Consider the following 57,671-nt stretch of genomic DNA (forward strand, 5'->3'; position numbering starts at 1 on the left):
CCGCGCACGTCCGTGCTGTGGTCCTCGGGCCGGACCCACACTCCGCCCATCGAGTAGTGCGCGGTGGGCGCGATCTCGATGGGATCGCGGGTGATGTCCAGCATCTGGAGGTCCAGCAGCGTCTGGTAGACCCGCGGAAGCCGCTCCATGATCGTCTGCCGGGACAGGTGGGACACGTCCAGCCAGACCCCGCCGTGCGGGGTTCCCCGGCCTTCCTTGATCTCCGTGTAGGCGGCCAGCGCCACGCGGTCACGCGTGGACAGCTCCATGCGCTCCGGGTCGTAGCGCGTCATGAAGCGCTCGCCGAGCGCGTTGCGCAGGACGCCCCCTTCGCCTCGTGCGGCTTCGCTGACCAGGGTGCCGGCCGCGTTCTCCGGTTCGAGGATGCCCGAGGGGTGGAACTGGACGAGTTCGGGGTCGCGCAGGCGGGCGCCTGCCTCCACGGCGAGCCGGAAGGAGTCACCGGTGTTCTCGTCGCGGCGGGAGGAGGTCCGCCGCCAGATCCGGGTGTGGCCGCCCGCGGCCAGGATGACGGCGTCGGCGTGGATCAGGTAGCGCGTCCCGTGGGTGAGGTCGAAGCCGTAGGCCCCGAAGACCGCGCCGTCGTCCGTCAGAAGCCGGGTGATGTACACACCGTCGAGAACGGGGATGCTGAGCTGGTCCGCCCGCCGGATCAGCGTGCGCTGGATCTCCAGGCCGGTGTAGTCGCCGGCGAAGGCGGTACGGCGGAAGGTGTGCGCACCGAAGAAGCGCTGGGAGATCCGGCCGTCCGCCTCCCTGGCGAACGCCATGCCGAACCGTTCGAGGTCGTCGATGCCCCGCGCCGCCCCCTGGGTGACGATCTCCACCGTCCGCGGATCGGCGAGCAGATAGCTCTCCTTGAGCGTGTCCGCCGCGTGCTGCTGCCAGCTGTCCTCGGGGTCCATCGTGGCCAGAGCGGCGTTGATACCGCCGGCTGCCAGCGCCGTGTGCGCGTCCTCCTTGGGCCGCTTGCCGACCGCCAGGACGTCGACACCGCTCTCGGCCAGTTCGATGGCAGCGCGCAGCCCCGCACCACCGGTGCCGATCACCAGCACCGTGGTGGAAAGTTGCCGTTCGGTGATTGTCACCATTCCACTCCGATCGTATGGTCACTCACGACTACGACCGGTGGCACCCGGAATCTGTGACACGGATCCGCGCGTGGCGGGCGTCATTTCCCATGCCCCTCGGAGATCTCCCGGTATTCACGGGGGGTGACTTTCGGGACCTGGGCGCTGTCACCGTGGAAAACGCGGCTGATCCGGGCCCGTAGTCGCAGCACCCCGCTCGTCCTGTGCGTCGGGTCGACATCGATCGGCCGATACTGCTCGTGGGATGTCAGAAGGTGCAGTTGCTTCTGGGAGAGGGTCTCGTGCACGTCGATGAACTCGCCGTGCGGGAGACGCCTGAGGACACCCGTCTCACGACCGTGCAGCACCTTTTCACGGTCCTGACGCTGCAGACCGAGGGCGCATCGCTTGGCCACGGTGTAGGCCACCGCGGGCACGGCGAACAGGCCGACCCGCACGGCCCACGTGACGGCGTTCACCGAGAGGTGGAGATGAGTGGCGAGGAGATCGTTCCCGGCGCCGGCCAGCGCCACCAGATACACGCTGATCCAGGCCGCACCGATGCCCACCCGCACCGGCCTGTTGCGCGGCCGGTCGAGGAGGTGGTGCTCGGTGTCGTCATCGGTCACCCACGACTCGATGAAGGGATAGGCGCCCAGGAACGCGAAGAAGACGACTCCGGCTCCCAGGGGGACCAGATTGTCGAGGGCCAGGGTGTGGCCCCACGCGGTGAGCTCCCAGCCCGGCATCACGCGGAGCAGTCCGTCGGCCACACCCATGTACCAGTCGGGCTGCGATCCCGCGGACACCTGGTCGGCGCGGTAGGGGCCGTACAGCCAGACCGGGTTGATCTGGGCGATCGACGCGACGAGGAAGATCACACCGGAGGTGAGGAAGAACAGGCCGACCGCCTTCACGGCGTACGTCCTGAACGGCAGCCCGACGACGTTCCCGTTCTCCCGGCCGGGTCCCGGGTACTGCGCGGGCTTGTGGCGCACGGCCAGCACGAGGTGGACGGCGATGATGCCCACCATGAGCGCGGGGATCAGCAGAACATGGATGATGTCGAACCGCGCGATGACGTCTCCGCCGGGAAACTCTCCCCCGAACAGCAGCATCGACAGGTACGTGCCGACGACGGGGACGGAGAGGAGCGTCCCGTGGACGATCATCAGGCCGGTGCCGGACAGCAGGTCGTCCGGCAGGTCGTAGCCGGTGAGGCCGGCGAACATTCCCAGGACCAGCAGCGCGAATCCCAGCAGCCAGTTGAGTTCACGCGGTTTGCGGAAAGCGCCGGTGAAGAAGACCCGCATCAGGTGGGCGAGGATGCTGGCGATGAATACGAGGGCGGCCCAGTGATGGGCCTGCCGCACGAGCAGGCCGCCGCGCACCTCGAACGATATGTGCATCGTCGAGTTGAAGGCTTCCGAAACGTGCTGCCCCTGCAACGGCCGGTAGCTGCCGTGGTATTCCACCTGGCTCGTCGACGGGTGGAAGTACAGTGCGAGATAGGTGCCGGTGATGACGAGGACGACGAAGCTGTAGAGGCTGATCTCTCCGAGAACGAAGGACCAGTGGCTCGGAAACGCCTTTCGCATCGCTTTTCTGGCGACGCCCCGCGTACCGAGCCGGTCCTCGGCCCAACGGGCCGCCCACTCGCCTCCGGAGGGGCGTCGCGAATTGGCTGTCCGGCGTCCGATGCTCATTGTCTCGACCATCCATATTCATCGTCGGCGCCACGGCTGGTGCCGAACTACGACCCGAGGTCCTCACGTATCCGCAGGGCCCGGCGCTCGTTCTCCGTCGTCCCGCCCCAGACCCCCTCCACGCGCCCGGCACCGACTGCCCAGGCCAGGCACTCCTGGGCCACGGGGCAGCGCCCGCACAGGGCCTTCGCCTCGGCGATCTGCACGAGGGACATGCCGCTGGATCCGATCGGGAAGAAGACATCCGGGTCCTGGTCCCGGCACGCCGCCCTCAGACGCCAGTTCATGGTGGGATCTCCTTGCTTCACGTTCAGGTGCTGGCGGGCGCGGTGCCGAGCGGCACCAGGCTCACCGCACGTTCACGGCCGGTTCCGGGCACAGGAGCGGAAGGCCTGGTCCGTCCGGCCCGTACGGGCAGTCGTGGTCCGGGGCGAGCAGGGTTTCGAGCGCCGACACGTCCCCGGTCCTGGCCGCGCAGGTGAACGCGTCCAGCAGCCGCCGGTGTTCGGTCGCGTCGACGGTTTCCCGTCTCTCGTCCGACAGGTGCTTCCGCGCACGGCTGACGATCTGTCTCACGTTGACCAGGCTGAGTTCGAGGATTTCGGCGATCTGGGGGTAGGGGTAGTCGAAGGCCTCGCGAAGGACGTAGGCGGCGCGCTCCGTCGGGTTGAGCCGCTCCAGCAGCAGCAGGAGGGCCAGTTCCACGTCCTGTGCCTGCTCCGCCCCCAACTGCGGGTCGGCACTGGTGTCCACCGGCTCGGGCAGCCACGGACCGACGTAGGTCTCCCGTCGCACGCGTGCGGACTGGGCGACGTTGATGGCCAAGCGGGTCGTGGCGCTGGAGAGGAAGGCGGCGGGGCTGATCACAGCGGAGCGGTCGGTCTTCTGCCAGCGCAGCCAGACCTCCTGGACCACGTCCTCCGCTTCCACGGCACTCCCGAGCACGCGGTACGCAATGCCGAAGAGGCACGGCCGCAGCTGCACGAACACGGCGACTGCCTCATCGATGCTGCTGGGCTCGGGGTCCGGCTCTGGGTACATGGTCCTGCTGTCTCCGTTCCTCTGGTGGCACCGGCCGGTCGTGCACCACGTGACCCCCACGTGGTGCGTCCAGGTCCGGGAACCGGCTCAGAAGCCGCGCGCGATCGGCCGAGGTGGTGTCGGACCCCGGCTGCGCGCCGCATGGCATGGTTCTTTCGGAAGGCGCGATCACTCGGTCACAGCGTTTTCCGGTCACATCCGTTGTAATGACCGAGGCACGGCCCACTGTGTGACACTCATGGAGCAACGTTGTCGGCCACGGTGCCCAGGGCGGGCTCTTCGCCCCTGGGGACGCCCGTACACGCGGGTCCCGGGCGCTTCCACCAGCTCAGTGGCCGCTGGGGGGCCTGTTCCAGGTGCGCAGCTTGTCGGGGTTGAGCGTGACCCAGATCCTGGTCACGCGGCCGGCGAGGACGTCGAAGCTGATGACCGCGGCGACCGTGCGGTCGTAGCGTGCCACCAGCCCGGTCCGGCCGTTGACGGACTGAGCGACGAGAGTGGTGCGTCCGCGGGGGCCCATCAGGGCCACCAGGCTGCGGGCGACCGGTTCGCCTCCGTGCACCGGTCTCACCAGGGCACGGACCTTGCCCCCGCCGTCGAAGAACGCCGTGGAGTCGCGTGCCAGAACGGACGCGAGCAGTTCGGCGTCCTGCGTGAGGCAGGCGAGCCGGACGGCGCGGACGATCGCATCGTGCTCCGACGCGCTGGGACGTCGCCGCTGCGCCAGCATGCGCCGGCGGACGCGGTCCCCGAGCTCGCCCCATTCGGGACGGCTGCGCGCGACCGGCTCGGCCCCCGGGACCGACGGCTTCCGGGACACCGCGTCGGGCAGGAACACCGCCCGCTCCGCGGGGGACAGCGAGTCCAGGGTGGTCTGCATCACCTGGCTGACCTGCTGCTCGACCGTGCCGCAACCTGCCTGCGACGTACCCGCGTCCTCCGCCGCCGGGACGGTGGCCCCGCTCCGGCCGCCCCCCGCCAGCCTCCCCAGACAGATCCGGCCCGCGACCCGCGCCAACCACGAGCGGGGCGCGCCGATGTCGCGGCGGGCCACGTCGGACAGGTCGTACCACTCGCGGTAGGTCTCGTCGAGGACGCTCTCCGACTCGCGGCTGCTGCCCAGCATCCAGCGGGCGACCTCCAGCAGGTGCCGCCGCTCGTCGAGCAGTTCTTCCAGGGCCGGCGTGTCAGTGGGGTTCATCAGCCGTCCTCCCTCACGTCTTCGGGCTCGTCTGCCGAAGCCACGTGTGACGCGTGGACATCCGCGGCACACCTCCTGCTGTCGGCCCCGCCGGCACGAGGGAAGCGCGCCGTCGGCGGCTTCGGCCGCGGGCCCTCCTTGTCCGTCGGGTCGAGACCTTGACCGGGCAGTCGAGGATGTTGTGACAGCGGGTCCGCCGACGCTGTGGTGGCAGAAGGTCCGCGAACCGCGGTGCCGAGGCCGCGGGCCTCTCCCTGCGACACCCTCGGCGCCCTCGACGCCCTCGGCGCCGACCTGTCACAGCTCCCGTGCGCATCCGGTCAGAGCAGATGTGACAGGCCCAGGACTTTTCCCCCCAGAGGAGGACAGGGAATGTGCAGCCCGTTCGACAAGCGCGTCAACGCGCTGGCGGCATACGCATCACTGGCAGCCGAGGCCGGCGTGCTCGCGGCACGCTGGCGCACGCTGCAGGCCGACCTCGCCTCGGTCGACGCACGCATCACGGCCGTGTCCGAGGCGCTCCGCCGACTGCACCACGACGGGGCCGAGTCAGGGCACTCGGAGGGCGACGTTCCCTGACCCTCTCGGCCCGACGACCGGCGTCAGCCCTGGAGGATGTCGGGCACGGTCGCCGGCTTCCCCGTGGATCCTGCCTATGATGTGCTGTTGTGCCACTTTGAGCGTGCAACGCATCGCATCCGCTGAGCCAGCGCGGCAGCGGCAAGGTCCCAGGAGGAGAGGGCACATGATCCCGGCAACGCACTCGGCGCACAGCATCGAGACCACTGCGGAGAGTCTCCGGGACGAACTGGGCCGCCTGGAGGTCCAGAAGCAGGCGCTGGAGAGGGAACTGGCCGCGGTCGTGGCCCACCTGGGTTCGGTCCGGCAGGCCCTCGGCGCCCTCCAGGTGCTCATGGCGGAGAACCGGCCGGCGGCGTCACACGAAACGGCCCCTGCGGGGCATGGGGAACACGTCGACACCACGGGGACCGCGCCGCCCCGACCTCGCCGTGAGGCGACTACGCCACCTCCCCCGTCGGCGCCCGTCGCGGACGACGGGCACGGCCAGTACGGCAGCATCACCGACCAGATCCTCGAGTACTTCGTCGGCATCGGCGACGCCGACGTACGCGCCCGCGATGTCGCCGCGGCGCTGGGACGCGACACCGGGAACGGCAGCATCAACGCGGTGCGGAGCACGCTGGACCGCCTGGTCGGCGCGTCGCGCCTTCAGCGAACCGGCCGCGGCCTCTACCACGCGAACAACTCGTAGGTCACACCGAGGTGCTCCAGCCCAGGTGCAGGACGGCCACGTCGTCGCCCACGGCGGTACGCCAGGCAAGACGCAGGTGGACCGCCGATGCCGCCTCGTCCGCACCGTGTCCGGACACGTCACCGATGATCGCGTGCACGGTCGAGTCCTCACCCTGCACCATGTCGTGGAAGTCGCCGCTCAACAGCGCGTGGGCGCGGCCGGGTTCGTAGTGCGCTGCGGCCCCGAAGGCCTCACCCCCGAGCACGGGAGCCGGCAGCAGGCCCCGTTCCGGGGAGAACCTCTCGTCGAACAGAGGAGTGCCGGCCGGCTCCTGTACGGCGGTTCGCATCACGGACGCTCCCGCCGGGGACGGCTGGTGGGGAAGTCGCAGAGGCTCTGGAATTCGACACGTCTCGGACTCGGCACCAGTCGCGGCGCCGCATCCTGGAGCCACCGCCCGAGGCGTTCCTCACACTGTCTCGTCACGCGAGACTGGCACGGTGGCACACGCATCCTGATGAGGCGGCTGTAGCATGGTGGGGTTGGAGGGAACGACCATGCATGCCGACCATGACACTGCTTCGCTCGAGCAGGCGACGGAGGATTTCTCCTCGGCGCGCTCACAGCTCTTCGGGATCGCGTACCGGATCCTCGGCAGCGTCGCGGAGGCCGAGGACATCGTCCAGGACGCGTGGCTCCGATGGCAGAAGACCGACCGTGCCGACATCCGCGAGCCGGCCGCCTTCCTGGCGACCATGACGACGCGTCTGGCGATCAACACGGCGCAGTCCGCGCGCGTGCGGCGTGAGACGTACATCGGCCCCTGGCTGCCGGAACCCGTCGACACCAGCCTGGACCCCCAACTGGGAGCCGAACGGGCCGAGGCGCTGGAGATGGCCGTTCTCTTCCTCCTGGAGAAGCTGAATCCCGTGGAGCGTGCCGCCTACGTTCTGCGCCAGGCATTCGACTATCCGTACAAGCAGATCGCCGACATCCTCGACTCCAGCGAGGCGAACGCGCGGCAGCTGGTCAGCAGGGCCCGCAAGCACCTCGCGGCCGAGCACCGGGAGCCCGCCACCCCCGCCGCCCACCGACGGCTGCTGGAGGTGTTCCTCGAAGCCGCGAAGACCGGCAACATGCCGGTTCTCGAGGACGTCCTCGCCGAGGACGCCGTCAGCTACACGGACGGGAACGGGGCGCGCAACGCGGCGAAGTCCCCGGTCTTCGGCAGCGAGTCCATCGCCGGGTTCCTGGCCGCCTTCGCACCGCGCTTCTGGCCCGGGACGGAGACCCGGTGGATCGAGGCCAACGGCCGGCCGGCCGCCCTCGTGTCCTCCCACGGAAAGCCCGTCGTCCTGCTGTCCGTCGAGGTCTCGGAACGCGGTATCGAGCGTGCCATGTGGATCATGAACCCGGACAAGCTCTCGCGTCTCGCGACGTCCTGAGCGTCCGAAGAGGCTGAGGATGAGCGAGCCCACGAGCCCGGCGGCCCACGCCGCACACGACATCGAGGCCACCGCCGAGAACCTCCGGGAGGAGCTGGTCCGCCTGGGGATCCAGAAGCAGGCGCTGGAGAGGGAGCTGGCCGCGGTCGCGGCCCACCTGGGCTCCGTGCGGCAGACCCTCGACGCCCTGCGTGACCTGGTGCCCGCGACACCGTCACCGCCTTCACGTGGCACGGCTGCCGAGCCCGCGCCGGGGCGGCAGCCGGCCGGGGCGCCCGCCGCCGCGGCGGACCGCGCCGAGGCCCACGCGCGGCGGACGTACGGCAGGCTCACGGAACAGATCATGGAGTACTTCGCGGGCGCGGGCACGGCCGACCTGCGCGCCCGGGACGTCGCCGCGGCACTCGGGCGGGACTCCGACAGCGGGAGCATCAACGCCGTCCGCAGCACGCTGGACCGCCTCGTCGGTGCGGCACGCCTTCGACGCACCGGCCGCGGCCTCTACCGCGCCAACCCCTCCTAGGAGCGGGCGGGCGCTACCGGTCTCCTGGGAGCGGACGGTACCGGTCCTGGGCGCGGGCGCTACCGGCTCGCGCCGGCCGGCTCGTCGCTGCCGTGCGGGTCGCCCCGCGACACGAAAGCCTCCCGGGGGTGCTGCACCGAGGCCAGCGACACGACGTCCCTGCCGTAGAGCGCGGCGGTCAGCCAGACCGCGAGGACCCGGATCTTCCGCTCCCAGGTCGGTATCGCGAGCACGTGGTAGCCGCGGTGCATGAGCCAGGCCGGCAGGCCCTTGATGACGATGCCGTGGTACTGGAAGATGCCGCGCCCCATACCGAGGGTGGCGACCACTCCCAGGCTGTGGTGCACGTAGTTCTTCGGCTTCCGCCCCCGCAGGCTCGCCACGATGTTCTTCGCCAGTCGCTTGCCCTGCCGGACGGCGTGCTGGGCGTTCGGCACCGTGTAGACCCCGGGGTGTCCCGCCGCGAGGTCGGGGACGGCGGCGTCGTCGCCCGCCGCCCACACGTCGGGCACCACCTCCGCGTCCGTGCCCACGCGGAGGTCGGGCCGGACGACCACCAGGCCACGTTCGTTGACCGGGAGGTCGGTGTGGTTGTGCACGATGGGATTCGACGCGTTGCCGGCCGCCCAGACGAGCAGTCCGGAGGCGAACTCCGTTCCGCTCGAGAGCACGACGTGGCCGTCCTCCGCGGAAACCAGCTGGGAGTTGAGATGGACCGTCGCTCCCCGCTTCTCCAGTGACCTGACCACCCACCGGCCGGGCTTGTCGGTCACCTCGGGCAGGATGCGGTCGCGTGCCTCCACCAGATGGAATTCCACATCCCGCGAGGTGATCTCGGGATAGTGCTTCAGGAGACCGTGGGCCAGGGACATCAGTTCACCGAAGCCCTCGACACCGGAGAACCCACCGCCGACGAACGTGACCGTGAGGAGTTTCCTGCGTTCCGGTCCGGGGGGGAGCCCGGCCGCCCGGTCGAAGGACGTGAGGAGACGGTCACGGATCGCGACGGCCTCCTCGACGTGTTTCAGGCCGAACGCCTCCTCGCTGATACCCGGTATGGGGAACGTGCGCGTGATGGCTCCGGCGGTCACCACGAGGACGTCGTACGAGAGGTCGTGGTCCGGACGGCCCTCCTGGCGGACGGTGACCTTCCGGGCGCTGTGCCGGATCTCCGTCACGCTTCCCGCGATCAGACGCGTACGGTGCAGGTGCCGCCGCAGCGACACGGCCGCATGGCGCGCCTCGATCGATCCGGCCAGGACCTCCGGCAGAAACGGTTGGTAGGTCATGTAGGGGCGCGGGTCCACGATGGTGACGCGTGCTTCGCCGCGGCGCAGCTTCTTCTCCAGGCGCCATGCGGTGTAGAAGCCCGCATAGCCGCCACCGACGATCAGGATCTCACGCACGGTGTCCTCTGTTCCTCGTATCGGATCTCTTCTGAGAGACAGACGGGCACCGCCGGTTGTGACAGCGCCGGCGGGCACGGTCGCGTCGACCCCGGCCGCGGGTCCCCGGCCCGCGGCCGGGTGCGGTCAGGTGGCTGGTGCCGAGGTCAGTTCGAGCAGGAGCAGGGCGGTGTCATCCGCGCGGTGGCCGGAGGGCTGGGCGCGGTGCAGCAGGGCGTCGGCAACGGTCTCGAGACAGCCGCTGCGGTCGGAGAGCTCGGCTGTGAGCTGGGCGATGGTCGTGTCGTAGTCGGTGCCCGGCTTCTCGATGAGCCCGTCGGTGTAGAGGGCGAGCACGGTCCCCGGCCGCAGATCCATCTCGGTGACGGGGTAGTCGGCCGCCGGATCGATCCCCAGCAACGGACCCGCGGCCAGGTCGGTCATCTCGGCGGGGTCGCCGGGGTGGTGCAGGAGAGGGGGCCAGTGGCCGGCGCTGGCGACACGCGCGACCTGACGGTCGAGGTCGAGGTGGACGTACAGGCAGCTGGTGAGGAGTTCGGCGTCAAGGTCGATGAGCAGACGGTTCGTGCAGGTGAGGACCTCGTCCGGCGGTGCGCCCGCCACCGCGTAGGCATGGACGGCGGTGCGGGCCTGGCCCATGAGACCAGCGGCGCCGACGCTGTGGCCCTCGACGTCCCCGATCACGGCGGCGACCTCGCCCTCCGAGAGCCGGATGACGTCGTAGAAGTCGCCCCCGACGTCCATGCCGCGGCTGGCCGGCAGGTAGCGCGCGGTCGTGACCAGCCCCGGAATCGCCGGCAGGGCGCGCGGGAGCAGGCTTTCCTGGAGCCCTTCGGCCAGTTGGTGCGTGACGTCGTACTGCCGGGCCCGGTCCAGCGCCTGGGCGATGAGCGTGCCCAGCGAGGTGCAGACGGTCCGCTCCTCGAGCGTGAAGGGATGCGGCTCCGCGTAACCGACCATGCACAGGCCGACCAACTGCCCGGAGACCATGAGCGGCAGCCACACCGACGCGGCCACACCGTCGGCGACCGCCGCGCCCTCGGGATACGCCGCACGGAGTTCGTCCCGGTCGGCGAAGAAGGACGGCAGCCCCTGGGCCAGTCCTCGCGCCGACGACGGGGAGACCAGTCCCGCCCCGGAGAGGTCCGTGCGGAAGGGGGAGCCGTCGAACAGCTGGACCATCGCAGGACTCGCGCCGCGGTAGCCCACGAGCCGTACCCGTCCTCCCTCCGCGACGAGCAGCCCGAAGGTCTGCGCCTGCAGCGCGAGCAGGAGATGGTCGGCCACCAGTTCCACGATCTGGCGGACGGACTTCGCTTCCGCCAGCGCGCCCGAGAGGTGCATCCGGTGGTGGAGCGCCTGCAGCCGGTCGGGGCCGGTCGTCGCGCCGTCGTCGGCCGCCGCCGGTCGCCCGGAGCGCTGCCGGCCGCCCGCAGGGGTGCCGCCCGCCGAGGTGATCCGCACGCTCACGCCCCGGCTGCCCGGGTACAGCGCGAACAGGACCGGCTCGCCGGAGGGCCGCCGGCCGGTGAAGGAGGACGGCAGCCTGCTGACGACGGCGGCCTGGTGCCGGGACTCCAGTCGCCGGTCGGCCAGCCACGGCACCGCGTCCCACAGCCGCGAACCCAGCAGGTCGTGGACGTCCACACCCAGCAGTGCCGCCGCGGCGGGATCGGCGAACGCGATCCGCGCCTGGACGTCGAGCTGGCAGCAGCCCTCGGGCACGGTGCTGAGGAAGTCCACCGCGGCCTGCGCGTGGGGCGACAGGGCGCGCTCCCGGGACGGCGCGGCCACGAAGCGCGGCTCGGATGCCGGCCGCAGGGGGTGCCCGGACTCCGCGGCGCCCTGCAGGACCCGGCCGATGCACTGGGCAGCGGTCGTGAGCAGCCGGTGCGCGGGCAGGCCCGGTCCCCGCGCCGCCTCCGGGAACAGCGTCAGCATGGCCCCCCACACGGTGGATCCGGTCTCCAGCGGGGTGACAGCCGCCGCACGGGGATGCGGCAGGACCATGGCGAGCTTGGGATAGCGGCGAGCGATCTCCTGGCCCGAGTCCATCCACATCGGGCGGCGCTCGTGGAGCGCGTCCGCGATGGGGCCGCCGTCGGCGGCGACCCGCACCCGTCTCAGGGGCCCGGCGAAGTCGAACGGCATCCCGGCACCCACGTCCAGGGTCAGGACGTCGCCGCCGGGCTCGAGCAGGAAGAGGGCGCCCGCGTACGCGCCCAGCGCTTCCACCGCCCGGGCCAGCATGTGATCCACGAGGTCCCGGGCGTACGCCGGTCGAAGATCCTCTCCGCGGTCCATCAGCCGGTGCTGTCCGCCTCACTCCCCCTTCACATGCTGACGCACACGCCGCGGCCGCGCATTCCGTGGCCCACGGTGTGACGTGCGACGTGCAACGTGTGAGTCCACGGGTGCGGTCCGCCCGAGTCCGCCCCCCGAGAGCGAGGGTCGTCACACCTCCCCGCGCCATCCGGTCGTGGTGGGCGGAGGTGGGACCGGCTGCCCGCCGGCCTCCATCTCCGCCACGGCGGCCCCGGGTGACATCCGTGCGGCCGCCGTCCGAGACCACACGTGACGATCAAAGGCGACAGAACGCACATGAGCACGAACCAGTTCACTCCGCTGGACCTGCCCTCACTGCTTGCTCCCTCCATCGAGGCAGCCACCGACCGGATGGAGACCGATCGGGACGTACCGGAGGAGCTGGTGCGCGAACTGCGCGACGCGGGGGCCTTCCGCCTGCTCACCCCTCGCGAACTCGGCGGCTTCGAAGCCCCCTTGGCCACGGTCCTCGAGGTGTACGAGGGCTTCGGACGGCTCGACGTGTCGGTGGCCTGGTCGGTCTGGAACGCCAACTGGGGGTTCCTCGCCGCGCTGCTGGACGAGGCCGGGACGGCACGTGTCTGGGGCGACGGTCGCGAGCCGGTCTTCGCGAACTCGGGCATGCCCGGGATCGCGGTGCCCACCGAGGAGGGTTATCTGCTGTCCGGCACATGGAGGATCGTCAGCGGCGTCACCCGCGCGGACTGGCTGGCCCTCGTCGGGGTGGTCACCCGGGACGGCGGACCGGGCCCGACGCGTACGGGGGCACCCGATGCACGGCTCTTCGTCCTCCGCAGGGACCAGGTGTCGATCAGGGACACCTGGAACGTGAGCGGCATGCTCGGCACGGGAAGCAACGACGTGGTCGTCGAGAACGCCCTGGTCCCCCACGAACTGGTGGCCCGTGTCGACGAGCCGGCCCGCATCAAGCGCCCCCTGTACCAGGGCTTCATTCCCGCCCTGGTCATCCCCGGCTGCACCGCCGTCGTGCTCGGCGCGGCACACGCGGCCGTGCAGCGGACCGTGGCCCTCGCTCTGTCCAAGGGCACGTTCACCGGCGGCACGCTCGCCCGGTCCGCGCACACCCAGGCGGTCATCGGCCGGTCCCAGGCCGCGTTGAAAGCGGCGCGGCTCCTCCTGCTGTCCGCGGCGGCGGCGCTGGACACCGCGGGAGAGCACGGCGAAGCCGTCACGCTCGACCAGCGCGCCGACCTGCGCGCCGCGATGAGCCACGCCGCGCGCGTCAGCCGCGAGGTGCTCGTCGCGATGTACGAGCTCGGCAGCTCGTCGTCCCTCTACCGGGGCGATCCCGTCGAGCGGCTCTTCCGCGACGGCATGGTCGCGCTCCAGCACGCCAACCACTCGGCCGCCTTCTTCGAAGCGGCCGGACGCGTCCGCTTCGGAATGGATCCGGGGATGCCCCTCTTCTGACGAGGAGCCGGACGCCGCGCCCGTTCACATCGGGCGAGGCGGCCCCGCGGCCGCGTGCGTGGCTTGGAGCGTCCGGCGCAACCGGCGCCGGCCGCGGTGGAGCCGGGACGTGGCCGTGCCCATGGGTGTCCCCATGATCTCGGCGATCTCCCGGTACGTGAAGCCCTCGACATCCGCCAGGTAGACGGGGATCCGGTACTCCTCCGGAAGCGCTTGGAGGGCCGCCTTGACGGCAGGATCGGGCATGCGGTCGAGAGCTTGTGACTCGGCTGAACACCCGCCGCCGGACGTGTGCGACGCGGCCCGCGCCAACTGCCAGTCCTGGATGCCGTCCATGGCCGAGCATCTCGGCTCCCGCTGCTTCTTGCGATAGGCGCTGAAATAGGTGTTGGTGAGGATCCGGTAGAGCCAGGCCCTCAGATTCGTGCCCTGCTCGAACTGGTGGAAGGACACGTACGCCTTCGCGTACGTGTCCTGCACCAGGTCCTCGGCGTCCGGTGCGTTGCGCGTCAATCGCAGCGCGGCCGAATACATCGGGCCCAGGAGGTCCGTGGCGGCCTCGAAGTGCTCGTCACGGTCCTCGACGTACCGCAGGTTTCGCCTTCCGGCGCGCTCACCGGTGTCTACCGCGTTCACAACGGAATCCTCTTGGACGACTTCACGGCGCTGCGCGGGCTTCGACGCGGTCGGCGTCGATTGCGTAGGGCGCAGCCTCTTCCGCAGGGGAGACAGGCTCAAGCCGTCATCTGTGACAGGCCGCGTGACGCTCCTGTCCCGGGCGTCCGTCTGGCGCGCCGGCCCGAAGGCGCGGGGGCTGCCGCACGATGCGGCGCGGGTCACGTCGCCCGGGCTGTCACAAATCCTGCGGTCACCGGTCAGTGGTGGTGTACGCACTCACGATGGGGAGATCACGATGGAACCGCGTCTCGACTATTTCGGCAACGCCCTGGCCGGCAAGGTGCTGAGGCACATCAACTCGGCTGCCATGACGCTCGGCGGCTCCACGCTTCCGGCCGCCACCCAGGAACTGGTCAAGATCCGTGCGAGCCAGATCAACGGGTGCGGCTTCTGCACCGACATGCACACCAAGGACGCGGCGCACGCCGGAGAGACGGCGATCCGCCTCAACCTGGTGGCGGCGTGGCGGGAGGCGACGGTCTTCACCGACGCCGAGCGCGCCGCGTTGGAGCTCGCCGAGCAGGGCACCCGCGTCGCCGATGCCGCCGGAGGCGTCACCGACGAGGCGTGGGCGAACGCGGTCAAGCACTACGACGAGGACCAGCTCGTCGCTCTGATGTCGCTCATCGCCGTGATCAACGCCTACAACCGGATCAACATCATCAACCGGCAGCCCGCGGGCGGCTACCAGCCCGGCCAGTTCGGCTGACGGGCGGCGCCCACGGGACGCTGAGGGGGGGTCCTGAACCAGGGTCCGGCTATCGTGTGCCGATCCGTTCAGGAACCCCCTTCACCCGTCCCGCCAGGAGATCCCGACCGTGAGTTTTGCGACCTTGTCCGTGATCTCACTGGCGGCGCTGCTGGGCCCGCTGCTGGCCCTGCCGCAGCGGTGGCATCTTCCGGTGGTGCTGGGCGAACTGATCGCCGGGGTACTGCTGGGACCCACCGTTGTCGGCTATCTGCACGCCGGCAACGGGACCTTCTCGTTCCTCGCCGACATCGGTTTCGCCCTGATCATGTTCGTCGCGGGGGCCCAGGTCCCGGTGCGCGACGCCGCCCTGCGCGCGGGGCTGCGCACCGGAGCCCTGCGGGCGCTGGCCGTCGGCCTGGTCGCGGTCGTCCCGGCGTTCGCGCTCGCCCGGGGCTTCCACACCGGGCACACCGCGCTGTACACCGTGCTGATGGCGTCCTCGTCCGCGGCGTTGATCCTGCCGGTCGTCGGTTCGCTGTCGCTGGGAGGAATCGCGGTACTGGAGATGCTGCCGCAGATCGCCGTCGCCGACACCGCCTGCATCGTGGCTCTGCCCCTGGTGATCGACCCCCGGCACGCCGCCCGCGCGGCGCTCGGTGCGCTGGCGGTGGCGGGCTGCGCGGGCCTGGTGTTCGTCGTCCTGCGCCGTCTGGAGCGAGGCGGCTACCGGCGCAGGCTGCACCATCTCTCCGGCGAACGCCGGTTCGCCCTGGAACTGCGCATCAGCCTGGTCGTCCTCTTCGCGCTCGCCGCACTCGCGGTGGCCACCCACGTCTCGATCATGCTGGCGGGATTCTCGCTGGGCCTGGTCGCTGCGGCGGTGGGAGAGCCGCGTCGTCTGGCCAAGCAGTTGTTCGCCCTCACCGAGGGCTTCCTCGGCCCGCTGTTCTTCCTGTGGCTCGGCGCGTCCCTGGACCTGCGGGCGCTGGGACACCGTCCCTCGTTCGTCGCCCTGGGCGTCCTGCTCGGGGTCGGCGCGGTCGGCGCCCACGCCGCCATGCGCGCCACCGGCCAGCCCCTCGGCATCGGCGTCCTGGCCTCCGCCCAGTTGGGCGTCCCGGTGGCGGCCGCGACGCTCGGCACACGGCTGCACCTGCTCGCGCCCGGGGAGGCCGCCGCCTTGATGCTCGGCGCACTGCTCACCATCGCGGCCTCCACCGTGGCCAGTTCCCTCACCGCCCGTCATGCCCCGGCGACGGACACCGCGGCGGGCCGGGGCTGACGCCCGGACACGTGACGCCGCCTCACCGTTGATCCTCGGCAAGGCGCCCGCGTCACGCGAGCCGGAACGCGCGTCAGGCGTCAGAGGGACGCGGGGCACGCAGGTGGGCCCGCTGCGCCAGCTCCTCCTCGTCGACCAGGGTGAGCATCGGCTGGCCCGGGGCGCACATCATGAACACGACGTACTTGGCCGGCACCTCCGACGAGGCGTTGCCGTTCTGGTAGTGGATCACGTCGCCACCCGGCTCCCAGAACGTCTCACCGGCCTTGATCACGTGCTCCGGCTCTCCCTCCAGCTCCCAGCGGACCTCGCCCTCGATCACGTAGCCGAAACACGGCCCCGAGTGCCGGTGCGGCGGGGTGCCCGGGCTGCCGGGAGGCCACTCCACGAGCACGGTCATCCCCGAGGCGCCCTCAGGGATGAAGGGCGGCTTGACGTCCGCCAGCATCGTGGGTCCTGTCCCGTCCGGTGATTCCATGCCGTGGCCGTGCACCATTGCTCCACCTCCGTGCGTCTGCCCAGATCGGACGAACTCGTTTCGGAGATTCCGGGCTGAAACTCTGCTCTCGCAGGAGAGACAGGGCACCGCCGGCGTCTGTGACGCGTCCGGAGGTGTCCCTTCGTCACCTTCATCCCGGGCCGCGGGGACGGGCTGCACGGACGGCCGCATGAGCGGTACCGCTCATGCGGCTGTCCGCGTGGCCGCTCAGGATCCGGGCCGGCGGCCGGCGTGCTGCGTCCGCGGCAGTTCGGGGCTCTCGGTGTCGAGCGGAACCGCGGACGAGCGGACGAAGCCGAGCTGCACGGCCTGGCGGGGCAGGACCGCGTCGAGGAACCACTCCGTGGCGACCCGGGTGCGGTTGGCCGGCATGGCCCACAGGTGGTACCCGCGGGTGACGGCGCCTGCGGCGATGCCGGACAGCGGCACGCCCAGCGGGTTGGCCGCGGCCTGGGTCCCGCCGAGGTCCACGACGAACCCGAGGTCGTGGTGCTTGTAGGGCCGGGCCTTGCCGTAGCCGAAGGACGCCGCGACGTTCCGTGCGAGGGTCTTGCCCTGCCGGGTCGCGTGCTGGGCGGTCATCGGGGTGCAGGAACCGGGCCGGGTGGCGTCCGGTACGGCGGCGGCGTCGCCGGCCGCGAAGACCTCCGGGTGGCCGGGAACGGTGAGGTCGGGCTCGACCACCAGGCGGCCCTTGATCGTCCTCAGGCCGACCCGGTCGACCAGCGGGTCCGGCCGCACCCCGACGCACCAGACGAGGCTGCGTGTGGCGACGCTCTCGCCGGTGCTCAGCACGACGCCGTCGGCGGTTGCCTCCGTCACGGTCTGCCCCGTGCGCACTTCCACGCCCCGGCGGCGCAGCACCCGGTCGGCGGTCCGCGACAGATGCGGGTCCAGCTCCGGCAGCACCCGGTCGGCGATGTCCAGCAGCAGCCACCGCGGCGGGTCCCGGTACCGCAGCACGCGGTGCCTCCGGACGAGCGCGTCGGTGAACAACTTGCCCTGGGCGGCCACCTCGGTGCCGGTGTATCCGGCGCCGACCACGACATACGTGCAGCGTGCGGTGCACTCCCGCGGGTCGTCCGTGGCGCCCGCCAGTTCTATCTGGCGGGTGATGTGGTCGCGCAGGTAGAGCGCCTCGGGCATGCCCCGGTACCCGTGTGCGTGCTCGGCGACCCCCGGGATCGGCAGCAGCCGGTTGACGCTGCCGACGGTGAGGACCAGCCGGTCGTAGGACATGCTGCCCGTCCCGCCCTCGGCGTCCGTGTACGAGACCGTGCGCCCCTGCAGGTCGATCCGGCCGGCCTCCCCGAGCACGAGCCGGGCCTGTGGAAGCGTGCCGGGCAGGGACACCGCGACGCGACGGGGATCCAGGACCCCCGTGGACACCTGAGGCAGCAGCGGCACGTACAGGAAGTAGTCCGTGGGGTTGATCACGGCGACTTCGACGTGCCCGCGCAGACCCCGGTGCCGGAGCAGTGCGCGCGCGGCCTCGTATCCGGCGAATCCGGCGCCGACGACGAGTACACGGAATCGGGACATGGACGCTCCCTTCCTCGCGCCGCGTGCGCCCGTCACCTGGAGCGGGACGGCGACGCTCGGCCTCATGGAGGAACCAGGCGGGCGCGACGCGGCGCGGCCGTGCCCACATAACGCACGAATTGCCGCAAACCGGTCATACTAAACACCCGCGTCGCGTGGATGCCACGGTCACGACGTCGCCGCCCTCTCCGCCGTATTCGGGAGCAGACCGTGCCTGACCCGGCCGCCGCGCCTCCTCCCGCGGACCCCGCGGGGCCCACCGGTGAAGGCTCGCCCGCGTCCTCCCGGCGAAGCCCCTCGGCTCCGGACCCGGGCATGAGGTTCGCCGACTGGGTGGACCGGCGGACCGGCCTCTACCTCTGGGCCAAGGGCACCATGCGCAGGACCTTCCCCGGGAAGTGGTCCTTCCTGCTCGGAGAGATCTGCCTGTACAGCTTCGTCCTGCTCCTGATCACCGGCGTCTATCTGACCCTGTTCTTCCACCCGTCGATGGACACCGTCGTCTACCACGGCAGCTACGTCCCCCTGCAGGGCGTGCGGATGTCCGAGGCGTACTCGTCCGCCCTGCACATCAGCCTCGAGGTGCGCGGCGGGCTGCTGATCCGGCAGATGCACCACTGGGCGGCGCTGATCCTCATCGCCGGCATCCTCGTCCACATGATGCGGAACTTCTTCTCCGGCGCGTTCCGCAAGCCCCGTGAACTCCTCTGGCTCGCCGGGTTCGCGCTGCTGCCGCTGGCCCTCTTCGAAGGCCTGACCGGCTACGACCTCCCCGACGACCTGCTGTCGGGCACCGGTACCAGGGTCGTGCAGGGCGGGATCCTGTCCACACCCGTGGTCGGCACCTATCTGTCGATGTTCCTGTTCGGCGGGGAGTTCCCGGGCAGGGACTACGTGCCGCGCTTCAACGACATCCACGTCCTGGTCATCCCGGGCATGATGATGGCGCTCCTCCTCGCACACCTCGTGCTGATCTTCCACCACCGGCACACCCAGTTCCCCGGCCCGGGGCGCAGCGACCGGAACACCGTCGGTATGCCGCTTCTGTGGCGGCACGCCGCGAAGTCCGGCGGCTACTTCCTCCTGGTCTCCGGTGTCGTCGCGATCATCGCGGCCCTCGCCCAGATCAACCCGATCTGGGTCTACGGGCCCTTCCGTCCCGACCAGGTGTCGGCCGGGTCCCAGCCCGACTGGTACATGGGATTCGCCGACGGCCTGGAACGCATCATGCCCGGGTGGGAGATCCGCCTGTGGGGACACACCCTCGTCCTCGGCGTCCTGATTCCCCTGGTCGCCTTCGGCGCCGTCCTGGCCGCCATCGGCCTCTACCCGTTCTTCGAAGCGTGGGTCAACAGCGACCGGTCCGATCACCACGTCCTCGACCGGCCCCGCAACCGGCCGGTGCGCACCGGCCTCGGAGTCGCGTGGATCGCCCTGTACCTCGTGCTGTTCGTGGCCGCGAGCAACGACATCATCGCCACCCACTTCCACGTGTCCGTCAACGCGGTCACCTGGGCCGCCCGCATCGGCGTGTTCGCCGTTCCCCCGCTGGCCTATCTCGTCGCCAAGCGGATCGCCCTCGGCCTGCAGCGACGGGACCGCGACCGTGTCCTGCACGGGCGGGAGACGGGCATCATCAAGCGGCTGCCGCATGGCGAGTACCTCGAGATCCACGCGCTGTTGTCCCAGGAGAAGGCCCACCGGCTGACCGCGCACGACCAGCCGCCGCCCCTCACCCTGTCCTCCCTCACCCGTGACGGGGACCCGGCGTCCGCGACCCACCTGATGCGCCTTCGGGTGCGGCTCTCGCAGGCGATGTTCGGCGAGAAGAGCCGTATCGCCAAACCTGAGGTTCAGCGGTTCAAGGCGCCCGCCCCGCCGGGTGGGCCTCCACCGGATCAGGACCGCTGATCGGCCGCCGGCTCGTCGTCCCCGGACGCGTGTACGACATCGGCACGGACAACGTGGCGACCGTCGTGATGCCGTGATCCCGGCAATAATGCCGGCAGGACGGCTGGGGCAGGACGACGCCGGACCATGTCGCTCGACCAGAGGTGACGTCATGACATCCGTAAGTGAACTGCTGGAGCGGAACTCCTCCTTTGCCACCGCCCGCTTCAGGGCCGACCTGGAGATCAACCCGTCCGGCGACCTCATGGTCATCGGCTGTGTCGATCCGCGGGTCGACCCCGCGCGCATCCTCGGCCTGGAGCAGGGCGAGGCCGCGGTCATCCGCAACGTCGGAGGCCGCGTCACGCCGGCGACGCTCAGGTCGCTGGCGATGCTGAAAAAGGTCGGTGAGGCCCACAGGAGTGCGCGGCCACCCGATGACTGGAACCTCGTGATCCTTCACCACACGGACTGCGGAATGACCGATCTGGCCGCGTTCCCGGGCCTCCTGGCGGGGTATTTCGACATTCCCGCCGAGGAGCTCCCGGCGAAGTCGGTCACCGACCCCTTCGCGTCGGTGAAGGTCGACGTCGGAATGGCGGTACAGGAAATCAGGCGCAGCCACTACTTCGTCACCGGACTCGTGTACGACGTGGCGACCGGTCGTGTCGAGCAGGTGGTTCCGCCGACAGCGGCCGGCGCTCCTTCGTGAAACCCGGAGGGCGGTGAAGGGGACTTCGCCCATGTGCGGTACAGCCCACGCGACCGCGGCGGACGCGTCGCGGTCCGGACCCCACGCGGTACGCGGGGCCGCGGTGGACCCGATCGCGCTCGAACCCGTGGACGAGGTCCGGGTCACGATCCTGATGGACAACACCTTCGACGCACTGCTGGTCGGGGACGCCCGCACGACGAGGACCGGATTCGGGGCGACCGATGTCGCGGCCGGCCAGTTCGAACCGGGCCGCACAGCGGTCGGCCTGCTGGCCGAGCACGGGTTCTCGGCGTTGGTCGCCGTCCGGCGCGGCGACAGCACGACCACGTTGATGTTCGACGCGGGCCTGTCCCCCGCCGGCATCGTGACGAACGCCGACCGCCTGGGCATCGGCCTCGGCGACCTGCACGGCGTCGTCCTCAGCCACGGCCATTTCGACCACGCCGGCGGACTGAGCGGCCTCTCCTCCACGCTCGGCGCCCAGGGGATGCCCATGGTCGTGCACCCCCATGCCTGGACCCGGCGGCGCCTCCGCGGACCGCAGGGAACCTTCGACATGCCGACCCTCAGCAAGAGGGCGCTGGCAGCGGAGGGCTTCGAGGTCGTCGAGCGCTCCCAGCCCTCACTGCTGGTCGACGGCGCGGTCCTCATCACGGGCGAGGTGGACCGCACGACCGAGTTCGAGCACGGCATGCCGGCCGCACACGAAGCCTGGGCGGGCGGCGAATGGCGCCACGATCCACAGGTCATCGACGACCAGGCGCTGGTCGTCGATCTGAGGAACCAGGGCCTGATCATCCTGACCGGATGCGGTCACGCCGGCGTCGTCAACATCGTTCGCCACGCGCAGCGCCTTACGGGTGTCACCCGGCTCCATGCCCTCCTGGGCGGCTTCCATCTGGGCGGACCCGCCTTCGAACCCGTCATCGCTCCCACCGTGGCGGCCCTGGTGGACTGCGCCCCGCGACTCGTCGCACCGGGACACTGCACGGGATGGCGTGCCCAGCACGCCCTCGCCGCCGCCTTGCCGGACGCGTGGGTGCCGAGCAGCAGCGGGACCACACATCGTCTCGTCGGAGCGTGAGGGCGCCGTCCCTCACGCCGGAAGTCCGGCGATCTGCGTGCGCTGGGGCGGGTGAGCGCCCCAGCGCCGGTGCGGCTACTCCCGCAGGTAGGTCTCGCTGAAGCTGGTGCCGCTGGAGCCGAGCGCGCCGGTCCGGGCCTCGTAGGCGCCGTTCGACGGGTCGAGCGCGACCGGGCCGAAGGACCCGAGGGAGCTTCCGTTGACGGTGGCCGAGCTGAAGTTGAGGGTGCCGAAGTTCGGGTAGGCCCCGGTCGGCGACTCGATGATGACCTCGGCGCTGGTCCGCTGGGCGGACAGGGACTTGGACGTGGAGTAGGTCCAGCCACGCGTGGAGTCGGTCAGCTTCAGCGTGTACTTGTTGCTGCCGGCGTAGGTCACGGACGCGGCTATGTGGTCGCCCGCCGAGACCGGGTACGAACTGAGGCTCAGGTAGACCGGGTTCGCCGGGTACATCTCGTACCAGGCCTGGTGCACGGCCCTGCCGCTGGAGCAGTCCGTCGCCACACCGGTCTGCTCCACGGTGGACGAGCCGTACCCGTCGATGCCGACCCAGGGGGCGTAGAGGTCGTTGCTGGAGTTGCAGGTCGCGTTGGCCTCGGTCCAGGCCGCCGAGACCGAGGTGAAGCCGCTGCCCTGGGCGGCGTACCCGCCCCAGTTGTAGCCGTTGATGTTGTAGTGCAGGGGGCGGAAGGACAGCGCCGGTGCGGCCGCCGCGGTGACCGGGACGGCGGGGGCGGCAAGGGTGGCCGCCGTCACCGCGACGGTGGCGACGCGGGACAGGAATCTGCGCATGCTGGCTCCTTGGTGGGGTGGATCAGAATGCTCAAACGCCGTCCCTGAGCCGGGTGGGGAACATGGGGCGGCAGTACAGAATCACCGACCGCCATGAACCTGTCAATACGCCCTCGCGTACGGCCCCCTGGGCCACTGCTCCGGGGCTCGCCGTGGCCCCGGTCGCTGAAATGCCGTCCCCAGCACGTCCGTTCGGGCACCGCGCTCCCGCGGCCTTCGGCCCCCGCGTACGACGGCCCTGTGGACGATGCGAGCCCCCGGAGCGAACCGCCGCACCCGGCACGGCGCGTCCGCATGGCCGACATCGCGAGGCGGCGCCCGCGGCTCACTCGTGCGAGTGGTGTTCGGTGCGGTCTCCGCAGGACTGCGGTAGGCAACCCGGCGTGTGGCATGTGCCATTGGCTCACCGTTCCCGCACCACAGCGCCCATCTGCCCGCCAGCACGACCGCCGGACGGTGGCGTTGGCTCCGCAAGGCGCGGGGCCGGCGGGGTGCGTGGCGTGAGCGGGCGGCGGTCCGGCGGCGGACTAGGTTCGGAGGGGACGGGTGCACGCCCGTGAAGGCCCTGGCCCGGGCCGGTCGTCACCGGGCGTCCGGACGGCGGCCGCGTCCGCCGAGCGGTCTTGGCTTCGCCGGGAGTCCGGCCGCGGCCTCACGCGGGCGTTCGCGACAGCCTTGTGGGACGGGGGTGTTCTTGGAGCCGACACACACCTTCACCGGCACGCCGACGTGGCACGGGGCGCGGGCCGGCCGCCCCTGCCCGCCGGGCTCGACCGGGCGCCGGTATGCCGGTGAGCGGGCCGGGCCGGGGTTCCGGGGTGCGGCGTGAGCGGGCAGGCCCTCGTGGTGGCGCAGTACGCGGGGCTGGCCGGCGCGGCCAGCGCCGGCGTGTGCTGGCTCAACCTGGCGCGGCGTTTCGCCGGCAAGGGGCGCCTGGCCGGCTCACGTTACTCGGTGGGCCTGACCGTGGCGGTGGTGGCGGCCACGGTCGCGGTGGCCGTGACGACGACCGTGCTGCTCTCACGTACGCACGGCCTGCCCGCGGCCGCGGCGGGCGTGCTGGCCGGCGCCGGGGTCTTCCCCCGCGGCCGGCAGACGCCGGCCGACCACAACCGGGCGCTGACACGGGTGATGTCGCTGGGCATCGCCTATCTCACCGACCGGCTGGTGGACCGGATGCGCCGCGACGAGGCGGCCTGGTGCGAGGCCATGCTGGCCGGCTTCAAGGACTTCACGCAGATGCAGACCTTCGTCCACGCCCTGACCGTGGACTATCTCCAACCCCGCCTGGACCCCAAGCTGTACGCCGACGCCGAGCAGCGTCTCGAGGCCGCCGGCACCGCGCTGGCCGAGGCCGCCGCCGCTCACGAGCGCATCGACGCGCAGTGCCGGCAGACCGAGCCTCCCGACCTGCCCAGGCGGCGCACCATGGCGGAGCAGCAGGAGTACGACCGGACCGCGGGTGCCGCGCGAAAAGCGGTGAAGTTCGTGCTCATGCTGGTCTACCAGCACGGGCGCCGCAGCGAGTACGGCGCCCTGCAGCGCATCCGCTGCGAAGCGGCACCCGACGCGGCATGGGCCGAACACGTCCCGGCCCAGCGTCGCGCCAAAGCCCCGGCCGGCCCGCACCACTGAGCCCCGGCACGACAGCCGGTGCGCGGCCGGGACTCAGTGGCGAGCGGCGACCGAACCCTGCCACTCCCCCGCCCGCCCGTGCATCCTCCGGCGGGCCCTGCCGGCGGAACCGGAGCCGCCCGGCTCGATCTCCCGCGGGCGGATGCTGATCTCGACCTGGGCGTCCAGCCCTTCGGCGAGCATCGCCAGCGACCGCACCGTCAGATCCGCCTCCCCGGCCAGCCACTGCAGCACGCGTCCCTCGCTCACGCCGAGCCGGTCGGCCAACTGCGCATGGCTGACACCCTTGGCGGCCAGCAGACCCTCTATCGACACCGCTGCCGTCCGTGCGAGCCGCGCACCGTCGACATCCGCAGCCACCGGCGTCCTGGACCAGAAAGGCAAGGCGCTACCCCCAGATCGACCGCAGGCCCGTCGCAGGCCCACGGCCTGAAGCATGCCACCGCCCCGGCCCCAGAAAAACACCCCCGAACGCCCGCACCACCCACCGCACCGAGTCACCACCCCGAAGCAGGCCCACGGCCTGCACCGATGACCCCGCCCCCGGCACCCCCGCAGACACGCCGGTTCACCCAGAGGCACGCACACCCCGAACACCAGCCCGCCACCGGCGCGCTCTCCTGCTCACCGCTCTCCGCGCGATCCGCCGGCGCCGCACGAGCCAGGCCGGCGAGGAGGCGTCCTCAGGCGCGTGAGGAGCGCCCGCCACGATCCTTTTGGGGAGAATCACGTCCGCCGTTCGCCAATGTGTCGCCGGTTCGGCACGTCCGTCCGCTGGGCAGACTGTTCTCGCCCGCCTCGCGCCTCTTCATTCATGAGGGTGCGACATGGAGGACGAGGGACCGTGACACTCACCACGCGATAATGAAAGGTGGATCTCCGTGAGTCCCGAATTCCAGACGACGCATCGGGATGCGGTCATCGCGGACTGGATCGCCAGAATCTACGGGATGATCAACGAACTGAACGTCTTCGACCGCACCAACCCGTACAGCGCCTCCCGCGCCAACCGGCTCGCCGTCATCGCGCAGGAGATGAACGGGGTACTGGAGGGCAGCCGCGACCTGCGCAACGACGCCCGCGCGACCTCCGTCCTCCAGCACCTTTCCCCCCTGGTGTCGGTGGACTGCCTGGTCCTCAGGGGCGAGCAGGTACTGCTCGTCCAGAAGAAGGGGACCGACCGATGGGTGATGCCCGGCGGCCTCATGGAGATGGGTGAGTCCCTGGCCGCGGCCGGACGACGCGAGGTGGCGGAGGAGGCCGGCCTCGATGTCGTCGTTCACGGGATCGTCGGCATGTTCGACTCCACCTTGCTGGAGACAGGCGAAGGGGTGCACATCCTCGACGTCACCCTGTCGGCCACCGCCGCCGGCGGAACACCCTCGCCCGGAGAGGAGACGCAGCGAGCGGCGTGGTGGCGACTCGACTGCCTCCCCGTGCTGGAACCGCCGCACGAGCAACGCCTCCGGACCTCCCTCGACAACCGGGAGAGTCCACTCCTCACGCCATGGATCGGAGCTTGAGTTCATGAGCGATTCGTCCCCGACGCCGGAACCCCGGATAAGCGTCCTCCCCCACCCGGCGGAGGCCGAGCGGATCAGTGTGTGCATCGACGGTCGCGAAGTGGGACACCTGCTGCTCTACTACATGACGAACGACCAGCATTCCGAACCGTGCACATTCTGCGAGGACTGGTTCGTCGAGGAACAGTACCGCAAGCAGGGAATAGGCGAGTTGCTCGCCCGCGAGGCGATACGGAAATCCCGCGAGCACGGATGCTACAAGGTCATCGCCAACAGCAGATTCGGCCGGGACCACGTCCACCGGCTGCTGGAGGCCTGCGGGTACACCAAGCACGGGTACGAGTTCAGAGTCGATGCGGGCCCGGCGGCCCCGTGAGCGTCGTCCCTGCGCACGGCATCGCCGAAGTGACTTCGGCTGTCGACAAGGAACTCGCCTCGTCAGGTCTCGTCCTGTTCACCGGCCTGGGCGGCCGTTTCACCGAACTGCTCGCGCTCTACCGCTCGTTCACCACACCAGCGCCGCACCGCGACTCCGACGCGCGCGGGGTCACTCGCATAGCGGCGGTCCGCGCGGACGACGGCGCGTACCGGGGATTCAGCCGGATGGCGCTGCCCCTCCACACGGACAGCGCGTCCGCTCCCCATCCCCCCGACTGGATCCTGCTCTTCTGCGAGTCGGCGGGGACCGGGGGCGGTGATTTCCTTCTCGCCGACGGTGTCGCTGCCGCCCTCCAACTGCGCGACGTCCGGCCCGACATGTTCGGCCGGTTGCTGACGGCGCCCGTCATGGTCACCGGCTCGGCGACACCGCGGACCCCGCTCTACCGGAGGGCGGACCACACGATCGGTGTCCGCTACCGTACGCGGGACCCCGCCCGCACACCTGAGCGGACGGGGACGGACGCGGAGCACCTGGTGGCCTACAACTCAGCCCTCCGGTCGATCCGTTCAAGGATCCCCTGCGAGGGAGGGTCGGGCTACATACTGGACAACAGTCGTTGGTTGCACGGACGCACGCGGTACTCGGGCGACCGGGTCGTGCTGCGTGTTCTGGGGGGAGCACGATGAAGTGGCTCATTGCGTTCGCACGGGACTACGCACTGCTGGTCATCTGCATCCTCATCGCCACTCTGGGCCTGCTCAAGGTGCACATCTCCGGCGTCCAGTATTCCGATTCGGACCTGATACTGGCCGTTCTCGGCGTTCTGGCGGTGAGCAACGTGGCCGAGCGCCTGGGCATCCTGCACTCGCTCGACCAGCGACTCGCGGACATACAGCGGCGCACCGAGAACTCCCGTCACCCCCGGATCGAGGTGGCCAATCGCTCCGAAGTGCCGCGGCTGGGCGAACGTGTCGGTTCGGCCCGGGAAGAACTCGTCATCTGCGGCCCCTCGCTGGACGGGGCCGTCTCCATCGTCCACCAGATCACCGCCGCAGCCCAACGCGGTGTCCGTGTGAAGATCCTGATCACACTGTCGACTCGCGAGAACATGAAGCAGTACGGACGCCATCTCACTGCCGCGAACTACGACCTCGTCAGTCAGCAGGGGCTCACCTCGGCCCAGGCGAAGATCCGTCACAACATCACCATCCTCAAGCAGGCACTGGACGGCTACCCGCAGGTCGAGGTCCGGACCTTCGACGGACTCATCTGGTGCGGCTACGTCATGGTCGACCGCGGCTCCCGGCAGGCGCTCATGGACGTTCAGGTGTACATGTACAAGGTCCCGGTGGACAGCGCGCCTCTGCTCCAGCTCACCAGGGAATCCAGCGGCGAGTGGCACGACTTCTTCAGCAGCGCCTTCGACACGATGTGGAGCGACTCGGTCGCCGCCTGACCCCGTACGCGACGCGACGCTGTGGCCGTCCGCCCCTGCCGGCCGCGCCACTGCGCCTCTGCGCCACCGCGCCACCGCAGCCGGTGGTGGGGCGGGCCCTACTCGGTGACCGGGACGTCCGCGGGAGTGGGATCGAGGCGGAGCATGGCCTCCTCGTGCGGGGTGCCGGGGGCGGCCTGGTAGACGACCATGCGCTGGCCGCCCGTCCGGGCCAGGCGCATGACCTCGTAGGTCAGGGTCATCGGCCCGACCGCCGGATGACGGAAGGTCTTCTCCCCGCCGCCGCGCTCGCACACGTCGTACTTCTCCCACAGCCGTGCGAACTCCGGTGACTTCAGGACCAGTTCGCCGACGAGCGCGGTCAGCTCGGGGTCGTCCGAGTCCGCCCCGGCGACCGCCCGCAGATGAGCGACCGAGAGGGCGACGGTCTCCTCCCACGGTTCGTAGAGCGTGCGCCCGACCGGGTGGAGGAAGAGGTAGCGGGTGAGGTTGCGCTGGTGCCCGGACCAGTCCCAGAGCCCGGGCAGCAGCCGCCGGCCGGGCGGGTTCGCGGCCAGCACCCGGTTGTGGCGACTCACCACATAGGCGGGCATGGGGCGGACGGTCTCCAGCATCCGCAGCACCGAGTCGCGCACGGTGTGATCGGCACAGGCCGGCAGTTCGGAGACCCGGCCGGAGGCCAACTCCGCCAGCTCGTGGAGGCGTTCGTAACCGTCGCCCCGCAACCGCAGGGCACGGCCGAGGGAGTCCACGACGGCGGGGGACGGGTTGGTCTCCCGGCCGCGCTCGAGGCGGATGTAGTAGTCCACGCTCACGCCGGCCAGCGCGGCCAGCTCCTCCCGGCGCAGCCCGGGAGTACGGCGCAGGCCCGCGCCGCCGGGGAGCCCGACGTCCTCCGGCCGCACCTGCGACCTGCGTGCTTTCAGATACCTGCCGAGTTCCGTCCCCCGGACCTCCGTTGCTGCCGCCATGGAGCCATTGTGACAGCCGGCCGGAAGGCGTTGGGGGGTGTGTCACTGCCTGGAACGCCGCACCCCGGGTACGACGCGGTCTGCCGCGCGGCCGCCGGAGGGAGCACAGTCGATCACGGAGCAGGCGGCCCGGCCGCCGAGGCCCAGGGGGTGCACGGCACCGGACCGCGGCCCCGACCGGCCGAAGCCGCCTGCCCGGTCCCCTGGCGAACGCCCCGCGGAACACCCCCCGGGGGACGCCGTCTTCCCTCCCCGCCATTCTCAGGAGGCCACTGTGCCGGGCACACCAGTCCCCTCACCCGCCACGCCCGCCAACGGGTACGAGCAGGAGTGCTCCGCCGCGCGCGCTCCCGGGCTGGGGCAGGGGCGGCGGCCGGACACCGGACCGCACCGGTCATCCGCCTCCGCGGCGCGACCACGGACCGGCGTCGCACTCGTCGCCTCGTTGCTCGGGTTCACGGTGATCACCATCGACGTGTCGGCCGTGAACATCGCGCTGCCCGCGATCCGCGGCTCGCTCCACGGCGGAATGGCGGGGCTGCAGTGGGTGGTGGACGCGTACACCCTGATGTTCGCCGCCCTGATGATCTCCGCCGGCGCCCTCGCCGACCGCGCCGGTGCCCGCCGCGCCTACGCCTGGGGCGTGGCCCTGTTCACCCTCGCCTCCCTCGCCTGCGCGGCCGCACCCGGCATCGGCGTTCTGGTCGGGGCGCGCGTGGCGCAGGGCGGCGCCGCCGCGGTCGTGATGCCCGCGTCCCTGGCTCTGGTCCGGCAGGTCTACCAGGACGCGCGGGCGCGCGCCCGCGCCATCGCACTGTGGACGGTCGGCGGATCGGTGGCGATGGCCGCGGGGCCGGTGCTGGGCGGCCTGCTCACCGACACGGCGGGCTGGCGCGCGGTCTTCCTGCTCAACCTCCCGGTCGGCCTGCTGATCCTCGGCCTGCTCGCCCGGGTCCCGCGCTCCCCGCGGCGACCCGCCGCCATGGACGGCGGCGGCCAGCTCACCGCCGTCCTCACGCTGGCCGGGCTGGCCTTCGCGGTGATCGAGGGCGGTCACCTGGGCTGGACCAGCGGCCCCGTGCTGACCGCGGGCGCGCTCGCCGTCGCCTCCGGTTTCGCCTTCCACGCGACAGAGGCCCGGCACCCCCGGCCCATGATTCCGCTGCCCATGGTCAAGGACCGCGAGGTGGCCGTCCCGCTCGCGGTCGGGTTCGCGGTCAACGCCGCGTTCTACGGGGGGATCTTCCTGCTCGGGCTGTACTACCAGCAGCTTCGCGGCATGTCGGGCACGGCCGCCGGGTTGATGTTCGTCCCGATGTCGGCGGTGGTCACGGCGACCAACCTCCTCTCGCCGCGCCTGGCGGAGCGGATCGGGCGCCGGCCGGTGATCATCGCCGGTCAACTGGTGTTCGCCGCGGCGATGCTGACGATGCTGCCGCTGGCCGCGCACACCCCGATCTGGCTGGTGCTGGTCCTGCTGCTGCCGCTGAGCGTCGGCGGGGCCGTCGCCGTCCCCGCGCTGACCGCGCTGCTGATCGACGCCGTACCGGCGGAGCGCGCGGGCACGGCGTCGGGACTGCTCAACTCCCTCCGGCAGACCGGCGGGGCGCTGTCGGTCGCCCTCTTCGGCAGCCTGCTCGCCGGCCCGGCCGGCAGCTTCTCCCTGCCCGGCATGCGCCTCGGCCTGCTGGCCGTCGCCGCCCTCCTCCTCGGCACGGCCGCCCTCTCGCGCTTCTTCCTGCCCCGTGGCTGAGAGAGCCGCCGCACAGGACCTGGGCGGCCTGGTGGCCCGTCACGGCACGGCTGCCGCGCTCCCCCGCACGGTCTGCTCGAGCTGCACGAGCTCTGCCCGGCGGGACGGCAGCGAACGACCCCCCACACGTCGCACCACGCGCTCACCCGTCCGCGGGCGGGGCTTGCGGGGTGGGCGTGGGCTGGAAGCACGCGGTGACGATCTTGCCCCGGGGACAGGGTTGGACCTGCCAGGTGGAGGCGAGTGCGTCGACCAGGAGGATCCCGCGGCCCCCGGACGCTTCGTCATCGGGCTCGCGCAGGCGGGGAGCGTCCGGCGAACCGTCGTGCACGCTGACGTGGAGGCAGGTGCCGTCCCAGGCCAGGATGAGGTGGGCCGTGCCGCGGGCGTGACGGTGGGCATTCGTGACCAGTTCGGAGACCGCGAGCACCACCGCGTCCGCGGTGTCCGGCGCGGAGTGCGTCCAGCCCAGGTCCCGCAGATGCCGCCGCGTCCACGCGCGCGCCTCGCCGACGGGGGTGTCCACGGCGATCGACCGGGCCCAGCCCGTGGCACGAACAGAGTGTCCCTCGGTCACGATGGAGCCTCCCGATCCCACGAACCCAAGTGCCGCCGCCACACCGGTCGCATGCCCCGGCTCGCCCGTCCTATCTGCGTTCAGACGACGCGGGACGGGTGCGGCCCGCTCACAGGTGGGCGTCCAGGAACTCCCCGAGCGCGATCCGGGACATCGGGCCGCTCGCGACCGCGGTCGCCTCGCCCCGATCGATCAGCACGAGGGAGGGCGCGCCGGTGACGCCATAGCGCCGCACGGGGCCGGGGCACCTGGCGATGTCGGCCCGCACGACGATCAGCCGGCCCTCATAGGCGTCGGCCGCCTCCCGCACCAGGGGATCCATTTCCTTGCACGCTGCCACGGCCTTGGGCCACACCCCGTGGAAGTACGCGAGCACCGGGACGTCCGCCCTCGCCAGGATGAACTCGAACTCGGCGTTCTCCCGGGGTTGATGGACCCTGTTCGCCATCGGCACGTCCTGACGCTCCACTCGGTGCGAGGCAGTGGCTGCCTCCTGGTGTCTGCCGACCGCGGGGGTGGGAACCGCAGGTCAGTGTGCCTTGCGCACGCGGGCGGCCTTGCGGGCCTCCGCCATCGCGCGCGCCTCCGCGGCCTTGCGGGACTCCTTCGGCGGCCGGCCCGCGCGGGTGCCCAGCCCCCGGAACGCCGCGTTGCCGGTCTTCGCCCGGTCCTGCACCGGCGGGCGCTGCGCGCCGGTGATGCTGGTCAGCCTCTCCTCGCCGGAGCGTACCTGGGTGACGGTGGGCCGGATCCCGGCGTCGGACATCATGCGGTTCACGTCGCGGCGCTGGCCGGGCGTGACCAGTGTCACCACCCTGCCGGACTCCCCGGCACGCGCGGTGCGCCCGCCACGGTGGAGGTAGTCCTTCGGGTCGGCGGGCGGATCCACGTTGACGACGAGGTCCAGCTGCTCGACGTGGATGCCACGGGCCGCGACGTTGGTGGCCACCAGCACCGTGATCTCGCCGTCCTTGAACTGGGCGAGCGTGTGCGTGCGCTGCGGCTGCGACTTCCCGGAGTGCAGCGCACCGGCCTTGATGCCGCTGCCCCGCAGATGGCGGGTGAACTGGTCCACCGCGTGCTTGGTGTCCAGGAACATCAGCACCCGCCCGTCCCGGGCGGCGATCTCGGTGGCCGTCGCGTACTTGTCGGCGGGATGGATGTTCAGCACGTGGTGCTCCATCGTCGCGACCGAGCCCTCCGCCCGGTCGACCGAGGCGAACACCGGCTCGCTCAGGTACTGCCCGACCAGCTGGTCGACGTTGCGGTCGAGCGTCGCGGAGAACAGCATCCGCTGCCCGCCGGCGGGCATCCGGTCCAGGGTCTCCGTGACCTGCGGCAGGAACCCCAGGTCGCACATCTGGTCCGCCTCGTCCAGCACCGCGATCCGTACCTGGTCCAAGTGGCAGTCCCGCCGGGCGACGAGGTCGGCCAGCCGTCCCGGTGTCGCCACCACGACCTCGGCGCCCGCCCGGAGCGACGCCGCCTGGCGGGTGATCCCCAGCCCGCCGACCACGGTCGCCACGCGCAGCCCGAGCGCCTTCGCGCAGGGGTCCAGCGCCTCGCTCACCTGCTGCGCGAGTTCCCTCGTCGGCACCAGGACCAGTGCCAGGGGGCGCTTCGGTTCGGCGCGCCGGCCCGCCGTACGGGCCAGCAGCGCGAGCCCGAAGGCAAGGGTCTTCCCCGAGCCGGTCCGCGCACGGCCGAGGACGTCCCGGCCGGCCAGCGCGCTCGGCAGGGTGGCCGCCTGGATCGGGAACGGCTTCTCCACGCCGAGTCCCGCCAGCACCTCCATCAGCGCGGCCGGCAGTCCCAGCTCCGCGAAGGACCCGGCCGGTGGGAGGCCGGGAGCCGGCGTCCCCGCCACCGAGAGCTCGCCCCGCGGGGCCCTCCCGTGGTCGGACCTGCCGGATCCGGAGCGGCCGGAGGCCGGCTGCTTCGCCTTCATGGGGATCCTTCCTCGTTTCACCGCCCTGAACGGACCGGGGCCCGTACCTTGTCCGGCACGGGCCCAGGCTGCACACGAGCCTGCTTCGACCTTACCAGCGCGGGCCTCGCACCGGCCGTCCCCGCGGCCCGGCCGGGCACCGGACCAGGGGGGCGTCCCGCGCGGGAGGCGGGCCGGCAGGACGTCGTCCCGTCGGGGAGGGTCCGCGACGGCCACCAGGCCCGCTCCACCGCACCCGCGAGCTCACTGCCGGTCGTGTGACTCGCGCAGGTCCAGGCCCATGGGATTGTCCAGGGGAATGTCGCCCGCGCGCACCACGGCGTGGGTCAGGGGGCGCAGCAGCCGGGCGAGCTCCTCGGTCTCGACGGTGGTCAGCACCTCGTAGGCGGAGGCGGCCAGGTCGTCGGTTCGTTCCTCGATCCGGGCTGTGAGCTCAAGCCCCTGCCGGGACAGCCGGCCGTCCTCGAGGAGCCCTTTGTTCGTGAGGGCGTCGCGCTTCGAGGTCCACTCCGCGTCGTCGAAGTCGCGTGCCTGCGTGTAGACGCCACGGGGGATCGCGTTCGCGATCGCGTGGAGGACGTGTGACTCGCGGCCGGTGATCCCGGCGGCGAACAGAGCCGCGGTGTGGCCGTCGCCACGGTGTTCGCGCAGAAGCGTCGCGGCCTGCCACAGCTGGGCAAGGGGCTCCTGAGGTACGGGCAGGGAGCGGTTGGCGGCGAACAGGGTCCGGCCCTCGGCGGGAGCCGATCGTGCGGCGCGCAGGGCGAGTTCCGCCGCCCGTGCCACATCCGCGCCGTCGGCCGCGGGGCCCAGCGCCCGGCCGAGCGCCCGCACGGATCCTCGTACCCGCGCGGCGAGGGCCTCGCTCGGCGGAGCGAAGCTCCACGCCGCCGGCAGGGCCCGACTCACCCGCGCGTAGCTGAAGTTGTAGAACAGGGCGTGCACGACGTCGGCGCCTGCGCTGCCCAGGGGAGCGGCCCGTCCGGCGAAGTAGCTCATCCAGACACCGCGGTAGCCGGCGGCCTTGAGCGCTTCCAGCGGTTCCGGGGCGAAGTAGACGACGGCGTGGATCGGCTCGAGCAGTCGCCAGAGGTCCCGGGCGGCCTGCCGCCGGTCCGGCATCGACATTGACATGGCAACCTTCTACGCCTCGATCGGGCGCCGTGTCTCGCGCATGGCGTGACCGACGGCTTCGCCCGCGGCGAACCGTCGCGGCGGTGCCCTCAGGACCACCCTCGCGCACCGGCATTCCCGTACTCGCCGATCTCGCGGTTCACGCAGCACCAACGCCGCAACGTGGCGGCGCTACCTGTCGGCTACTGCGTACTGCCGTCGTCGAGACCGGCGATGACTCTGAGATCCGCCTCGGACAGGTCGAAGTTCCCGGCGATCCGACGGACCAGCATCAGATGCGGATTGTCCCCGCGGCGGAGCATGTGGATGGTGGACATCGACAGTCCGGCAGCCCTGGCCATGTCCTTGACCGGTATCCCGCGCAGGTCCATCAACCCGGTGAGAATCCGACCGAACGGGTGCGGCTCCGATCGCCCGGCAGGGGCGACGGCCGGGCCGATGACAACGTCGCCGATCTTGGCCTGGAAGCGGATCAGCCGCTCGCCCGTAAAACCGACCTTCGCGACGAACGGCAGGCTCTCGCCGTTGCCGGCGGTGACCGTTCCCGGGATCGACACCTCGGTGAACCTCACGGCGGCATCGCAGCGATGATCCCCGGTTTCTGCGGGCGTTCCGGGCTGGACGCGGACGACCTTCCAGTCGCGGTTCCACCACGGAAGGCCCTGCAGCACCTCGTTGAAAAAGGGCGGCAGGACGGTCATGTCCACCGGGTCGGGAGGATTCTTCTGGCCTACCCAAATCACACCGGGCCAGTACCTCAGTGCCGCGATCACATCCGCCGTCAGCGTGCGGTTGGCAGTCTCCACTGCGCACCCCCCAATCGACAGATCAGTCTCCCATCACCGGGCAAGCGTTGTCTGATGCGGTACTCGATCTCGGGGGCGTGGATCTTGGCCTTCCAGCGCCGCGGGCACCCATGCCTGTCATCCGCCCCATCGGGCCGATTCGGCGGATCTACACTGAGCTGCGATCGCTGCCGGGGGAACAGGATCATGAGCGTGGGTACGGGTGCGGGTAAGAGCAATGCGGTGGACGGCGAGTCCGCCCTGATCTCCGCGGTCCGGGCTCGGGACACTGACCTGGTAGGGGTAGTTCTCCATGAGAACAGTGACTCCGACTACGTGGACGCCGCGTTCGGCCTGGCGGTCCGGATGCACGCCGGGTACATCGCGCAACTGCTGCTCCATCACGGTGCGGATTCGGGCCGGAGCGGGCCCGAGGATCTGATCCCTCTGAGTGCGGCGGTCGACTCGGGTTCGCCCGCTCTGTTCGAGGCGCTCCTGGACCACAAGATCCGAGGCAGGTATCCCGATTCCGAACTCCGGGAGGCGCGGGACCTCGCGCGCCGCTGGCACGAGACGGGGGTCGAGGCCGAACTGCGTCGCCGTACAGGTTCCCGGGATGCCGTCGTCCGTACGCAGGTGCCGGACGACGAGTACAGCAGCGTCGACGAGTGCACCCTTGGTGGCATGACCGTGTGGGACGGCCACGGGGCGATCCTCACCGACGTCGAGGAACTGCTCGGTGTCCGGACCTCGTTCGAGGAACTGATGGACCGCGCGTTGACCATCGCCGACCAGAACCACCCGACGTGGAGCGGGGTCACCCTCCTGCTGGCCGGCCGACGCGACCAGGCGATCTGGACCGCCGCTGCGACGCTGCGCACGCACCCGGACCCGTCCCGCCGGTTGTTCGGTGCCGAGGTACTCCGGGTGACCCATCTGCTCGACGACAGCGACGAGGACGCGTTCGCCGGTCCCGCTCTGGACATGTTCACCGACTGGTCGGCTGAGGAGACGGACTTCGCCGTGCTCACCGAGGTGCTGGTCGCTCTCGGAGAACACAACGACCCACGCGCGGAGGTGGCGCTTCTGCCGCACGCCGGCCATCCCGACGCCCGGGTCCGGCGTGCGGTGGCGCAAGGGCTCAAGGCGTTGTCGTCGCCGCCGGCCTTTTCCGGCGATGCCCGCACGGCGTTGCTGCGGCTGATGACCGATCCGGACCCGGTGGTACGGAAAACCGCATGCCGCGTGGTGGCCGAGGGCAGGGACCACGATCCCGTCTTCGCGGACGCCATGGCTGCCGCGCTGGACGACTCGAACCGTCTGGTCCAACTGGCCGCCGTCTACGGGCTCGCCCTCCACCACGACGAACGGTGCGTGGAAGCAGCACGCCTCCTCGGCCCGCCGCAGCGCGGTTCCGTGGAAGAAGAGGGCTTCCTCGAAGCGGCGTGGCGTTACGAATGGCGCCGCGACGGCCGCTGAACGTCCCCGCCTGTGCCTGTCGGCTGCTTCGGAGCCGGGAACACCGCCGGTTCGAACGACGCTCCCCGCCAGCCGGCGCCTACGCCGACGACCTCGGCGACGATCGCGATCCGATCGCGGTGATCGCGGTGATCGCGAAGTCCACCCGGTCGAAAGCCGACCAGGATCCGACGACCTCGCGGGCCGCCCCAACGTCTCCGTCAGCACCGCCCGCTGACCCCGCACCGCTCCCCCGACGCCGCGCCGCAGCAGGCCAGCCGCGCTGTTACGATCCGCCAGAATTCGCGCTTATACCCAACTCATCGGTATCGGCGACGGCGACGGCAAGTCTCGACCTGCCGGCGCTTGCAGGCGGTTTCGGACCGCGAACAGTTCCTGGCCTGCGCGTGTCATCCGCGGTGGCGTCCGGATCCTGATCGGGAACGCGAAAGTGCCTTCTGAGCTGTGGAAGCCGTGCGTCAGGGGGTCTTCGGCTGGAGGGTGATCGACGGCAGGCCGGGGACGCCCGTGCCGGGGGCCTTGGGGTTGGGCCTGCCGACCGGGTGCCCGGCGCTGTCGCAGACCTGCGGCGCGGACGGCGGGGCGAGTTGGGAGTACGCGACGCGCTTGGTCGGGAACGAGATCGACTGGCCGATGAGGCCGCCGGTGGTGATGTCGGTCGCCATCTCGCGCTGGCTCAGCGGCCCGCCGGTGTAGATCGCCCACATGTACCCGACGCAGGGGTTCTTGGCGGCCGTGGCCACGCTCTTGGGCGCGTAGACGTCCCGCACCGACCGCCCGTCGACGCGCACCTGGGTCCGGGCCAGCGACGCGGTGGTGAAGGCGTAGCGCGGTGAGCCGTCGGACGCCGCCGAGCCGTCGACGGGCGCCCGGTAGGTGACCTTCCAGTACTGCACCTGAACGGCGATCGGGGTGCACACCGGCCCGTCGAACCCGGCGATGGACTTGTCGAAGCGGACGTGACCCCACTTGTGGTCGGTCCAGACCGTGGAGCCGATCTGCCCCTCGTTCACCCACTCCGCCGCCTGGACGTCGGACCAGCCGCGGTCCTGATGGCAGCCGCCCGGACCGGTCGGGTAGGGCGGCGACGGCGTGGCGCGCGGCGAGGGCGAGGCGGACGACGCGGCCGGTGACGCGACGGCGGAGAGTGTGGCCGAGGGGTCCGGCGACGGCGCGGCGCCGTCGTCGCCTCCTCCGCCCGAGCATCCGGTCGCCAGCAGCCCCGCCGCGGCGAGGACGACGGCCGGCAGGCCGCGGGCAGGCCCGTACGGCAGGTTCACGCGCATTCCCCCTGACACCCCCGTGAGCCGGCGGTCGCCCGGCTCGCGTCACGTGCCCGCCCGCACGGCGGCGACCGGGTCCCGCCATTCTTCCATCGGCCGCGGCACCCGACATGGTGTGAACTACGCGGAATTCGGCCGGAATTGGGCTGGTGGATCCTTCGCGGGCCCGGTCCCGCGCGATGGCGTCCGAAGTCGCCCCGTCCCGCCGCCCCGTCCCGGGGACGCGGGCCGGACCGGAGGCCGGTTCCGGGTGCGTGCGGCGCGCGTTCCCCAGGGGGTCCGCGACCCGGTACCGCGGCAGGAACGCAACGGGAAGGTGCCGTTCGATGCTCCGTCACGTCGGCGCGGGCCGAGAACGCACACCAGGGTCACACCCTCAGGATTCCCGCCGGTGCCCCTTCGGGCGGCGGACAGCGGTTCATGCACCAGCGCACCCAACGAACAGGTGGATGAGACATGGGATTTTCGCAGCACGAGCAGGACCGGGAGAGGCCGCTGCCGAACTTCGGCGACCTGCTGAGATCCCGGCGGGAGGCGAGAGGTCTGACCCAGCAGGTGCTCGCCGACCACGCCACGCTGAGCGTCCGTGCTCTGCGCGACCTGGAGGCCGAGCGCGTCCGGTACCCCAGGAACGACACCGTGCGGCTGCTCGCGGACGCGTTGCGGCTCGAAGGGCGGGCGCGCACGATCTTCGAGGCGTCCGCCCGCCGCCGCGAGGACCCGGACGGCCTCAGCCCCGAGCCGTCTCCCCCGCCGACCCCCCGCAACAGTCTGATCGGGCGTCAGGAGGAGACCGAGGCGCTCGTCGACGCCCTCACGGTGGACGGCGCCCGGCTCCTGTCGGTCGTCGGACTCGGCGGGGTGGGCAAGAGCCGGCTGGCCCTGGAGGTCGCCCACCGGGTCCACGAACGCCTGCGCTGGTCGGTGCGCTGGCCCACCGGGGCGGACCCCGTGGCGCTGCGCGGAACCCTGCCGACCGGGCCGACCGCGGTGGACCCGGCGCGTACCGACGCGCTCGACGAGTCGATCGGCGACCGTCCGACGCTGCTGGTCCTGGACGACGCCTGCCCGTCGCAGGCCCGGCCGCTGCTCGACCGGCTCTTCCGGCACTGTCCCGGTCTGCGGGTGCTGGTCACCGCGCGCGAGCCGCTGACCGCCGACGGCGAGCAGGTGGTGCCGCTGCAACCCCTGCCCGTCCCGGAGCCGCAGGCTGCGTACGAACCCGATGTGCTCGCCCAGGTCGCCTCGGTCCGGATGCTCGTCGCGCACCTGCGGACCGTCCGCCCAGGGTTCCGGCTGGACGCCGGCAACGCCCGGGCCGTCGCGGAGTTGTGCCGGCTGCTGGACGGCCTGCCGCGCGCCCTGGAGTACGCGGCCGGCTGGATCCTCGTCGAGTCGCCCGAGCAGTTGGTGACGCGGCTGTCCCCCAGCCCCTGGCGGCTGGCGGCGCCCCCGGTCACCCATGTCGAGCGCGGCCACCTGCGTGCCGACCTGGACGAGGCGATGGCGGAGCTGAGCGTTCCGCAGCGCAGCCTGCTCGCGTACCTGGCCGCCGCCGGTGAGGACAGATCGGCCGAGCAGGCCGGCTCCGCGGTCGGACTGCCGCTGGCGGAGTGCCTCGCGGCGGTGCACGAGGTGCTCCACCGCGGCCTCGTACGCACCCGGCTGACTCCGGGCGGGGTGCGCTTCTCCGCGCTCAGCCTCGTACGGACGCTGATGCGGGACGGCCGGGGCCCGCACGGCACGGCCACCGGAGCACTTCCCTTCGGCCCGGCCGGGATCGCGCTCGGCGCGGTCGGCTGATCGGCCGCCGTGTGCCCGCAATCTGCCCACTGCCTGCCGGAAGAAGTGCCGGGGCGGTGTCCGACCCGAAAATACGCTGGCCGGACACCGCCAGCAGCCTCACTTTCCTGACCAGAGGACGAGCCATGCCCATGGGGATATCCGCACGCGCCGGCAGGGACATCGTGGTGTCCGGAACCCTGTCCGACGCCCACACCTGGAATCTGGTGTTCCTGGAGCTCCTGCTCAGGGAACGCGGCCACCGCGTGACGAATCTCGGCAGCTGCGTTCCCGACGCCCTCCTGGTCGCGGAATGCCGGCGCCGGCGGCCGGACCTGGTCGTCGTCAGCAGTGTCAACGGACATGGCTTCCAGGACGGCAGACGGATGATCTCCGAGATCCGCGGCTGCGTCGATCTGGAGCGGACACCGGTGGTGATCGGCGGGAAACTCGGCATCGGCGGGGCGGACGACGGAAGCCGGGAGACGATCCTGCGAGCCGCCGGGTTCAACCGGGTTTTCGAAGAAGGTGCCACCGGGCTTCCCGAATTCCTGGACTACCTGGAATCCCTCGAATCGGAAGTCCTTCTGTGACGGGATTCGGCTCTTTCGTCGCCGCCTCGGCGGCCTCCGGAATGCTGGTCGTGCAGCCCCGCATGGGCATGGGCGACCCGGCACGGATGCGGAAGGGCCTGCTCGCCACCCGGAGCGCCGCCGCGACCACGGTGGGCACCATCACGCTGGACAGCTACACCAGGCTGGGCGAGACCGGCGCCGCGCGCCGCGCGCTGACCGCCGGAGAGGAGCTCAACGGCTACCCCATCACCGTCCATCCGCCCGGCACGACCCGGGGCATGCTGGCCGGCGTCATGGACGACGGCTTCCCCGTCCAGGTCCGCCACGGCTCCGCCCTGCCCGAAGCGATCTTCGCCCTGCTCCCGGCACTGGGACTGCACGCGTCCGAGGGCGGCCCGGTGTCGTACTGCCTGCCGTACAGCAGGACGCCGCTGCGCGAGGCGGTCCGCAGCTGGCGGCGCTGCTGCGAGCTGCTGGTCGCGGCCCGGGACGGATCGCGGGCCGCGGCGGAACCGCACATGGAGACCTTCGGCGGATGCATGCTCGGACAGCTCTGCCCGCCGGGGCTGCTGGTCGCGATCAGCGTCCTCGAGGCCCTCTTCTTCCGGCAGGCCGGCCTGCGCTGCCTGTCGCTCAGCTACGCCCAGCAGGCCAACGCCGGTCAGGACGCGGAGGCGCTGGCCGCGCTCGGCCGCCTCGCCGGCGAGTTGCTGACCGGCACCGACTGGCACATCGTCCTCTACGCGTACATGGGCGTCTTCCCGCAGTCGCCCGGCGGCGCCCAGCTGTTGCTCGACGAGGCAGCCCGGCTCGCGGTCCGCTCCGGTGCCGCCCGGCTGGTGGTGAAGACCACGTCCGAAGCGCACCGCATTCCCACGGTGGCCGAGAACGTCCTGGCTCTGGAGACCGCCGCGGCCGTCGCGGACCACGAGCGACGGGCGCCCCCCGGAGGCCGTGCGACGGCCGACACCGGGGTCTACGCCGAGGCCCGGGCCCTCGTCGACGCCGTGCTCGGTCTCAGCCCCGACGTGGGCGAGGCGCTGGTGGCCGCCTTCGCGAAGGGCTATCTGGACATCCCGTACTGCCTTCACCCGGACAACGCCGGGCGGACCGGCAGCCGGCTGGACGCGGACGGCCGGCTGCACTGGTCGTCGGTCGGCTCCATGCCGATCCGCCCGGAGCCGGCCGGCCGCGGCACCTCGATCGGTTCGGCGGAACTGCTCGACGCCCTGTCGTACGTCCGCCGCACCTTCGACGAGCGTGCCTTCGACCTCTCCGCCGTGTCCCGCCCGCCGTTCCGCGGGTTCGGCGAACCCCCCTCGCGCGTGCCCCTCCCCGACAACCAGCAGGACGGAGCTCCCCTGCCATGACCGCACCCACCCTCGACACCGCTCCCCTTCGGCCCCCCGGGCCGCGGGCGCACCTCACCGACCAGCGCGTCCGCGACGCCCTGACGGTGCAGCAGCACCTGCTCACGGCGGCACGCGCGTTCCTGCACGACGCGGGCTTCGCCGAGACGCTGCCGCCGGTCATCGGCCCGGTCACCGACCCGGGCGGACGTGGCTCGAAGCAGGTCGACGTCGACTTCTACGGGCACCCCTACAAGCTCATGACGAGCGCGATCCTCTACAAGCAGACCTCCCTGCTCGCCTTCCGCAAGATCTTCTGCATCGCGCCGAACGTCCGCCTCGAACCGCTGGAGACCGCCGACACCAGCCGCCATCTGGCCGAGTTCCACCAGCTGGACGTCGAGGTGGCCGGGGCGTCCCGGGAGGAGATCACCCGGCTCGCCGCCGATCTCGTGGTCCACATGGTCCGCGCCGCCGTGGCCGCGCTGCCGGAGGTGTTCGCGCGGCTCGGCCGGGACACCTCCGCGTTCGCCGGGCTCACCCCGGGCGGCTTCCCGTCCCTGACCCACGCCGAGGCGGTGGCCCTGCTGCGGCAGCGGGGCCACGAGCAGAGCCCCGACGCCGAGATCGACTGGCGGGGCGAGGTGCTGCTGTCGGCGGCCCGCACCGGGCCGTTCTTCGTCGTCGACTACCCGAAGGGCTCGCGCGGCTTCTACGACCGCGAGTCGACCACCACCCCGGGTGCGCTGCGGAACTTCGACCTCATCGCGCCCGAGGGCTACGGCGAGCTGTGCAGCGGCAGCGAGCGCACCCACACCTACGCCGAGATCGTCACCCGCATGCGCGAGACCGGCGAGAACCCGCAGAAGTACCGCTGGTACCTGGACGTGGTGCGCGAGGGCGTCCCGGCGAGCTCCGGGTTCGGGATCGGTGTGGAGCGCCTGACCCGCTACGTGTGCGGTCTCGACGCGGTCTGGCAGGCGAACGCCTACCCCAAGCTGCCCGGGGTGGTGTCCCCGTGAGCGGCACCGGCCGGCTGTCGGCCCCCGGTTTCCCCGAGGCGGCGGTTCGCGACCGGGCCCGGCGCGGAGCGGCGGCCGCCTTCCCGGCGGCCGAGGAGTACGGCTCGACGCTGTACGGCGCCGCCTCCGCGGCGCCGGGGCCCGACGGGCTGGACGCGATGCGGCTGGTGCCCCCGCTGTTCATGGAGCGGCGGCTGGAGAAGCTCATCGACCTCGGCCGCGAACCCGTGCACGGCGACGTGGACCTGGCCACCCGGATCGGGGGCCTGCACGCGCCGCTGCCGGTGTACGTCTCGGCGACCGGCTCCACCCGCGCCGCGAGTGGCGACGCGGGCCTGGCGCTGAGCCGCCAGGCGGGAGCGCTGGGCCTGCCGATGGTGATCGGGGAGAACGTCGTCCCGACCGGCGGGTACCGGCGCGGCACCGGCGGCGCGCACGGCGCGCTGCTCGACCGGCTGACCGCCTACGGCGAGGCGCTCGCGCCCGGCGTCGGCGGCGTGGTGGTGCAGCAGAGCACCGAGGACGCCGACGCGGAGGTCTGGAACCTCCTGTACAGCGACCCCGGTGCGGCGGCCCTGCTGGACTCGGGGCGGCTGGCCTTCGAGCTGAAGCTCGGTCAGGGTGCCAAGCCGGGGCTGGGCGGCATGACCGTGCTGGACGACCGGGAGGCCGCCCGGCTCGGCGACCGGTTCGGCACCGAAGCCCTCTTCCCCGGCGGCACGACGCTGCGTTCGGCCACGCCGGGAACCTTCACCGCGGAGATCCTGCGGCAGCAGATCCGGTTGATGCGCAACAACTTCCCCAGGGCCCGGGTCTGGGTGAAGCTCTTCCCCGGCCGGGACGTGGCGGACGCGGTACGGGTGGCCGTCGAGGCCGGTGCCGACGCGGTCGCCGTCGACGGCGCCGAGGGCGGCACCGGCTGGGCGCCCGGCGTGTTCCTGCGGGACGTGGGCCTGCCGCTGGCCGAGTGCCTGCACAGGCTCGCGGCGCTGCCGCGGCCCGTCGACGGGGGTCTGCCGCTGTTGGTCTCCGGCCGGATGTGGGAAGGGGGCCGGGTCGCCAAGAGCCTCGCGCTCGGTGCCGCCGCCGCCGGACTGGGCCGGGCGGCGCTGCTCGCGGTGGACGAGGATCCCCGCCACGGGCTCGGCCGCCTCGTCGACTGCCTCGCCTTCGAACTGCGGCTGCTGATCAGCGCGCTGGGCAAGTACCGTCCGGCCGGCCTTGGCCCGGACGACGTCTGGACGGCGGCCGCCGCCTCCGCCGGGGAGCACCCCGGCGTCGTGGCCGACCGCCGCTGATCTGCCGCCATTCTTCCGATTCCCGCTGCCGCTCGTCTCCCGCGGCAGGCCCTAGCTTCTCGCCTGTACCGCGTCGGCGCCCTCACTCCCCAAGGTTGGATCATGCCCGACATCGCATCCCTGTTCGCTTCGGTGGTGCACCGCGCTCCGGCTCGACCCGCCGTGCGGCTGGCCGACCGGACCCTCACCTACCGAGAACTCGACGAACTGAGCGCCGCGCTCGCCGCGCGGATCACCCCCGGACAGGTCACCGCCGTGACCAGCGAGAACCGCGGCGACTACGTCGTGGGCCTGCTCGCCGTGCTGAGGGCCGGCGGAATCTACCTGCCCCTGGACAGCGAGGCACCGGCGGACCGCAACGCCTTCGTGCGCGCCGATGCGGGCGCTCGTGCCGTCCTGGACGGCGCAACCTTCCGCGCCCTCGGGACGCCGGGTCCCCACGACGCCGGCCGGTGGGCGCCGCCCGCGGTACCCGCACCGGACGGCGGCGGCTACATCATCTACACCTCCGGGACGACCGGCCGGCCGAAGGGCGTCCACGTCGCCGCGTCCGCCCTCGCCGGCCACCTCGAAGCAGCCCGGGAGACGTTCGGCCTGAGCGACCAGGACGTCGTCCTGCACCTGGCCCGGCCGCACGTGGACGTGGCCGTCGAGCAGGTGCTGACCACCCTGCTCGCCGGCGCCACTCTCGTCGTCCCCGACCGGCCGCTGCTCGCGCCCGCCGAACTCCTCGCACTCCTCTCCGGGGAACAGGTCACGGTCGCGAACCTGTCGGCCGGCTACTTCCGGGACCTGGTGGCCGCGCTCGATGGCGGTGCCTTCCCGGCCCCGTCCGGCCTGCGGCTGATGATCTGCGGCAGTGACCGCCTCTACCCCGAGGTCGCGGCCGCGTGGCGGGCCCGGACCGGCGTTCCGCTGGTCAACGCCTACGGCCCGACCGAGACGGTGATCACCTCCACCACCCACCTCACGGTCCCCGACCAGGACGGGGGCGTCACCCCCATAGGCCGCGCGGTGGGCGAGCGGACCCTGCACGTCCTGGACGAACGCCTCCGGCCGTCGGCTCCGGGCACGGCCGGGGAGTTGTACATCGGCGGCCCGCTGCTCGCCTCCGGCTACTGGGGACGCGGCGGGCAGACCGCGGAGCGCTTCCTGCCGGACCCGCTGTCCGGCCGCCCGGGCGCACGGATGTACCGCACCGGCGACCTGGTGCGCAGGGCGGCCCCCGACGCGCCGCTGGAGTTCCTCGGGCGGGCCGACGACCAGGTGAAGATCCGCGGCTTCCGTGTCGAGCCCGGCGAGATCGAGCAGGTGCTCGCCACCTGCCCGGGCGTGGAGCAGTGCGTGGTGGCCGCGCGGGACGGGCGGCTGGTCGCGTATGTCACCGGACGGCCGCCGCACGCCGACCGGCTGCGGCAGTTCCTCGCCGACCGGCTGCCCGCGCCGCTGGTGCCGGCGCTCTTCGTTCCGGTGCGGGCGTTCACGCTGACCGCGGCCGGCAAGATCGACCGCGCCGCGCTTCCCGCGCCCGACGCCGTGCGGCCGGCCGCCGAAGGTCCTCGGCGGGTCCCCCCGCGCACCCCGATCGAGCAGCTCATCGCCGGTGTGTGGTCCGAGGTCCTCGGCGTGCCCGACATCGGCGCCGACGACAACTTCTTCCACCTGGGCGGGGATTCGCTCACCGCGGTCCGCGTCGTCGCCCGGATCTTCGAGGTGTTCGGCACCGTCTCGCCGTACACGATCTTCGACGCGCCGACGCTGGCCGGCTTCGCCGCGGCGGTCACCGCCGCCGGCCGGCACGAGCCCGCGCCGCTGACCCGGTCGGGCCGGACGCGCGCGCCGCTGTCCCCGTTCCAGCGCGGGCTGTGGGTGCTGGATCAGTGGCATCCCGGCTCCTCCACCTACAACGTGCCGTGGGTGTTCCGCTTCGACGGCCCGGTCGACGCCCTTGTGCTGCGTACCGCGCTGGAGGTCGTGGCCGGCCGCCACGAGGCGCTGCGGACCACGTTCGGCCTCGGCGACGACGGGCCCGAGCAACGGGTCGGCGCCGTCGCGGAAGTGCCGTTCACGGTCACCGAGGTCCCGGCCGGCCGGCTGGACGCGGCCGTGGCGGACCTCGGTTCGGAGCCGTTCGACCTGGAACGCGGTCCCCTGCTGCGCGCCCACCTGATGACCACGTCCGACGGTGGTCCGGTGCTGCTGCTGGTCGTGCACCACATCGTGTGGGACGAGGGTTCGCTCGCCGTGCTCGAGGAGGAGCTGCGCGAGACCTACGCCGCGCTGGCGGCCGGTCGGCCGCCGACGCTGCCGGAACTCCCTTGCCAGTACGCCGACTTCAGCGCCTGGCAGGCGGAGCACGGCGGTGGTGCGGAGCAGCTCGGTCACTGGCGGCGGCAGCTGGCGGGCCCGCGGCCCGGGGTGCCGCTGCCCACCGACCGGCCCCGCCCGGAGGAACCGCGTTTCCGCGGCGCGGTGCACCGGTTCCGGTTCCCCGCCCCCGTCGCCCTCGCCGTGAAGGACCTGGCACGGGCCGAGGACGCCACGCCGTACATGGTGCTGCTCGCCGGGCTGGCGCTCACCCTGCACCGCAGGTCCGGGGCGACCGACATCGTCGTGGGCTCACCGGTGAGCATGCGCAACCGGCCGGAACTGGCCTCGCTCATCGGCTACTTCGTCAACCTGCTGCCGATCCGCGTCGCCGTCGATCCCGGCCTGTCCTTCGTGGACCTGGTACACCGCGTCAGGGAGACGGCCGTCGATGCGTACCGGCACCAGGACACGCCCTTCGACGAGATCACCGCGCTGGCCGCGGGCGACGGCTCGGGCGACGGCTCCCCGCTGTGCCAGGTCGTGCTGGAGATGCACCCGCTGAGCACCGAGCCGCTGCGGATCGGTGACGCCGAGGTCGCCAGGGCCCTGCACAGCAACCCCGTGTCGCGGTTCGACCTGTCCATCTCCGTGGACGACACCGGCAGCGGCTTCACCGGCCGCTTCGAGTACGACACCGACCTCTTCGATGCGGCCACGATGGCCGAGGTGTGCGAGCAGTGGCAGCAGACGCTCGCCGCCGCCCTGGAGGTCCCGGTCCACCGCCTCTTCGAGGAGCGTGCCGGCCGCACCCCTTCCGCCACCGCCCTCGTGCACGGCGACCGCGGGGTGACCTACGGCGAGCTGAACGCCCGTGCCAACCGTCTGGCCCACCTGCTCCTCGGGCGGAACGCCTGCGGCCGTGGTGACGTCGTCGCGGTCCTCGCCGAACGCGGCCCGGAGCTCGTCGCCGCGCTGCTCGCGGTGCTGAAGACCGGCGCCGGCTACACCCTGCTGGACCCGGAGTTCCCCACCGCACGGCTGGCCGGCGCGATCACCGACAGCCAGGCGTGCCTGGTCCTCGTCCACGGACTCGACGCCGCGTTCCCCGGCGTGCCGCACCTCGATCTCGCGGCGGTGGACGCCGAGGCGGCCGGCCTCCCGGACACCGACCCCACGACGCGGGTGACGGGCGCCGATCTGGCCTGCGTCATGTTCACCTCCGGCTCCACCGGCCGCCCCAAGGGAGTCGCCGCCCCGCACCGCGCCCTCACCACCACCTATCTCGCCCAGGACTACGCCCGGTTCGGCCCGGACGAGGTGTGGCTGCAGGCCTCCCCGGTGTCCTGGGACGCCTTCGCGCTGGAGCTGTTCGGCGCGCTGGCCTTCGGCGGTGCCTGCGTCCTGCACCCGGGACAACGGCCCGACCCGGAGACCGTCGCCCGGCTCACGCGGCAGCACGGCGTGACCCAGCTCCAGTTGTCGGGAAGCCTGTTCTCCTTCCTCGTGGAGGAGTTCCCGGAGACCTTCACGGGGCTGCACACCGCGTTCACCGCAGGCGAGCGCGCCTCGGTGCCGCACGTGGCCAAGGCCCTGGAGTCCTTCCCCGGCCTGCGGGTCGGCAACGGATACGGGCCGGTGGAGAGCATGGGCTTCACCACCTGCCGCACGGTCACCGCCGAGGACGTGGCGGGCCCGTCCGTCCCGGTGGGCGCAGCGGTCGGCGGCAAGGACGTGGTGGTCCTGGACCGCGACCTGCGCCCCGTCGCCGACGGCGAGTCCGGTGAGGTCTACGCCGCCGGCGGCGGCCTCGCGTACGGCTACGCCGGGCGGCCCGCGCTGACCTCGGCCCGCTTCGTCGCCAGCCCGTTCCGTCCCGGTGAGCGGATGTACCGCACCGGTGACCTCGGCCGCGTCGCGGACGGCGTGCTCTCCGTGATCGGCCGCGCCGACGACCAGGTCAAGATCCGCGGCTACCGGGTCGAGCCCGGTGAGATCGAGGACGTCCTGGTCCGCCAGCCGGGTGTCCGGCAGGCGGTGGTCGCGGTGCACGAGCCGGCACCCGGCGACCTGCGGCTCGCCGCATACGTCACCGCATCCGAGGGCCACGACGTGCGGCCCGACGCCCTCCTCTGCCGGCTGTCGGACCTGCTGCCCGACTACCTGGTTCCGGCGACGCTCGACGTGCTCGACGCCCTGCCGCTCAACGCCAACGGGAAGGCGGACCGCGCCGCCCTGCCCGCTCCGTCCCGGCCGGCGACGCCCCGGCCCGCGGGCGGTCGCGGATCGGCCGAGGGGACGGCGGCGGCCATGACCGCGCGGGAGCGGCTGGTCGCCGAGGCCGTCGCGGCGATTCTCGGTACCGAGGACATCGGCCCGCAGGACGACTTCTTCCGGCTGGGCGGCAACTCGCTGGCAGCGGTGCGGATCGCCATGCGCCTGTCCACCGCCACGGGCACCCGGGTGCCGCCACGGCTGCTGTTCCGCGCCCGGACGGTGAGCGCGATCGCCGCCGCCCTGACGCCCGCGTAGCCCGGCGCCGGACCTGGCCCGGCCGTCAACAGCAGTCGACAGCAGTGGACAGCAGCGAGAAAGGCAGAAGACGTTGAGATTCGATGAGACGCCGCGCACGGCCCCCGTGTCGGGGCTGCAACGCGGGCTGTGGTTCCTCGACCGGTGGAACCCGGGCTCCGTGGCCTACTCGATCCCCTGGGCCTTCGAGTTCACCGGCCCGCTGGACCCCTCCCTCCTGGAGCGCGCCCTGCACACCGTGGTCGCGCGGCACGAGCCGCTGCGCACCACCTTCACCCTGCGCCCGGACGGCCCCCGGCAGATCGTCGGGGCCGTCCGGACACCGCCGCTGACCGTCACCGACCTGCGGGCGCTGCCGGCAGCCGAACGGGACGCCCGCACCGAGCAGATCCTGGTGCGGGAGGGCGCCACCCCGTTCGACCTGGAGACCGGACCGCTGCTGCGAGCCCATGCGATCCTCCGGGCCGACGACGCCGCGACGCTCGCGGTCACCGTGCACCACATCGTGTGGGACGGCTGGTCGGCGGAGATATTCGAGCGTGAACTCGCCACCTGCTACACGGCGTTCGCCGAGGGCACGGAACCGCGGCTGCCGCACCTCGGGCTCCGGTACGGCGAATGGGCCGCCGAGGAGGCGGTCGCCACCTACGACGAGCACATCGCCTACTGGACCGGGCAGCTGGCCGGCGCGCCCACCCTGCTCGAACTGCCGACGGACCGGCCCCGTCCCGTCACGACGAGCGACCGCGGTGCCGTCGCACACTTCGCACCCCCGGCGGGCACCGCTGCCCGGGTCAAGGAGTTGGCCGCCACGGAGGGGGTCACTCCCTTCATCGTGCAGCTTGCCGCGTTCGCCGTGCTGCTCAACCGCTTCACCGGCGCTTCCGACATGATCGTCGGCACCCCCGTGACCACCCGCAACCGGCCGGAACTGGAGCATCTGGTCGGGTACTTCGTGAACCTGCTGCCGCTGCGGGTGCGGCTCGACACCTCGATGACCTTCCGTGAGCTGCTGTACCAGGTGCAGGAGACGGCGTTCGACGGCTACGCCTACCTCGACGTGCCGTTCGACACGCTCGTGGACCGGCTCGTCCCGGACCGGTCCGGCGGCCGGCAGCCGCTGGTCCAGGTGGTCTTCGGCGCCCACACCGAGGACCCCTCGCCCCTGCGTTTCGGACCTGCCTCCGCCCGGCGCCGGGTCCGGTCCAACGGCACCGCGAAGTTCGACCTCACCTGGTCGGTCTTCGACGACGGCGAACTGCGCGGCGAGGCCGAGTACCGCTCGGACCTGTTCGACGCGGCCGCCCTGGCGCGGATGGCCGAGGACTGGCAGCGGCTGCTGGACGTGCTGCTCGACCACGCCGACCTGCCCGTCCTGCGGCTGGCCGGGGCCGCGGCCGCGGACACCGCCACCGCCGCGGTGGACGCCGGTCCGCGCCTGGACCCGGGGCGGCTGCTCCACGAGATGTTCGAGGAGGTGGCGGACGCGCACGGCGAGCGGCCCGCCGTCAGCCACGAGGGCATCACCCTGACCTACGCCGAACTCGACCGGCGCGCCAACCAGTTGGCCCACGCGCTGGCCGCGTCCGGCGTCCGCCGCGGGGACCGGGTCGGCCTGCTGCTCGAACGCACTCCGGACATCCTGGTGTCGGTCCTCGGCGTGCTCAAGGCGGGTGCCGCCTATGTGCCCGTGGACACCTCGGCCCCGCCCGGCCGGGCCGAGGCGATCTACGCGGAGACCGGTACGGCCCTGGTCGTCACCGATCGGCCCGACCTCGTCCCCGGCGGCCCGTGGACCGTCCACGACCTCCACGAACAGGCCACCCGGACCGCGGCGTACCCCTCGCACCGGCCGCACACCGGCGGTGACCCCGCCGATCTCGCGTACGTCATCTTCACCTCCGGCTCCACCGGCCGGCCCAAGGGAGCGGGCGTCGCCCACGAGCACGTCAGCCGGCTCATGACCACATGCACCGACGGCTTCGCACCGGGACCGGACGGAGTGTGGACGCTCTTCCACAGCTTCGCCTTCGACTGGACGGTGTGGGAGATGTGGGGCGCACTGCTGCACGGCTCCCGGCTGGTCGTCGTGCCGTACGTGGTCAGCCGCTCGCCGGGGGAGTTCGCCGAGCTCCTCGCCGAGGAGGACGTGACCCACCTGTGCCTCACCCCGTCCTCCTTCCGGCAGTTGGAGGAGGCGCTGCGGCGCGGCCCGCGCACGCTGCCCGCGCTGCGCCACGTCATGCTCGGCGGCGAGGCACTGGACCCGGAGTCGGTCCGGCGCTGGTACGCGCTGGAGCCGCGGCCCGCGAACCGGCTGTGCAATCTCTACGGCATCACCGAGACCACCGTCCACGTCACCACCCACGACGTGCCCGCGGCCGCCGCCTTCGACCGCAGCCGCATCGGCGAACCGATGCCGCACCTGTCCGCCCTCGTCCTGGACGACCTGTTGCGTCCCTGCCCGGTCGGCGTGCCGGGCGAGCTGTACATCAGCGGGGGCAGCCTCGCCCATGGCTACTGGAACCGGCCCGGCCTGACCGCCGGCCGCTTCGTGGCCGACCCGTCGCCGGCGCGGCCGGGGGCGCGCATGTACCGCACCGGCGACGTCGCCCGGCGCCTGCCGGACGGCGGCCTCGAGTACGTGGGCCGCGCGGACTTCCAGGTGAAGCTGCGCGGCTTCCGGATCGAACTGGGCGAGATCGAGGCCGCGTTGCGCACCCACCCCGCCGTGGAGTCCTGCGTGGTGACCGTCGTCGGCGACCGGCTCGCCGCCTACGTCACCGGCGGGGAGCCCGAGGACGCGGCGGAGTTCCTGGGCCGGACCCTGCCCGCCTACATGATCCCGGCGAGCGTGACCGTGCTGGACGCGCTGCCGCTCACCGTCAACGGCAAGGTGGACCGGGCGGCCCTGCCCGACCCGGACGCGCCACGGACCGGGGGCAGCGCGCACGTCCCGCCGTCCACGCCGGTCGAGCGTGCCTTCGCCGCCGTGTGGTCCCAGGTGCTCGGCGTGGCCGACCCCGGCGTCCACGACGACTTCTTCCGCCTCGGCGGCGACTCCGTGCGGGCGGTGCACCTGGCCGGCGCCCTGCACGACGCCGGCTGGGAGGTGTCGCTGCGCGACGTCTTCGACGCGCCGAGCATCGCCGGCCTGGTGCCCCTGGCCCGCGCCGTCGGCCGGGCCGACACGGACCGCGCGCCCTTCTCCCTGGTGGACGCGCGGACACGGCACACGCTCCCGTCCGGTGTCGAGGACGCCTACCCGATGGTGTCGATGCAGCTCAGCATGATCTTCCACATGGAGATGACCGGCGGCACCGGCAGTTACCACAACGTCAACAGCTACCGGATCTCGGCGCCCTTGGAGGAGCACGCCTTCCGGCGCGCCGTCGCCGACGCGATGCGCCGCCACGCGGTGCTCCGCACCGGTCTGGACGTCTCCGGGTGGGCCGAGCCGCTGCAGCTCGTCCACGCGGAGCTGCCCGCTCCGGTGGAGTTCCACGACCTGACCGGCCGCACGGGGGCCGAGCAGGAGGCCGCCGTCCGCGCGGTCTTCGAGCAGCACCGCGACATGCCTTTCGACCTGATGCGGCCGCCCCTCTTCCGGATCGCCGTGCAGCGGCTGGGCGCGGACCTCTTCCAGCTCACCATCTCCGAACACCACGCGATCCTGGACGGCTGGAGTTTCACCTCGATGCTCAGCGAACTGCTCGAGCGGCACGCCGCGCTGAGCGCCGATCCGGCCGCGGCGCCGCTTCCCGCGCCGGCCTCCGCCTACCGGGACTTCGTCGCTGCCGAGCGCGATGCGGCCGGCGACGAGGAGTCGCTGGCCTACTGGCGGCGCAAGCTCTCCGGGGTCTCCGGGGTGCTCTGGCCGGCCGCGGCCGAGGTCCACGAACTCGCCGACACCCTGGAGCGGGTGCTGCCGCGGGCACCCGCGCACCTCCGCGCGGTCGCCGACGCGGTGCGGGTGCCGGTCAAGTCGGTCGCCCTCGCCGCCCACATGCGGGCGCTCGCCGAGATCACCGGCCGGGACGAGGTCACCACCGGCCTGGCGATGAACGGGCGGCTGGAACGTACGGGGGGCATCGACGCCTACGGCCTCTTCCTCAACACGGTGCCGCTGACCGCCGGGACGGAGCCGGACGGCGACCCGCTGCGCCTGCTGCGACGGGTGCACGAGCAGGAGCGGGAGATGATGCCGCACCGCCGAACGCCCTTCGCCCAGCTCGCCCGGCTGATGACCGGCACCCGGCTCGACAGCCAGTTCGGGTTCCTGAAGTTCCACGCGCTGGGACGCACCGGTGGCGCGCGCATCCTGGACTCCCGGATCGGCTGCGAGCCCACCCACCGCCACGAGCCCAACAACTTCGCCTTCGGCGCGTCGCTGATACAGGACCCGGTGTCCGACCGGGTGCTGCTGGCCGTGGACCACCAGCCGAGCGTGGTGTCCGCGACGGTGGCCGGCGCGTTCGCCGACGCCTACGAGCGGGCCCTGGCCGAGATGGCTGCGGTCGCCTCGGCCCGCGGGCGCACGCCTGCTCTCACCGGCGCATGACCCCCCGAAGCCGGACGGGGCGTCCGCCCGCCCTGCCGTGCCCCGGACGCTCCGGCCCCTGCGGGGGTTCCGTGCCCCGCACGCTCCTCCCGCCCCGCGACGGGGGGCGCGTCCCGGGTCCCGATCGCGTCCCGTTTCCCGCTCCCTCCGCCTTCCGTGCCACGAATGGAGAACCCCGATGAGTGACGACCTGACGGCCCGTTTCCTGCGGGCCGCCGCCGACCACCCGCACCGCGTCGCCGTGCGGGCGCAGGACGGCGCCCTCGATTTCGCCGAACTGGACGCGCGCACCGCCGGACTCGCGGCGACGCTGGCCGCCCACGGCGCCGGCCGCGGCAGCCGGGTGGGCGTCCATCTGCGCCGGACCACCGACCTCCTCGTGGCGCTGCTCGCGGTGTGGCGGGCCGGCGCGGCGTACGTGCCGCTGGACCCCGCGTACCCCGCCGAGCGGCTGGCGTTCCTGGCCGCCGACGCCGGGGTCGCTCTGGTGATCAGCGCCGACGACGCGCCCGCGGTGCCCGCCGGACTCGTGATCGTGCGGCCCGGCTCCCGTACCGGCGGGCCGGTCCCGCAGGTCACCTCCCTCCCCGGCGACCCCGCCTATGTCATCCACACCTCCGGGTCCACGGGTCCGGCCAAGGGCGTCGAGGTGTCCCGAGGCAGTGCCGCGTTCCTCGTCGCCGCCCTGGAGGGGATCGGGGCCTACCGCCCGGAGCCCGCCGTCGTCGCATGGAACGCCAGCGTCTCCTTCGACGCGTCCGTGCAGCAGTGGGCCCGGGTGTGCCGGGGCGACACCGTCGTGGTGCTCTCCGACGACGAGCGCGGGGACCCCTCCCGGCTGGCCGCCGTCGTCGCCGAGTTCGGCGTCACCGACCTGGACCTGACGCCTTCGCACTGGGAACTGCTGCGCGAGACCCTGGCCGGCCGCTCCGCCCTGCGCCTGTTCATGGGCGGCGAGCCGGTCCCCGAGCGGACCTGGCGGGAGATCGAGGCGGCCGGGATCACCGCCCTCAACCTGTACGGCCCCACCGAGTGCACGGTCGACGCGACCGCCGCGTGGATCGGCGGTCCCGGTCCGCACATCGGGCGCGCGCTGCCGGGGGTCGGAGCCCGGATCCTCGACGCCGGGCTGCGCCCGGTCGCCGAGGGAGAGACCGGCGAGCTGTACCTCGCGGGTCCGGGCGTCGCCCTCGGCTACACCGGACGGGCCGCCCTCACCGCACAGCGGTTCACCGCCGATCCGGCCGGGCCGGCCGGCGGCCGGATGTACCGCACCGGCGACCTGGCGCGGCAACGCGCGGACGGCGCCCTGGAGTTCGTGGGACGCAGCGACCGCCAGGTCAAGCTGCGCGGCTTCCGGATCGAGCCGGGAGAGATCGAGAACGCGCTGCGGATCGATCCGGACGTACGCGACACCGCGGTGGACGTCAAGGAGTTCGCCCCCGGCGACAGGCGCCTCATCGCGTACGTCACCGGCGGCGCCGGCCTGTCGCCCCAGGACGTCCGCCGGCGCCTGGAGGCCCGGCTGCCCGCGCACATGGTGCCGTCGGAGGTGGTGGCGCTGGCCGCGATGCCCCTGACACCGAGCGGCAAGACCGACTACCGGGCACTGCCCGTCCCCGAGTCCCGGCCCGAGCCCCGGCCGGCGGCCGCGGCCGGAGACCGCGCGGCCGCGGTCCCCGGCTCCCCCGAGCCGCTGCTGCTGGAACAGGTCGCCGAGGTGTGGCGCACCGTGCTCGGCGTCAGCGACGTGGGTCCGTCGGACGACTTCCTGCTGCTCGGCGGGCACTCCCTCGCGGCGCTGCGTGTCGTCCACACGCTGCGCCGCACCCTCGGGGTCGGCCTCCAGCTGCGGCACCTGCTGGACGCCCGCGACCTGGCCGACTTCACCGAGTCGGTGCGGGCCGCGATGGCGGCCGGCCCGGCCACCACGCGGCCGTCCCTGCCGCGGCGCACCACCCAGGACGCGACATGAGCCTTCTCGCGCAGGCACCGACCGGGGGCGGCCGCATTCGCGCCGTGGGCGACTGGTTCCTGGTTCCCCGGCCCCAGTCCGGAAGCGGCTTCCGGCTGTTCTGCTTCCCGCACGCCGGCGGGGACGCCACGGCGTACATCCCGCTGGCGACCGCGCTCGACCCCGTCGCGGAGGTGTGGGCACTGCGGATGCCCGCCCGCGGTGGCCGGCGCCGCCATCCGATGCCGGCGCAGTTCCGCAGGCTGGTGGACGACGTGGTAGAGGCGCTCACCCCCCATCTCGGCGTCCCGTTCGGCTTCTACGGCCAGAGCTTCGGGGCTCTGCTCGCCTACGAGGTGGCCCAGGCGCTGCCCGTGCGCTGCCGCCCGCGGCTGCTGGTGACCGCGTCGGCGCAGCCGCCGTCGGCGTGGGAGGGCGGCGCACCGGCCGAACTGCTCGCCGAGGACCTGCTGCGGCTGGCCGGCATGGGCCACCTGATCGGCACGGACGCCGAGCTACGGCGGCTGGCCCTCGAGACCATCCGCACCGACCTGGCCGTCCGTGCCACCTACCGGTACCGGCCCGCCGCACCGCTGAGCACCGCGCTGCATGCCGTGGTTGGCCGGGACGACCCGATGCTGGACGCCCCCGCCATCGCCGGCTGGGAGGACCACGTACGCGGCCCGTTCGGCCTCACCGTGGTGCCTGGCGGCCATCTGCTCGCCGGCGTGGACGCCCCCGGGCCGGCCGGCCTGCTGTCCTCGCTGATCACCGGGCGCTCCGAGGCGGGCGGACCGCCGGCCCGCCCGCTCACCCCCGCCACCGCCGAGGAGGACCCGTGCTCACCACTGCGATCGATCTGAGCGATCCCGGACTGTGGTCACGCGCGGACCTGCCGGAGATCATCGACGCCCTCAGGGCCGAGGCACCCGTGCACCGCACCGACACGGCCGACGACGGGCCCGTCTGGTCGGTCCTCTCCTACGATCTGGCCGCCGCGGTGCTCCGGGACACCGCCACCTACAGCTCCGAGGGCGGCTCCCTGCTCGGCAGCGGGGAGCATCCGGCCGGCGCCGGCCGGATGATGGCGCTGGCCGACCCGCCCCGCCACCGCCAACTGCGCGCTCCTGCCAACCCGTTCTTCGCCGCCGGCAAGGTCCGGCACGCCGCCGCGAACATCGCGGAGCTCGCCGCCGGCATCGTGGAACGGGCGGTGGAGCTCGGCACGGTCGACCTCGTCGACGCCGTCTCGGCTCTGCCGCTGTCGGTGATGTGCGACCTGCTCGCCGTTCCCGACGAGGATCGCGCCATGGTGGTCCAGGTCTGCGACGAGGCGTTCCTCGGCGACCGCCCGGAGGAGCGCCGGGCCGGGCACCAGCGGCTCATCCCCTACCTGCTCAACCAGGTGATGCTGCGCCGGCGGGAGCCCGGCGACGATCTCATCAGCCGGATGGCCGTGCACCGCGTCAACGGCCGGCTGATGCCGGTCGAGGACGTGGTGCTCAACCTCGACAACATCGTCGTGGGCGGTGTGCAGACCGTGCGCCACACGGCCGCGATCGGCCTGCACACGCTGGCCCGGCGGCCTGACCTGTGGCGCGCCCTGCAGACCGGCGAGGCCCGGCTCGATCCCGCGCTGGACGAGCTCCTGCGCTGGACCTCGGTCGGCCTGCACACCCTGCGCACCGCGTCCAGGGACACGGAACTCGGCGGACACCACATCAGCCGCGGGGACAAGGTGGTGGTGTGGACATGGGCGGCCAACCACGACGGCTCCGCCTTCGACCGGCCGCACGAGATCCTGCTCGACCGCTCCCCCAACCGGCACCTGGCCCTCGGCCTCGGGGCGCACTACTGCGTCGGTGCGCCGCTCGCCAGAGCCGAACTGGTCGGGCTCTTCTCCGCGTTGCTGGAAAAGGTCTCCGTCATCGAACTCGACGGCCCCGCGGAGTACAACCGCTCCATCATCAATTTCGGCCTCCACCGATTCCCGGCGCGGCTCGTCCCTCGATGACGGCCGCCGTCCCGGCCCCGGCGCCCCGAAGGCCCGTCCGCGCACGTTCTCCCGTGCGTGGGGCGGGCCTTCGGCGCTCCCGCCCCCCGAAGGCGACGTACGCGCAGCTCAGCGCCCGCCCGAAGCCGCCTCGCGCCCGTGGCCGGGGCCGGTGAACTTCCGCTCTTCTGCCTGGCCTTCTGCCGCTCGCCTGATCACCGCATTCCTATATTCGAATCACTTCCCGAGAAGGATCCCTCGGAGCCTTCCGGCCCTTTCCGAGCCCTTCCGACGATTCCCAAGGAGCATCCCGCCATGTCGAACCCCTTCGAGGACGAGACAGGTCTCTACAAGGTCCTGGTGAACGACGAGAACCAGCACTCGCTCTGGCCGTCCTGGATCGATGTCCCGGACGGCTGGACGGTCGTCCTGGAGGAGGACACCCGGAAGAACTGCCTCGACTACATCGAGGAGAACTGGACCGACATCCGCCCCGCCAGCCTGCTGGCCTCGCTCGGCGGGCGGTGACACCGATGCTGACCTGGGAGATCACACCGGGCAGCCCGGCCACGACGCACGCCGCGGGCCTGGGCAGCATGGACGGGGCCGCGGCCTGGCTGCGCCGCAACCTGCCGGAGGTGCAGGCGGCCCTGCACACCCACGGAACCGTCTTCCTGCGGGGCCTGCCGGTCGCCACCGTGGAGGACGTCGCGGCGGTGCGCGACATCCTCATCCCCGAGTCGACGCCCTATCGCGAGAAGGCCACCCCCCGCAG

46 protein-coding genes and 3 pseudogenes (2 of these 49 cut by a window edge) are annotated in these 57,671 nt (G+C 72.2%); 29 read left to right on the top strand and 20 right to left on the bottom strand.

The window, feature by feature from the left end; translation table 11 throughout:
- From BMW99_RS13990 to BMW99_RS14010, 5 genes and pseudogenes are all read right to left on the bottom strand, one after another.
- A protein-coding gene (locus BMW99_RS13990) for an L-aspartate oxidase (protein WP_069466117.1) crosses the window boundary here: on the bottom strand, window positions 1-1,112 show its 5' portion. It extends 622 nt beyond the left edge of the window; 1,112 of the gene's 1,734 nt are visible here — the first part of the coding sequence; the start codon lies at window positions 1,110-1,112; its stop codon lies beyond the left edge, outside the window.
- 80 nt (window positions 1,113-1,192) lie between these two features.
- Window positions 1,193-2,791: a cytochrome bc1 complex cytochrome b subunit gene (qcrB, locus tag BMW99_RS13995; protein WP_456049149.1), complete on the bottom strand. Its 1,599-nt coding sequence runs from the start codon at window positions 2,789-2,791 to the stop codon at window positions 1,193-1,195.
- Between the two features lie 53 nt (window positions 2,792-2,844).
- Complete coding sequence (locus BMW99_RS14000) at window positions 2,845-3,084, bottom strand: WhiB family transcriptional regulator (RefSeq protein ID WP_069466119.1); 240 nt, start codon at window positions 3,082-3,084, stop codon at window positions 2,845-2,847.
- A gap of 136 nt (window positions 3,085-3,220) precedes the next feature.
- Window positions 3,221-3,838, bottom strand: a pseudogene (locus tag BMW99_RS14005) (sigma-70 family RNA polymerase sigma factor); the annotation flags it as partial.
- A 328-nt stretch (window positions 3,839-4,166) separates the two neighbouring features.
- Window positions 4,167-5,039, bottom strand: a complete 873-nt coding sequence (locus BMW99_RS14010; RefSeq protein WP_075016889.1) for a sigma-70 family RNA polymerase sigma factor family protein — start codon at window positions 5,037-5,039, stop codon at window positions 4,167-4,169.
- Between the two features lie 372 nt (window positions 5,040-5,411).
- On the opposite strand from BMW99_RS14010, the gene BMW99_RS14015 reads away from it, so the two are divergent.
- Window positions 5,412-5,618: a hypothetical protein gene (locus BMW99_RS14015; protein WP_069463692.1), complete on the top strand. Its 207-nt coding sequence runs from the start codon at window positions 5,412-5,414 to the stop codon at window positions 5,616-5,618.
- Between the two features lie 166 nt (window positions 5,619-5,784).
- A complete protein-coding gene (locus tag BMW99_RS14020; protein ID WP_069463691.1) occupies window positions 5,785-6,312 on the top strand; it encodes a hypothetical protein in 528 nt (175 codons plus the stop codon).
- A 49-nt stretch (window positions 6,313-6,361) separates the two neighbouring features.
- Here BMW99_RS14020 and BMW99_RS14025 read toward each other — a convergent pair.
- A pseudogene (locus BMW99_RS14025) lies at window positions 6,362-6,589 on the bottom strand (fused response regulator/phosphatase); the annotation flags it as partial.
- Between the two features lie 262 nt (window positions 6,590-6,851).
- On the opposite strand from BMW99_RS14025, the gene BMW99_RS14030 reads away from it, so the two are divergent.
- Together BMW99_RS14030 and BMW99_RS14035 are read left to right on the top strand one after the other, a co-directional pair.
- Entirely contained in the window at window positions 6,852-7,739 is an 888-nt protein-coding gene (locus BMW99_RS14030; RefSeq protein WP_069463689.1) for an RNA polymerase sigma-70 factor, read from the top strand.
- 19 nt (window positions 7,740-7,758) lie between these two features.
- Window positions 7,759-8,262: a hypothetical protein gene (locus BMW99_RS14035; RefSeq protein ID WP_069463688.1), complete on the top strand. Its 504-nt coding sequence runs from the start codon at window positions 7,759-7,761 to the stop codon at window positions 8,260-8,262.
- Between the two features lie 59 nt (window positions 8,263-8,321).
- Here the strand turns inward: BMW99_RS14035 and BMW99_RS14040 are convergent, their stop codons facing one another.
- The gene (locus tag BMW99_RS14040) at window positions 8,322-9,668 is read right to left on the bottom strand and encodes an NAD(P)/FAD-dependent oxidoreductase (RefSeq protein ID WP_069463687.1); all 1,347 of its coding nucleotides are present in this window, start codon (window positions 9,666-9,668) and stop codon (window positions 8,322-8,324) included.
- A 126-nt stretch (window positions 9,669-9,794) separates the two neighbouring features.
- On the bottom strand, window positions 9,795-11,972 hold the full coding sequence (locus BMW99_RS14045) for a GAF domain-containing SpoIIE family protein phosphatase (RefSeq protein WP_069463686.1): 2,178 nt from the start codon (window positions 11,970-11,972) through the stop codon (window positions 9,795-9,797).
- A 297-nt stretch (window positions 11,973-12,269) separates the two neighbouring features.
- On the opposite strand from BMW99_RS14045, the gene BMW99_RS14050 reads away from it, so the two are divergent.
- A complete protein-coding gene (locus BMW99_RS14050; RefSeq protein WP_069463685.1) occupies window positions 12,270-13,424 on the top strand; it encodes an acyl-CoA dehydrogenase family protein in 1,155 nt (384 codons plus the stop codon).
- 63 nt (window positions 13,425-13,487) lie between these two features.
- Here the strand turns inward: BMW99_RS14050 and BMW99_RS14055 are convergent.
- A pseudogene (locus BMW99_RS14055) lies at window positions 13,488-14,060 on the bottom strand (sigma-70 family RNA polymerase sigma factor); the annotation flags it as partial.
- Window positions 14,061-14,337: 277 nt separating this feature from the next.
- Between BMW99_RS14055 and BMW99_RS14060 the strand changes: the two are divergent.
- Both BMW99_RS14060 and BMW99_RS14065 read left to right on the top strand, forming a co-directional pair.
- Window positions 14,338-14,811 (top strand): carboxymuconolactone decarboxylase family protein, encoded by a 474-nt coding sequence (locus tag BMW99_RS14060; protein ID WP_069463684.1) that lies wholly within the window; start codon window positions 14,338-14,340, stop codon window positions 14,809-14,811.
- A 109-nt stretch (window positions 14,812-14,920) separates the two neighbouring features.
- Complete coding sequence (locus BMW99_RS14065) at window positions 14,921-16,075, top strand: cation:proton antiporter (RefSeq protein WP_069463683.1); 1,155 nt, start codon at window positions 14,921-14,923, stop codon at window positions 16,073-16,075.
- A gap of 73 nt (window positions 16,076-16,148) precedes the next feature.
- Here BMW99_RS14065 and BMW99_RS14070 read toward each other — a convergent pair whose 3' ends face one another.
- Both BMW99_RS14070 and BMW99_RS14075 read right to left on the bottom strand, forming a co-directional pair.
- The gene (locus tag BMW99_RS14070) at window positions 16,149-16,553 is read right to left on the bottom strand and encodes a cupin domain-containing protein (RefSeq protein WP_245791452.1); all 405 of its coding nucleotides are present in this window, start codon (window positions 16,551-16,553) and stop codon (window positions 16,149-16,151) included.
- A 228-nt stretch (window positions 16,554-16,781) separates the two neighbouring features.
- Window positions 16,782-18,116 (bottom strand): NAD(P)/FAD-dependent oxidoreductase, encoded by a 1,335-nt coding sequence (locus BMW99_RS14075; protein ID WP_069463681.1) that lies wholly within the window; start codon window positions 18,114-18,116, stop codon window positions 16,782-16,784.
- A 315-nt stretch (window positions 18,117-18,431) separates the two neighbouring features.
- Here BMW99_RS14075 and qcrB (BMW99_RS14080) point away from each other — a divergent pair, with 315 nt between their 5' ends.
- The 3 genes from qcrB (BMW99_RS14080) (at window position 18,432) to BMW99_RS14090 (ending at window position 21,805) form a co-directional block, all read left to right on the top strand.
- Complete coding sequence (qcrB, locus tag BMW99_RS14080) at window positions 18,432-20,027, top strand: cytochrome bc1 complex cytochrome b subunit (RefSeq protein ID WP_069463680.1); 1,596 nt, start codon at window positions 18,432-18,434, stop codon at window positions 20,025-20,027.
- A gap of 151 nt (window positions 20,028-20,178) precedes the next feature.
- Window positions 20,179-20,718, top strand: coding sequence for a carbonic anhydrase (locus BMW99_RS14085; protein ID WP_069463679.1), 540 nt, complete (start codon window positions 20,179-20,181; stop codon window positions 20,716-20,718).
- Window positions 20,719-20,749: 31 nt separating this feature from the next.
- Entirely contained in the window at window positions 20,750-21,805 is a 1,056-nt protein-coding gene (locus BMW99_RS14090; protein ID WP_069463678.1) for an MBL fold metallo-hydrolase, read from the top strand.
- A 75-nt stretch (window positions 21,806-21,880) separates the two neighbouring features.
- On the opposite strand, the gene BMW99_RS14095 is transcribed toward BMW99_RS14090, so the two are convergent.
- A complete protein-coding gene (locus tag BMW99_RS14095) occupies window positions 21,881-22,597 on the bottom strand; it encodes a G1 family glutamic endopeptidase (RefSeq protein WP_107451566.1) in 717 nt (238 codons plus the stop codon).
- 825 nt (window positions 22,598-23,422) lie between these two features.
- Between BMW99_RS14095 and BMW99_RS14100 the strand changes: the two genes are divergently transcribed.
- Entirely contained in the window at window positions 23,423-24,232 is an 810-nt protein-coding gene (locus BMW99_RS14100) for a hypothetical protein (RefSeq protein WP_069463677.1), read from the top strand.
- Window positions 24,233-24,265: 33 nt separating this feature from the next.
- Here the strand turns inward: BMW99_RS14100 and BMW99_RS14105 are convergent, their stop codons facing one another.
- The gene (locus BMW99_RS14105) at window positions 24,266-24,547 is read right to left on the bottom strand and encodes a helix-turn-helix domain-containing protein (protein ID WP_069463676.1); all 282 of its coding nucleotides are present in this window, start codon (window positions 24,545-24,547) and stop codon (window positions 24,266-24,268) included.
- A 635-nt stretch (window positions 24,548-25,182) separates the two neighbouring features.
- Between BMW99_RS14105 and BMW99_RS14110 the strand changes: the two genes are divergently transcribed.
- From BMW99_RS14110 to BMW99_RS14125, 4 genes are read left to right on the top strand one after another with little or no spacing between them, the layout of a single operon-like run.
- Window positions 25,183-25,755, top strand: a complete 573-nt coding sequence (locus tag BMW99_RS14110; protein WP_141726143.1) for an NUDIX hydrolase — start codon at window positions 25,183-25,185, stop codon at window positions 25,753-25,755.
- 4 nt (window positions 25,756-25,759) lie between these two features.
- Entirely contained in the window at window positions 25,760-26,131 is a 372-nt protein-coding gene (locus BMW99_RS14115) for a GNAT family N-acetyltransferase (RefSeq protein ID WP_069463674.1), read from the top strand.
- On the top strand, window positions 26,128-26,823 hold the full coding sequence (locus tag BMW99_RS14120) for a TauD/TfdA family dioxygenase (RefSeq protein ID WP_069463673.1): 696 nt from the start codon (window positions 26,128-26,130) through the stop codon (window positions 26,821-26,823). The genes BMW99_RS14115 and BMW99_RS14120 overlap by 4 nt, the downstream gene beginning before the upstream one ends.
- The gene (locus BMW99_RS14125; RefSeq protein ID WP_069463672.1) at window positions 26,820-27,593 is read left to right on the top strand and encodes a phospholipase D-like domain-containing protein; all 774 of its coding nucleotides are present in this window, start codon (window positions 26,820-26,822) and stop codon (window positions 27,591-27,593) included. Before BMW99_RS14120 ends, BMW99_RS14125 begins: the two co-directional genes overlap by 4 nt.
- Window positions 27,594-27,691: 98 nt before the next feature.
- On the opposite strand, the gene BMW99_RS14130 is transcribed toward BMW99_RS14125, so the two are convergent.
- Entirely contained in the window at window positions 27,692-28,564 is an 873-nt protein-coding gene (locus tag BMW99_RS14130; protein ID WP_069463671.1) for a helix-turn-helix domain-containing protein, read from the bottom strand.
- Window positions 28,565-29,024: 460 nt separating this feature from the next.
- On the opposite strand from BMW99_RS14130, the gene BMW99_RS14135 reads away from it, so the two are divergent.
- The gene (locus tag BMW99_RS14135; RefSeq protein ID WP_107451567.1) at window positions 29,025-30,317 is read left to right on the top strand and encodes an MFS transporter; all 1,293 of its coding nucleotides are present in this window, start codon (window positions 29,025-29,027) and stop codon (window positions 30,315-30,317) included.
- A 142-nt stretch (window positions 30,318-30,459) separates the two neighbouring features.
- Here BMW99_RS14135 and BMW99_RS14140 read toward each other — a convergent pair whose 3' ends face one another.
- The 5 genes from BMW99_RS14140 to BMW99_RS14165 all read right to left on the bottom strand — a co-directional run bounded on the left by BMW99_RS14140 (window position 30,460) and on the right by BMW99_RS14165 (window position 34,782).
- Window positions 30,460-30,894 carry an ATP-binding protein gene (locus BMW99_RS14140; RefSeq protein ID WP_069463669.1) on the bottom strand — a complete coding sequence of 145 codons (435 nt, stop codon included), beginning with the start codon at window positions 30,892-30,894 and terminating at the stop codon, window positions 30,460-30,462.
- Window positions 30,895-31,003: 109 nt separating this feature from the next.
- Window positions 31,004-31,342, bottom strand: a complete 339-nt coding sequence (locus tag BMW99_RS14145; RefSeq protein WP_069463693.1) for a thioredoxin family protein — start codon at window positions 31,340-31,342, stop codon at window positions 31,004-31,006.
- Window positions 31,343-31,423: 81 nt separating this feature from the next.
- Complete coding sequence (locus BMW99_RS14150) at window positions 31,424-32,842, bottom strand: DEAD/DEAH box helicase (RefSeq protein ID WP_069463668.1); 1,419 nt, start codon at window positions 32,840-32,842, stop codon at window positions 31,424-31,426.
- Between the two features lie 243 nt (window positions 32,843-33,085).
- Entirely contained in the window at window positions 33,086-33,976 is an 891-nt protein-coding gene (locus BMW99_RS14160) for an SCO6745 family protein (RefSeq protein WP_218108416.1), read from the bottom strand.
- A 182-nt stretch (window positions 33,977-34,158) separates the two neighbouring features.
- A complete protein-coding gene (locus BMW99_RS14165) occupies window positions 34,159-34,782 on the bottom strand; it encodes a helix-turn-helix domain-containing protein (protein WP_069463666.1) in 624 nt (207 codons plus the stop codon).
- 315 nt (window positions 34,783-35,097) lie between these two features.
- Between BMW99_RS14165 and BMW99_RS14170 the strand changes: the two genes are divergently transcribed.
- Window positions 35,098-36,240, top strand: a complete 1,143-nt coding sequence (locus BMW99_RS14170) for a HEAT repeat domain-containing protein (protein WP_143080532.1) — start codon at window positions 35,098-35,100, stop codon at window positions 36,238-36,240.
- Window positions 36,241-36,698: 458 nt separating this feature from the next.
- On the opposite strand, the gene BMW99_RS41315 is transcribed toward BMW99_RS14170, so the two are convergent.
- Window positions 36,699-37,520, bottom strand: a complete 822-nt coding sequence (locus BMW99_RS41315) for a hypothetical protein (RefSeq protein ID WP_075016890.1) — start codon at window positions 37,518-37,520, stop codon at window positions 36,699-36,701.
- Window positions 37,521-37,979: 459 nt separating this feature from the next.
- Between BMW99_RS41315 and BMW99_RS14180 the strand changes: the two genes are divergently transcribed.
- The 12 genes from BMW99_RS14180 to BMW99_RS14235 all read left to right on the top strand — a co-directional run.
- Complete coding sequence (locus BMW99_RS14180; protein WP_075016891.1) at window positions 37,980-39,326, top strand: helix-turn-helix domain-containing protein; 1,347 nt, start codon at window positions 37,980-37,982, stop codon at window positions 39,324-39,326.
- A gap of 56 nt (window positions 39,327-39,382) precedes the next feature.
- The gene (locus BMW99_RS42060) at window positions 39,383-39,898 is read left to right on the top strand and encodes a cobalamin B12-binding domain-containing protein (RefSeq protein ID WP_143080533.1); all 516 of its coding nucleotides are present in this window, start codon (window positions 39,383-39,385) and stop codon (window positions 39,896-39,898) included.
- A gap of 41 nt (window positions 39,899-39,939) precedes the next feature.
- Entirely contained in the window at window positions 39,940-41,250 is a 1,311-nt protein-coding gene (locus BMW99_RS14190) for a methylaspartate mutase (protein WP_245791459.1), read from the top strand.
- Window positions 41,247-42,251, top strand: a complete 1,005-nt coding sequence (locus BMW99_RS14195; protein WP_075016894.1) for an asparagine synthetase A — start codon at window positions 41,247-41,249, stop codon at window positions 42,249-42,251. The genes BMW99_RS14190 and BMW99_RS14195 overlap by 4 nt, the downstream gene beginning before the upstream one ends.
- Window positions 42,248-43,549, top strand: a complete 1,302-nt coding sequence (locus BMW99_RS14200; RefSeq protein ID WP_069464742.1) for a glutamate synthase-related protein — start codon at window positions 42,248-42,250, stop codon at window positions 43,547-43,549. The genes BMW99_RS14195 and BMW99_RS14200 overlap by 4 nt, the downstream gene beginning before the upstream one ends.
- Window positions 43,550-43,651: 102 nt before the next feature.
- Window positions 43,652-48,388: a non-ribosomal peptide synthetase gene (locus BMW99_RS14205; protein WP_069464741.1), complete on the top strand. Its 4,737-nt coding sequence runs from the start codon at window positions 43,652-43,654 to the stop codon at window positions 48,386-48,388.
- Window positions 48,389-48,461: 73 nt separating this feature from the next.
- Window positions 48,462-52,949 (top strand): non-ribosomal peptide synthetase, encoded by a 4,488-nt coding sequence (locus BMW99_RS14210; RefSeq protein ID WP_075016895.1) that lies wholly within the window; start codon window positions 48,462-48,464, stop codon window positions 52,947-52,949.
- A 178-nt stretch (window positions 52,950-53,127) separates the two neighbouring features.
- Window positions 53,128-54,924: a non-ribosomal peptide synthetase gene (locus tag BMW99_RS14215; protein WP_069464738.1), complete on the top strand. Its 1,797-nt coding sequence runs from the start codon at window positions 53,128-53,130 to the stop codon at window positions 54,922-54,924.
- Window positions 54,921-55,766, top strand: coding sequence for a thioesterase II family protein (locus BMW99_RS14220; protein WP_069464737.1), 846 nt, complete (start codon window positions 54,921-54,923; stop codon window positions 55,764-55,766). Before BMW99_RS14215 ends, BMW99_RS14220 begins: the two co-directional genes overlap by 4 nt.
- Window positions 55,742-56,917 (top strand): cytochrome P450, encoded by a 1,176-nt coding sequence (locus tag BMW99_RS14225; protein WP_069464736.1) that lies wholly within the window; start codon window positions 55,742-55,744, stop codon window positions 56,915-56,917. Before BMW99_RS14220 ends, BMW99_RS14225 begins: the two co-directional genes overlap by 25 nt.
- 294 nt (window positions 56,918-57,211) lie before the next feature.
- Complete coding sequence (locus BMW99_RS14230) at window positions 57,212-57,424, top strand: MbtH family protein (protein ID WP_069464735.1); 213 nt, start codon at window positions 57,212-57,214, stop codon at window positions 57,422-57,424.
- Window positions 57,425-57,429: 5 nt separating this feature from the next.
- A protein-coding gene (locus tag BMW99_RS14235) for a TauD/TfdA family dioxygenase (RefSeq protein ID WP_069464734.1) crosses the window boundary here: on the top strand, window positions 57,430-57,671 show its beginning. Its footprint extends 754 nt past the window's final position; only the first 242 of its 996 coding nucleotides appear in the window; the start codon lies at window positions 57,430-57,432; the stop codon falls past the right edge of the window.

Origin of the sequence: Actinacidiphila rubida (assembly GCF_900110255.1) — a bacterium.
Taxonomy (GTDB): domain Bacteria; phylum Actinomycetota; class Actinomycetes; order Streptomycetales; family Streptomycetaceae; genus Actinacidiphila; species Actinacidiphila rubida.

Bases quoted from the DNA above. Each gene is read 5' to 3' on its own strand.
- BMW99_RS14035 (WP_069463688.1), top strand. From the start codon at position 7,759: ATGAGCGAGCCCACGAGCCCGGCGGCCCACGCCGCACACGACATCGAG.
- BMW99_RS14220 (WP_069464737.1), top strand. From the start codon at position 54,921: ATGAGCCTTCTCGCGCAGGCACCGACCGGGGGCGGCCGCATTCGCGCC.
- BMW99_RS14015 (WP_069463692.1), top strand. From the start codon at position 5,412: ATGTGCAGCCCGTTCGACAAGCGCGTCAACGCGCTGGCGGCATACGCA.
- BMW99_RS14075 (WP_069463681.1), bottom strand. From the start codon at position 18,116: ATGTCCCGATTCCGTGTACTCGTCGTCGGCGCCGGATTCGCCGGATAC.
- BMW99_RS14020 (WP_069463691.1), top strand. From the start codon at position 5,785: ATGATCCCGGCAACGCACTCGGCGCACAGCATCGAGACCACTGCGGAG.
- qcrB (WP_069463680.1), top strand. From the start codon at position 18,432: ATGAGGTTCGCCGACTGGGTGGACCGGCGGACCGGCCTCTACCTCTGG.
- BMW99_RS14215 (WP_069464738.1), top strand. From the start codon at position 53,128: ATGAGTGACGACCTGACGGCCCGTTTCCTGCGGGCCGCCGCCGACCAC.
- BMW99_RS14150 (WP_069463668.1), bottom strand. From the start codon at position 32,842: ATGAAGGCGAAGCAGCCGGCCTCCGGCCGCTCCGGATCCGGCAGGTCC.
- BMW99_RS14130 (WP_069463671.1), bottom strand. From the start codon at position 28,564: ATGGCGGCAGCAACGGAGGTCCGGGGGACGGAACTCGGCAGGTATCTG.
- BMW99_RS14030 (WP_069463689.1), top strand. From the start codon at position 6,852: ATGCATGCCGACCATGACACTGCTTCGCTCGAGCAGGCGACGGAGGAT.
- BMW99_RS14180 (WP_075016891.1), top strand. From the start codon at position 37,980: ATGGGATTTTCGCAGCACGAGCAGGACCGGGAGAGGCCGCTGCCGAAC.
- BMW99_RS14115 (WP_069463674.1), top strand. From the start codon at position 25,760: ATGAGCGATTCGTCCCCGACGCCGGAACCCCGGATAAGCGTCCTCCCC.
- BMW99_RS14190 (WP_245791459.1), top strand. From the start codon at position 39,940: ATGCTGGTCGTGCAGCCCCGCATGGGCATGGGCGACCCGGCACGGATG.
- BMW99_RS14205 (WP_069464741.1), top strand. From the start codon at position 43,652: ATGCCCGACATCGCATCCCTGTTCGCTTCGGTGGTGCACCGCGCTCCG.
- BMW99_RS14090 (WP_069463678.1), top strand. From the start codon at position 20,750: ATGTGCGGTACAGCCCACGCGACCGCGGCGGACGCGTCGCGGTCCGGA.
- BMW99_RS14000 (WP_069466119.1), bottom strand. From the start codon at position 3,084: ATGAACTGGCGTCTGAGGGCGGCGTGCCGGGACCAGGACCCGGATGTC.
- BMW99_RS14145 (WP_069463693.1), bottom strand. From the start codon at position 31,342: ATGGCGAACAGGGTCCATCAACCCCGGGAGAACGCCGAGTTCGAGTTC.
- BMW99_RS14195 (WP_075016894.1), top strand. From the start codon at position 41,247: ATGACCGCACCCACCCTCGACACCGCTCCCCTTCGGCCCCCCGGGCCG.
- BMW99_RS14045 (WP_069463686.1), bottom strand. From the start codon at position 11,972: ATGGACCGCGGAGAGGATCTTCGACCGGCGTACGCCCGGGACCTCGTG.
- BMW99_RS14095 (WP_107451566.1), bottom strand. From the start codon at position 22,597: ATGCGCAGATTCCTGTCCCGCGTCGCCACCGTCGCGGTGACGGCGGCC.
- BMW99_RS14070 (WP_245791452.1), bottom strand. From the start codon at position 16,553: ATGGAATCACCGGACGGGACAGGACCCACGATGCTGGCGGACGTCAAG.
- BMW99_RS14010 (WP_075016889.1), bottom strand. From the start codon at position 5,039: ATGAACCCCACTGACACGCCGGCCCTGGAAGAACTGCTCGACGAGCGG.
- BMW99_RS14050 (WP_069463685.1), top strand. From the start codon at position 12,270: ATGAGCACGAACCAGTTCACTCCGCTGGACCTGCCCTCACTGCTTGCT.
- BMW99_RS14160 (WP_218108416.1), bottom strand. From the start codon at position 33,976: ATGTCAATGTCGATGCCGGACCGGCGGCAGGCCGCCCGGGACCTCTGG.
- BMW99_RS14060 (WP_069463684.1), top strand. From the start codon at position 14,338: ATGGAACCGCGTCTCGACTATTTCGGCAACGCCCTGGCCGGCAAGGTG.
- BMW99_RS14110 (WP_141726143.1), top strand. From the start codon at position 25,183: ATGATCAACGAACTGAACGTCTTCGACCGCACCAACCCGTACAGCGCC.
- BMW99_RS14125 (WP_069463672.1), top strand. From the start codon at position 26,820: ATGAAGTGGCTCATTGCGTTCGCACGGGACTACGCACTGCTGGTCATC.
- BMW99_RS14230 (WP_069464735.1), top strand. From the start codon at position 57,212: ATGTCGAACCCCTTCGAGGACGAGACAGGTCTCTACAAGGTCCTGGTG.
- BMW99_RS14085 (WP_069463679.1), top strand. From the start codon at position 20,179: ATGACATCCGTAAGTGAACTGCTGGAGCGGAACTCCTCCTTTGCCACC.